This is a genomic window from Pseudomonas glycinis, assembly GCF_054871425.1.
In genome coordinates, this window is sequence record NZ_JBTYHF010000001.1 from 856,231 (window position 1) to 901,590 (window position 45,360).

Genomic DNA, 45,360 nt, shown 5'->3' on the forward strand with positions numbered 1-45,360 from the left:
AGTTCGAAAGCGGCAAGGTCGGCGCGGTGACCTGGATCAACGAGCTGCTGTGGCGCGAGTTCTATAAACACATTCTGGTCGGCTATCCACGCGTCTCCCGGCATCGCGCCTTCCGCCCGGAAACCGAGGCGCTGGCCTGGCGCGATGCGCCGGAAGAGCTCAAGGCCTGGCAGGAGGCACGCACCGGACTGCCGATCATCGACGCGGCGATGCGCCAATTGCTGGAAACCGGCTGGATGCACAATCGCCTGCGCATGGTCGTGGCGATGTTCCTGACCAAAAACCTGCTGATCGACTGGCGCGAGGGCGAACGCTTTTTCATGCGCCACCTGATCGACGGCGACCTGGCGGCCAACAACGGTGGCTGGCAGTGGAGCTCGTCGACCGGCACCGACTCGGCGCCGTACTTCCGTATCTTCAACCCGCTGAGCCAGTCGGAAAAATTCGATGCCGAAGGCGTGTTCATCAAGCACTGGTTGCCGGAACTGGCCGGGCTCAACAAGAAGGAAGTGCACAATCCGGCGGCAGCCGGAGGGCTGTTCGGCGTGGCCGATTATCCGGCGCCGATCGTTAACCTCAGCACTTCACGCGAGCGTGCGCTGACGGCGTTCAAGAACCTGCCGTCGCGCCAGCCTGTGGGCGGCAGCGATGAGTGAATTCCTGCGCAGCTTCGCCCGCGAGTTTTCCGGGTTGAACAAAGACAACCTGTATCGCCTCGGCGAGCTGTACAGCGACGACATTCATTTCACCGATCCGCTGCACGAAGTTCAGGGCCTGGCACAACTGCAGGATTACTTCAGCGAGCTGTACGCCAACGTCAGCGATCTGCGTTTCGATTTTCATGGTTTCGACCAGATCCGCGAAGGTGAGGGTTACCTGCGCTGGGTCATGAGTTATCGCCATCCGCGCCTGGCCAACGGGCGGGAAATCAGAGTCGGTGGCTGTTCGCACCTGCTCTGGCGCGACAAGGTTTATCGCCATCGGGATTATTTCGATGCCGGGGCGCTGCTGTATGAACACTTGCCAATATTGGGCCGGGTGATTGCCTGGCTGAAAAGGAGAATGGGATGAGTCGTACACCTCCACGGCGGTATTGGTTGACCGGCGCCAGCAGTGGCATCGGTGCAGCCTTGTGTGAGGACATTCTGAAAAGCGGCGCGCACCTGGCGGTCAGCTCGCGCTCGGCCGCGCCGCTCAAGGTTTTGTCCCAGCGTTATCCGGGCCAGGTGCTGGTGGTGCCCGGCGATCTGACCAACAGTCAGACCGTGCGTGAAATCGGTGAGCAGATCGCCGAGGCCTGGGGTTCGCTGGACAGCGTGATTCTCAACGCCGGCACCTGTGAATATGTCGACGCGCGCCAGTTCGATTCCTCGATCATCGAGCACGTGGTGCGCACCAATCTGCTCGCCAGCAGCTATTGCATCGAAGCCGCCCTGCCGCTGTTGCGCAAAGGCACCGCGCCGCATCTGGTCGGCATGGCCAGCTCGGTGACTTACCTGCCGCTGCCACGGGCCGAAGCCTACGGCGCATCGAAGGCCGGGCTGCGTTACCTATTCGAATCGCTGCGCATCGATCTGGCGGATGAAGGCATTGAAGTCACCATCATCAGCCCGGGTTTTGTCGAAACGCCGCTGACCGAGAGGAACGATTTCCCGATGCCGCTGAGCTGGCCTGCGGATAAAGCGGCGCGGCACATCTTCGCCAAACTCAAGGACCGTCCGCTGGAAATTGCCTTCCCCGGACTGTTCATGGCCGCGCTGTGGCCGCTGTCGAAACTGCCCGCTCGCGCGCAACTGGCGATCGGCAAACGCATGGTGCGCAAGAACCCTCCGCAGCGGGACCCGATATGAAAATCGCCGTAATTGGCAGCGGTATCGCCGGGCTCACCTGCGCCTACCTGCTGAACCGCCGCCACGACATCACTGTGTTCGAAGCGAGTGACTGGGTCGGCGGCCATACCCACACCGTACCGGTCAGCGTGGCCGGGCAATCGTTAGCCATCGATACCGGTTTCATCGTGTTCAACGACTGGACCTACCCGAACTTCATTCGCTTGCTCAGCCAGCTCGGCGTGGCGTTCAAGCCGACCGAAATGAGCTTTTCGGTAACCGATCCGGACACTGGCGTGGAATACAACGGCAACAATCTCAACAGCCTGTTCGCCCAGCGCAGCAATGTGTTGTCGCCGGGGTTCTGGGGCATGCTGCGCGACATTCTGCGCTTCAACAAAGAAGCGCAGCGCGATCTGATCGAACTGCGCATCGCCGCCGACACTACCCTCGACGATTACCTCAAGGCCGGCGGCTACGGCGAGCGTTTCATCCTGCATTACATCGTGCCGATGGGCGCGGCGATCTGGTCGATGCCGATGGCGGAAATGCTCAATTTCCCGCTGCAATTCTTCCTGCGCTTCTTCAAGAATCATGGCCTGCTCTCAGTCAGCGATCGTCCGCAGTGGCAGGTCATTGAAGGCGGTTCCAGTGCCTATGTGGCGCCGCTGACTGCTTCATTCAGCGACAGGATTCGTCTGAACTGCCCGGTCAAGCGCGTCGAGCGCAACCAGCACGGCGTAGTTATCCACAGCCCGGCCGGCCTCGAACATTTCGACAAAGTGGTGTTCGCCTGTCACAGCGATCAGGCGCTGAACCTGCTGGCCAACCCGAGCGACGCCGAGCGTTCGATTCTCGGTGCCCTGCTCTACGCCGACAACGACGTCGTGCTGCACACCGACACGCGCCTGCTGCCAACGCGCAAACTGGCCTGGGCCAGCTGGAACTATCGCCTCGGCGGCGCCGGCCATACGCGCGCGGCGGTCACGTACAACATGAACATTCTGCAGGGCATCGAGAGCGACACCACGTTCTGCGTCAGCCTCAACCAGACTGCCGGCATCAGCCCGGATAAAGTGCTGGCCCGCTATACCTACGCCCACCCGCAATACACCCTCGCCGCAGCGGCCGCGCAAAACCGTTGGGGCGAACTCGACGGCGAGCAGCACACGCATTATTGCGGCGCCTACTGGGCCAACGGCTTTCATGAAGATGGCGTGGTCAGCGGGCTGCGCGTAGCCGCCGCGTTCGGTGAAACCCTGTGAACAGCGCTCTGTACAACGGCGTCATCGGCCACCGACGTTTTTCGCCGCGCCGCCACGAATTCCGCTACCGCATCGGTTTGCTCTATCTCGACCTGAGCGAACAGGACGCCGTGCTGGCCCTGTCGCCACTGGCCGGGCGCAGCCGCTTTGCGCCGTTCTCGTTTCGCGAAACCGATTACCTGAAAGCCTTCACCGGCAAGGGCATGCGCCTGATCGACGCCGTGCGTCAGCAGGTCGGCGCAGCCATCGGTCATGAGCCACAAGGCGCGGTGTGCCTGCTGACCCAGCCGCGCAGTTGGGGGCTGTCGTTCAATCCGGTGAGTTTCTTCTACTGCCATGAAGCCGACGGGCAACTGGCGGCGATCGTTTGTGAAGTGACCAACACGCCGTGGCGCGAGCGTTATCACTATGTGCTGCCGGCGCAGACGCCGACCAGCCTGGTGGATTTCCATCAGCATTTCGCTGTGGCCAAGGCGTTTCACGTCTCGCCGTTTCTGCCCCGCGACCTCGAATACCGCATGAGCTTCAGCCCCGCTGCGCAAAGCCTTGGCGTGCACATGGCCGATTGGCAGGGCAACGAGAAACTGTTCGACGCCACGCTCAATCTGCGCCGTGAACCGCTCGATCGTCGCAGCCTGCATCGCTACCTGCGGCGCTTTCCGTGGATGACCGCAAAAACCGCTCTGGCGATTTATTGGCAAGCACTGCGACTGCTGCTCAAGCGCGCGCCGATCTTCCCTCACCAGGCTGCCGACGGCAGCTTTAAAACCGCCACTGTGCCTCCGAAGGAGCCGCACCATGAAATCCTCTAGCCTGCCGCTCGGTCGCTTCAGCACCAACGGTTTGACCGGCTCGCTGCTGCGCCGTGGCGTGTTGCGCCAATTGGCCCAGCTCAAACACGGACAATTGATGGTCGTCGAGGATGGCGAACAAATGCTTTTCGGCACCCCGGGCAGTGCTCTGCTCGGCGAAGTCCATGTACTCGACCCGGCCCTGTGGGGCATGGTCGCCAGTAGCGGCTCGATCGGCGCCGGCGAAGCATTCATCCACGGCTATTGGAGTTCGCCGGACCTGACTGCTGTGGTGCGCGTATTCGTCAGCAATCTCGATGTACTCGATGCCATGGAAGGTGGCTTGGCGCGTCTGGGCCGGCCCTTCGTACAAGGGCTGCACTGGCTCAATCGCAACACGCGCAAGGGTTCGCAGAAAAACATCGCCGCGCACTACGACCTCGGCAATGAACTGTTCGAACAGTTTCTCGACCCGACCATGATGTATTCCGCCGCCCAGTTCCTTTCGCCGAGCGACACCCTGGAACAGGCGCAATTGAACAAACTTGAACGCATCTGCCAGAAACTCGCGCTCAAGCCCAGCGACCACCTGCTGGAAATCGGCACCGGTTGGGGCAGCATGGCCCTGTACGCAGCGCAGCATTACGGTTGCCGCGTGACCACTACGACGCTGTCGAAAGAGCAGTTCGCGTTCACTGCCAAGCGCATCGAACAACTCGGCTTGCAAGATCGCGTCACCCTGCTGCTCAAGGACTACCGCGACCTCAGCGGCGAGTACGACAAACTGGTGTCGATCGAGATGATCGAAGCGGTCGGCCATCGGTTCCTGCCGACCTACTTCAAGCAATGCGCGCACTTGCTCAAGAGCAACGGCCTGATGCTGCTCCAGGCGATCACCATTCGCGAGCAACGCTACGAACAGGCCAAGCGCAGCGTCGACTTTATCCAGCGCTACATCTTCCCCGGCGGCGCACTGCCCTCGGTGCACAAGATGCTCGATGTGGTCAGCCGCGAAACCGACATGAACCTGCTGCACATGGAGGATTTCGGCCTGCATTACGCCAAGACACTGCGCCTGTGGCACGAGAACTTTCGCCTCGCCCACGGTCGCCTGAGCGAACTGGGCTACGACGATTATTTCCTGCGTTTGTGGGAGTTCTATCTGTGCTACTGCGAGGGCGGATTCCTCGAACGCACCATCGGCACCGCGCAATTGCTGCTGGCCAAACCGGCGGCGATGACCGCGCCGTTGCTCGGGCGCTTCGATGCGTGAGCGAATCGCCAATGCCGTGCTGTTTCAGCTCGGCTGGCTGGCCTGCGTGCTCGGCGGCAACAGTTTGTGGCTGTTGCTGGCGGTGGCGGCGCTGGTGATTCATCTGCGCTGGATCAGCAGTTGGGCGGCGGAAGGTCGTTTGATTCTGTGCATAGTGATTGTCGGCACGGCGGTGGACAGTGTCCTACGTTACCTCGACGTGTTCCGCTTTGCAGACGCCTCACCGCTGATTCCGCTGTGGCTGATGCTGCTCTGGGCGCTGCTCGCCACCACGTTGCGCCACTGCCTGGCCTGGAGCGCGCGGCCATGGTGGCTGGCCAGCGCACTTGGCGCGGTGGGCGGCGCACTGTCGTACTACGCTGGCGGACGCCTGGCGGGCGTGCAATTTCCCTATGGCGAGGCGGCGACGCTGATCGTTATCGGGCTGCTCTGGGCAGGCTTGTTCCCACTGCTGCATTTGATGGCGCGGCGTCTGGCGCCGTGAGCGTCCGTCAGCGCTTTCACACCCACGGCGATCACTGCCTTACACTGCCACGATGAAAACCATCCCCCACACCCAAATTGCCGAACCGGCGGTCACCTGCTCGACCTGTGCGGCGTGCTGCTGCCAGCTCGAAGTGATGCTGATCACCGACACCGGCGTGCCTGATCGCTTTATCGATACCGATGAATGGGGCGGTGAAGTGATGCTGCGTCTGGACGACGGCTGGTGCGCGGCACTGGATCGCGACAGCATGATGTGCACGATCTATGAACGACGCCCGCTGATTTGCCGCGAGTTTGAAATGGGCGCGCCGGAGTGCATCGAAGAGCGCCGGGGTATTGCGACAGCCTACCGCTGATTTCTTTGACAACGCAGAAACAACTGTGGGAGCGAGCCTGCTCGCGAAGGCGGTGTGTCAGCCACCATTTGAATGACTGACACTCGGCTTTCGCGAGCAGGCTCGCTCCCACGTTGGTTCCGCGTAGCGGCGTGTTACAGCGGCATTGTGTAATGCAGCGCGTAGCTTTCTACACCATCGTTGTCGCTGGACAGGCCGGCGTTGGAGTAGTGCGTGGCGCGGATGCCGACTTCGTGACCGCCGTTGAAGCGCAGGCCGACACCGATGCGGTCTTCGAACTGGAAGGAACCGCCCAGCTTGTTGCTCTCATATTCGGTGTTGGAGAAGAACGCCGCGCCGATACCCGCTTCCACGTACGGTTTGACCGACTGACCGGCAAACTCGTAAACGAATACAGGCGAGAACGACAGGCTGTTGTTGCTGGAAGTCTTGTCACCTTCCCAATACGTGTACGCACCGCTCCAGTAGCCGGTCAGGCGACCAACGTCGCTCTGCAGCCAGCTCTTGTCCCAGTCGAAATTCATGCCTAAGCGATACGTCATTGTCGAATCGCTGGTACCGCCGACGGCGAATTCAACGCCAGCGGCTTGTGCAGAAATGCTTTGCCCCATCAGTGCGGCCGCAATCGCGGCCAAGCAGAATAGTCGCTTCACTTTGAAACTTCCTTTTCCGGAACGATCGTTTGGTTTTTAGTTGCTGCTGTCGCTATAGAAATCCGCGCTTGGTCAGAAGTTCAGCGTTTTTTAAGTTATTTCACATTTTTTTTACAAGTCGAAGTTTTGCACATTCGACGCAGTTTGGCCCAGCAACGGTAGGATTTTTCTGAGGGATTGCGGATCGCCGCTGGTCCAGAACTTCACCGGCTGGCTCGGACGTTGCGCCAGCAGATCACGCTCGGCGAGCAAGCGCTGCAACTGCCGGGCCACGGCAGCTCCGGTATCGATCAGGCTGACATCGTCGGCGATCATCGACCTGAGTAACGACTTGAGGAAGGGATAATGGGTGCAGCCAAGAATGATTGTGTCGCAGTTTTGCGCCAGCAATGGAGCGACGTAACCTTGCAATAAAGTGCGTAATTCGGCGCTGTGCAGATCACCCGTTTCGATCAGTTCGACCAGTCCCGGACAGGGCTGGGTGATGACTTTTATGTCAGCCGCGAAACGATCGAGCAACGCGGCAAACTTTGCGCTCTGCAACGTGCCGGTCGTGGCCAGAACGCCAACCACGCCGCTTCGCGTGGCCGCTGCGGCCGGTTTGACCGCCGGTTCCATGCCGACAATCGGCCAGTCCGGGAAATCACGACGCAGATCGGCCACACCGGCCACGGTCGCTGTGTTGCAGGCCAGCACCAAAGCCTTGGCACCCTGCTCGCGAAAAAATCCTGCCATCGCACTGCAACGCTGGCGGATGAATTCCGGGGTTTTCTCGCCGTAAGGAATGTGCCCGCAATCGGCGACGTAAAGCAGCGATTCGTTGGGCAGCAAGCGCTGAATTTCGCCGAGGACCGACAAGCCGCCGACCCCGGAATCGAACACGCCGATCGGCGCTTCACGCATGGCGGACGCCACAGACGCTGCAACCCGGATCACGCTTGACCCGTAATTCCCGGAAGCGCGAGCCCAAGGCGTCGATCAACAACAGTCGCCCCACCAAGGGTTCGCCAAAGCCGACCAGTACTTTCAACGCTTCCAGCGCCTGCAAGCTGCCGACCAGACCGACCAATGGCCCGACCACGCCGGCCTCGCTGCAGGTCAGTTCGGCTTCGCTGCCGTGTCCGTACAGGCAGTGGTAGCAAGGGCTTTCGGCACGCCGTGGATCGAACACTGACAGCTGCCCTTCCAGACGAATCGCCGCGCCACTGACCAGTGGCTTGCACGCGGCAACACAAGCGGCGTTAACCGCCTCGCGCGTGGAAAAGTTGTCCGAGCAATCGAGCACCAGATCCACCGCCGCCACCGCTGCGGCGAGGGAATCGGCGTCCAGCGCCTGACGATGGGCGACCAGTTGAATCTCGGGATTGATCGCGCCCAGGCGCTTGAGCGCCGAGTCGACCTTGGACATGCCGACACTGTCGGTGTCGTGAATGATCTGCCGTTGCAGGTTGGTCAGATCGACCGTGTCGAAATCCGCCAGATGCAACTCGCCGACGCCCGCTGCCGCCAGATACAACGCCACCGGCGCGCCGAGACCGCCAAGGCCGACGATCAGCACGCGGCTGGCCTTGAGCTTCAGTTGCCCGTCGATGTCGACGTGTTGCAGCAGAATCTGCCGGCTGTAGCGCAGCAATTCCTGATCATTCAGCACGGCAGGCGCCCCAGACTGATGCGTTGATGGCCGCCCAGATCGGTGCGGCTGTGGACTTCTTCAAAGCCACGAGTGAGCAGCAGGTCACGCACGGCTTCGGCCTGATCATAGCCGTGTTCGAGCATCAGCCAGCCGCCGGCTTCAAGATGATCCGGCGCCTGCGCAACAATCAGGCGCAGATCATCGAGGCCATCTTCACCGGCGATCAGCGCACTGGCCGGTTCGAAGCGTACATCTCCCTCGACCAGATGCGGATCGGTGGCGGCAATGTACGGCGGGTTGCTGATGATCAGTTGAAAGCGCTGGCCTGCAAGTGCGCTGAACCAATGGCTGCTCAGCACCGTAGCGTTGTTCAGGTGCAGACGCTGGCGGTTGCGTTCGGCCAGGGCCACGGCTTCAAGCACACGATCCACGGCGGTGACTTTCCACGCCGGGCGTTCGCTGGCCAAAGCCAAAGCAATCGCACCACTGCCGGTGCCCAGATCGAGGACCTTGGCCGGGGTTGCCGGCAGCAGCTCAAGGGCTGCCTCTACCAAAAGTTCTGTATCGGAACGCGGGATCAGCGTGTGCGGCGCGACTTCCAGATCGAGTTTCCAGAAGCCCTGCTGGCCGAGAATGTAGGCCACCGGCTCGCCGCTACGCCGCCGTTGCAGATATTCGGCAAAGGTCAGCGCAGCCTCGCTCGGCACGATGCGCTCGGGCCAGGTGTGCAGGAAGCTGCGCGACTTGCCCAGTGCGGCGGCCAGGAGCAATTCAGCGTCCAGACGTGCAGTCGGCGAGTCCGGCAACTCAGCAGCGCGCAACAGGCTGGCGATGATGGTCATTTATTCACCTATCGCTGCGAGTTGGTCAGCCTGATATTCGGCCAGCAACGGCTCGATCACGGCTTCGACGCCACCGGCGAGAATTTCATCCAGGGAATACAGGGTCAGGTTGACGCGATGGTCGGTGACCCGGCCCTGAGCGTAGTTGTAGGTGCGGATACGCTCGGAACGATCGCCGGAACCGACCAGCAACTTGCGCTCACTGGCAATCGCGTTGGCTGCCGCTGCGTTCTGCTGATCGTTGAGTTTTGCCGACAGCCACGCCATCGCCCGGGCACGGTTCTTGTGCTGGGAGCGTTCTTCCTGACACTCGACGACGGTGCCGGTCGGGATGTGGGTAATGCGGATCGCCGAGTCGGTGGTGTTGACGTGCTGACCACCGGCCCCGGAGGAACGGTAAGTGTCGACACGCAGATCCGCCGGGTTGATCTCGATGGCTTCGCGCTCGTCCGGCTCGGGCAATACCGCCACGGTGCAGGCCGACGTGTGGATCCGGCCCTGGGATTCGGTGGCGGGTACGCGCTGGACGCGGTGTGCGCCGGACTCGAATTTCAACTTGCCGTAAACGTTGTCGCCTTCAATGCGCGCGATGACTTCTTTATAGCCACCGTGTTCGCCTTCGTTTTCCGAGAGGATCTCGACGCGCCAGCCACGCCGCTCGGCATAACGCGAGTACATGCGGAACAGGTCGCCGGAGAAGATCGCCGCCTCGTCGCCACCGGTGCCGGCGCGAATTTCGAGGAACACGTTACGCCCGTCATTCGGATCTTTAGGCAGCAGCATGCGCTGCAGATCGGATTCCAGCGTGACCAGCAACTCCTTGGCTTCGCGAACTTCTTCCACGGCCATTTCGCGCATGTCCGGGTCGTTGTCCTTGAGCAGCGCCTGCGCGCCTTCAAGATCGCTTTGGACGCCGAGCAGCTTTTTATAGGCGGCCACTACCGGCTCGAGTTCGGCGTACTCCTTGGAATAGGCGCGGAACCTGGCCTGATCGGCAATGACTTCACCGTCGCCGAGCAGCGCGGTCAGTTCCTCGAAACGGTCCTGGAGAATGTCCAGCTTGTTGAGCAGTGACGCTTTCATTGCGGTTTTTTATCCGAAAAACTATCCGGTGAGCCCTCAAGGGCAAAGAGTTCCTGGGCCATGGCCAGCGCATCGAGGCGGCCTTCGGCAGACAGCTTTTTCAACTGCACACTGGGCGCATGCAAGAGTTTGTTGGTCAGGCCACGGGCCAGTTGCCCGAGCACGTCTTCGGCGTTGCCGCCGTTGGCCAGCAGACGCAGGGCCTTCTGCAATTCTTCGTCTCGCAGGCGTTCGCTCTGTTGACGATAGGCCTTGAGCACATCGACTGCCGCCAGTTCGCGCAAGCGCACCATGAAATCGTCAGCGCCGACCGAGACCATTTCCTCCGCTGCCTGGGCTGCACCCTGGCGGCTCTTGAGGTTCTCGGCGACCACTTCGTGGAGATCGTCGACGCTGTACAGGTAAACGTCGTCGAGTTCGCCGACTTCCGGCTCGATATCGCGCGGTACCGCAATGTCGACCATGAAAATCGGCTTGTGCTTGCGCAGCTTCAGCGCACTTTCCACCGCACCCTTGCCGAGGATCGGCAACTGGCTGGCGGTCGAACTGATGACGATGTCGCTGCGCACCAGTTCCGCCGGAATGTCCGAGAGCAGTACCGCGTGAGCGCCGAATTGCTCGGCCAACTGACTGGCGCGCTCCAGCGTGCGGTTGGCGACGACGATGCGCTTGACCCCCAGCTCATGCAAATGGCGCGCGACCAGCGTAATCGTCTCGCCGGCACCGATCAGCAGCGCCTGGCTGCGTTGCAGATCGCTGAAAATCTGTTTCGCCAGGCTCACCGCAGCAAACGCCACCGACACCGGGTTCTCGCCGATCGCAGTATCGGTACGCACCTGCTTGGCGGCATTGAACGTTGCCTGAAACAGCCGCCCCAGCAGCGGACCGATGGTGCCGGCCTCGCGGGCCACGGCGTAGGCCGATTTCATCTGGCCGAGAATCTGCGGTTCGCCCAGCACCAGCGAGTCGAGCCCGGAAGCGACGCGCATCATGTGACGAACAGCCGCATCGTCTTCATGCACATAGGCACTGGCGCGCAGTTCGTCGAGGCTCAGATGGTGATAATCGGCCAGCCAGCGCAGCACGACATCGGCCGAGAGCTGATCCTGTTCTATATAAAGCTCACTGCGATTGCAGGTGGAGAGGATCGCTGCTTCGCGGCTGTCGGTCAGTCGGCAGAGCTGCTGCAAGGCCTCCACCAGCTGCTCAGGGGTAAAGGCCACGCGCTCGCGGACGTCTACTGAAGCAGTCTTGTGGTTAATACCGAGTGCAAGGAAGGCCATTCAAGGTCGCTGGTGGTGACGTGAAGCCGGCAATTGTCCTACTTCGAAAGATTCAGAACAACTACCGCTGACTATTGTCCCAATCGTCAGCCCCTATAATGGCCACAATTGAGTCTCGGTTATGTTTGGCCGAAGGCTTGTGTCATGATGATCCGACCGCAGGTTAGTCGTCCTCTTCCTATATGAATAGATCTTCCGCGTTGCTCCTCGCTTTTGTCTTCCTCAGCGGCTGCCAGGCCATGGCGCCCGTTGCGCCGGACGGCACCCCGCCGGTCGAAGACACCACGCCCGCACCTGAAAAGCCCAAGGTTTACGGCTCATTCAGCGAGGAAACCGTGTTCAGTCTGCTGAGCGCCGAACTCGCCGGCCAGCGCAATCGTTTCGACATTGCCCTGGACAATTACGTGACCCAGGCCATCAACACCCAGGATCCGGGCGTCTCCGAGCGGGCTTTCCGCATCGCCGAATATCTGGGCGCCGATCAACCGGCCCTCGACACCGCGCTGATCTGGGCCCGCAACGCTCCGGACGATCTCGAAGCGCAACGCGCCGCCGCCGTGCAGCTGGCCCGCGCCGGGCGCTACGACGACTCCATGGTCTACATGGAGAAAGTCCTGCAGGGCAAGGGCGACACCCATTTCGATTTCCTTGCGTTGTCGGCGGCCGACACCGATCAGGAAACCCGCAACGGTCTGATGAAAAGCTTCGACCGTTTGCTTGAGCGCCACCCGAACAACAATCAGCTGATTTTCGGCAAGGCCCTGCTGTTGCAGCAGGACGGCGACAATCAAGGTGCGCTTACTCTGCTTGAAGACAATCCGCCGGAAGACGGCGAGATCGCACCGATTCTGCTGCGTGCGCGCCTGCTTCAGTTGCTCAACCGTGGCGACGAAGCACTGCCGCTGTTGCAGAAAAGCATCAGAAAATACCCGGAAGACAAGCGCCTGCGCCTGACTTACGCGCGCATGCTCGTCGAACAGGACCGCATGGACGACGCCAAGACAGAATTCTCCACCCTCGTTCAGCAATACCCGGAAGACGATGAACTGCGTTATTCGCTGGCGCTGGTGTGCCTGGAAGCCAAGGCGTGGGATGAGGCCAAAGGTTATCTGGAAGACCTGATCGCTCGCGAAAGCCACGTCGATTCAGCGCATCTGAATCTCGGCCGGATTGCCGAAGAGCGCAACGACCCGCAAGGCGCGCTCATCGAGTATGCCCAGGTCGGCCCGGGCAATGACTATCTGCCGGCACAGCTGCGTCAGGCCGATATCCTGATGAGCAACGGCAAAACCGCCGAAGCGCAGAGCAAACTGGCGGCCGAGCGTGACGAGCAGCCCGACTACGCGATCCAGCTGTATCTGATCGAATCGGAAACCCTGTCGGCCAATAAACAGGACGACAAGGCCTGGAAGGTTCTGCAACAAGCGCTGCAGAAATACCCGGACGATCTCAACCTGCTTTACACCCGCGCCATGCTCGCGGAGAAACGCAATGATCTGGCGCAGATGGAGAAAGACCTGCGCCTGATCATCAAGCGCGACCCGGACAACGCCATGGCGCTCAATGCACTGGGCTACACCTTGTCCGATCGCACCACCCGCTACGCTGAAGCGAAAACGCTGATCGAGCAGGCGCACCAGATCAATCCGGAAGACCCGGCGGTACTCGACAGCCTCGGCTGGGTGAACTATCGCCTGGGCAATCTGGACGACGCGGAGAAATACCTGCGCCAGGCGCTCGAGCGTTTCCCCGACCATGAAGTCGCCGCGCACCTTGGCGAAGTCCTCTGGGCCAAGGGCAATCAACGCGAAGCCAAACAAGTGTGGGGCAAGTTCCTCAAGGATCAGCCCGACAGCACCATTCTGCGCAGCACCATCAAGCGCCTGACCGGATCCGAGAATCTTTAAACCATGCTTTTGCGCCACGTTATTGTTTTCAGCTTCATCGCCCTGCTCGCCGGTTGCTCGGGTTTTGGCACTCGCGAATCAGTCGAGGGTCACGGCAGCCCGGCTCAATGGGCAGCGAACAAACAGCAACTGACCGGCCTTGATGGCTGGCAGATCGACGGCAAGATCGGCATCCGCGCGCCGAAGGATTCCGGCAGCGGCACGCTGTTCTGGCTGCAGCGTCAGGATTACTACGACATTCGCCTGTCCGGCCCGCTGGGTCGTGGCGCGGCACGCCTGACCGGGCGCCCGGGCAAGGTGTCGCTGGAAGTCGCCAACCAGGGCCGCTACGAATCGCAATCTCCTGAAGCCCTGCTCGAAGAACAGCTGGGCTGGAAATTGCCGGTATCCAATCTGGCCTGGTGGGTTCGTGGCCTGCCCGCGCCGGAAAGCAAGAGTCGCTTGAACCTGGACGCCGACAGTCGTCTGGCCAGCCTTGAGCAGGACGGCTGGAAAGTCGAATACACCGCCTACACCGAACAGAATGGTTACTGGCTGCCCGAGCGCATCAAGCTGCACGGCACCGACCTTGACGTAACGCTGGTGATCAAGACCTGGCAACCGCGCAAGTTGGGGCAATAAAGCATGACCGCTGCACGCCTGACCCTGCCCTCGCCGGCCAAACTCAACTTGATGCTGCACATTCTCGGTCGCCGTGAAGACGGTTATCACGAATTGCAGACGCTGTTTCAGTTCCTCGATTACGGCGATGAAATCACTTTCGCCGTGCGCGATGACGGCGTGATTCAACTGCACACCGAGTTCGCCGGCGTGCCCCACGACAGCAACCTGATCGTGCGCGCGGCGAAAATGTTGCAGCAACAATCCGGCTGCGCGCTCGGCATCGACATCTGGATCGACAAAGTCCTGCCCATGGGCGGCGGCATCGGTGGCGGCAGTTCGAATGCGGCGACGACCCTGCTCGGGCTCAACCATTTGTGGCAACTGGGCTGGGATGGAGATCGCCTGGCGGAACTGGGCCTGTCACTCGGTGCCGACGTACCGGTGTTCGTCCGTGGCCATGCGGCATTTGCCGAGGGCGTCGGCGAGAAACTGACCCCGGTCGACCCCGAAGAACCGTGGTATCTGGTGCTCGTGCCGCAAGTCGCTGTTAGTACGGCAGAAATTTTTTCCGATCCTTTGTTGACACGTAACACACCGCCCATTAAAGTGCGCCCCGTTCCCGAGGGAAACAGTCGAAATGACTGCTTGCCGGTGGTAGCAAGGCGTTATCCAGAGGTACGTAACGCATTGGATTTGTTAGGTAAATTTACCGAAGCAAAGCTCACCGGAACTGGAAGTTGTGTGTTTGGGGGCTTCCCAAGCAAAGCTGAAGCTGATAAAGTCTCGGCCCTTCTGACAGAGACCCTTACAGGGTTTGTAGCGAAAGGAAGCAACGTTTCGATGTTGCATCGCAAGCTGCAAAGTCTGCTCTAAAGGAATCAAGTGCCCGGCACTTGAAAGCAACAGATACAGGGGCGTCGCCAAGCGGTAAGGCAGCAGGTTTTGATCCTGCCATGCGTTGGTTCGAATCCAGCCGCCCCTGCCATTTTCTCTACTCATCCAGGTTACCCTCAGCCTCTAGGTACTGCGCGTGTCCAAGATGATGGTCTTTACGGGGAATGCCAACCCCGATCTGGCTCGGCGTGTCGTACGTCAGCTGCATATCCCTCTCGGTGACATCTCTGTCGGCAAGTTTTCCGACGGCGAAATCACAGCCGAGATCAATGAAAACGTTCGCGGTAAAGACGTCTTCATTATTCAGCCGACCTGCGCTCCGACCAACGATAACCTGATGGAACTGGTAGTGATGGCTGACGCCTTCCGCCGCTCCTCGGCTACTCGTATCACTGCTGTTATTCCTTATTTTGGTTATGCCCGTCAGGATCGCCGTCCGCGTTCCGCACGTGTGGCTATCAGCGCGAAAGTCGTTGCTGACATGCTTACCGTAGTCGGCATCGACCGTGTTCTCACGGTTGATCTGCATGCTGACCAGATTCAGGGCTTCTTCGATATTCCGGTAGATAACATCTACGGCTCCCCGGTTCTGGTGGATGACATCGAAGATCAGCGCTTCGAAAACCTGATGATCGTGTCCCCGGACATTGGTGGCGTCGTGCGTGCACGGGCTGTTGCCAAGTCGCTGGGCGTCGATCTCGGGATCATCGACAAACGCCGTGAGAAAGCCAATCACTCTGAAGTGATGCATATCATCGGTGATGTCGAAGGGCGTACCTGTATTCTCGTCGATGACATGGTCGATACCGCCGGCACCCTGTGCCACGCGGCCAAGGCCCTGAAAGAGCATGGCGCAGCCAAGGTCTTTGCCTACTGCACACACCCTGTGCTGTCGGGCCGGGCCATCGAGAATATCGAAAATTCCGTGCTGGACGAGCTGGTAGTGACCAACACCATCCCGCTGTCCGCTGCAGCACAAGCCTGTGCACGTATCCGTCAACTGGATATCGCACCGGTTGTTGCCGAAGCGGTTCGCCGCATCAGCAATGAAGAATCGATCAGCGCGATGTTCCGTTAAGGGCCCTGCCCTTCGCGAAATGTCTCGTTGACGAAAAGCGCCCCGCCCCGGCATTCCTGTCGGGGCGGGGCTTTTTTGCCCATACCGTGTTCGGCGCTGGTCGCAAACGCCACTCGGTCATGGCTATTTTGGAGATACAAAATGAACGATTTTACTCTGAATGCTGAAGTGCGTTCCGACCTGGGGAAAGGTGCGAGCCGCCGCCTGCGTCGTCTCGCCGCTCTGGTTCCAGCTGTTGTTTACGGTGGCGACAAAGCCCCTGAATCCATCAGCATGCTGGCCAAAGAAGTTGCCAAACTGCTCGAAAACGAAGCGGCTTACAGCCACATCATCGAGCTGAACGTTGGTGGCACCAAGCAGAACGTCATCATCAAGGCTCTGCAGCGTCACCCGGCCAAAGGCCACGTGATGCACGCTGACTTCGTACGCGTTGTTGCCGGCCAGAAACTGACCGCCATCGTGCCTGTACACTTTGTTGGCGAAGAAGCTCCAGTGAAGAAAGGCGGCGAAGTTTCGCACGTTGTTGCTGAAATCGAAGTGACCTGCCTGCCAAAAGATCTGCCTGAGTTCATCGAAGTCGACCTGTCGAAAGCAGAAATCGGCACCATCATCCACCTGTCGGACCTCAAAGCTCCTAAAGGTGTTGAGTTCGTTGCTCTGGCACACGGCGATGACAAGGCTGTTGCCAACGTCCACGCTCCACGTGTTGCTGCAGAACCTACCGAAGAAGGCGCAGCAGAGTAATTCACTCTGTCATGCCGGAGTGAGCAAGTAACATCGCGGACTGGAACGTAGCGAGAAAGCGGGCGAGAACGCGGAGTTTACATCCATGGTAAATGAGCATTTTTCGTCCACTTTCGCCGCTTTCCCTGATCGCGGCGATGTTATCCACCACTCCAAGGAAGGGCCCCTATCGTGACTGCCATCAAACTGATCGTTGGCCTGGGAAATCCAGGCGCTGAATACGAACAGACCCGGCATAACGCAGGGGCCCTTTTTGTTGAGCGCATCGCCCATGCACAGAATGTGAATCTTGTGGCCGATCGCAAATATTTCGGCCTGACCGGGCGCTACTCGCATCAAGGTCAGGATGTTCGTCTGCTGATTCCCACCACCTACATGAACCGCAGCGGCCAGGCCGTGGCGGCACTCGCCGGTTTCTTCCGCATCAAGCCTGAAGAAATCCTCGTGGCGCATGACGAACTCGACTTGCCTCCGGGCGTTGCCAAGCTCAAGCAGGGCGGCGGCCATGGCGGTCACAATGGGTTGCGCGACATCATTGCGCAACTGGGCAATCAGAATACGTTCTACCGCCTGCGGCTTGGCATCGGCCACCCGGGCGTTGCCAGTATGGTTTCAAATTTCGTCCTGGGTCGTGCGCCACGCGCCGAACAGGAAAAACTCGATGCCAGCATCGACTTTGCCCTCGGCGTGCTGCCGGATATCCTCGCCGGGGAATGGAACCGCGCGATGAAAAACCTGCACAGCCAGAAGGCCTGACTTTTACCCGAGGGGAAACACCATGGGATTCAATTGCGGCATCGTCGGCCTGCCTAACGTCGGCAAGTCCACCCTGTTCAACGCCCTGACCAAATCCGGTATCGCGGCCGAGAACTTCCCCTTCTGCACCATCGAGCCGAACAGCGGCATCGTGCCGATGCCGGATCCGCGTCTGGAAGCGCTGGCGGCCATCGTCAATCCCAAGCGCATCCTGCCGACCACCATGGAATTCGTCGACATCGCCGGCCTCGTTGCCGGTGCCTCGAAAGGTGAAGGCCTGGGCAACAAGTTCCTGGCCAACATCCGCGAAACCGACGCTATCGCCCACGTGGTGCGCTGCTTCGAAGACGACAACGTGATCCACGTTTCCAACAGCGTCGACCCGAAACGCGACATCGAAATCATCGACCTGGAACTGATCTTCGCCGACCTCGACAGCTGCGAGAAGCAACTGCAGAAAGTCGCGCGCAACGCCAAGGGCGGTGACAAGGACGCCGTGGTTCAGAAGGCTCTGCTCGAGCAACTGATCGCGCACTTCACCGAAGCCAAGCCGGCGCGCAGCCTGATGAAGAACATGAGCGCTGACGAAAAGGCAGTGATCAAGGGCTTCCACCTGCTGACCACCAAGCCGGTCATGTACATCGCCAACGTGGCTGAAGACGGTTTCGAGAACAACCCGCACCTGGACGTGGTCAAGGCCATCGCCGAAGAAGAAGGCGCCATGGTCGTTCCGGTGTGCAACAAGATCGAAGCGGAAATCGCCGAGCTCGACGACGGCGAAGAGAAGGACATGTTCCTCGAGGCCCTGGGTCTGGAAGAGCCTGGCCTGAATCGCGTGATCCGCGCCGGCTACGAAATGCTCCACCTGCAGACCTACTTCACCGCCGGTGTCGAAGAAGTCCGCGCCTGGACCGTCAAGGTCGGTGCCACCGCCCCACAGGCCGCCGGCGTGATCCACACCGACTTCGAAAAAGGCTTCATCCGTGCCGAAGTCATCGCCTACAACGACTTCATCCAGTACAAGGGCGAAGCCGGCGCCAAAGAAGCCGGCAAATGGCGTCTGGAAGGCAAGGATTACATCGTCAAGGACGGCGACGTGATGCACTTCCGCTTCAACGTCTAAGCAACAGCCGCACAAGAAAAAGCCGCGTTTGATACGCGGCTTTTTTGTGCCTGAAATTCAGTGACTGAGTACATTTCCCTGTGGGAGCGAGCCTGCTCGCGAACGCGGCGTGTCAGCTAAGCATTCGTCAACTGACACACCCATTCGCGAGCAGGCTCGCCTCCACAGTTCGATTCGTCTGTTCAGGCCTTTCTGGTACGCGGTAAAAAGATCGCCAACACACCAAATAACGGCAGGAACGAGCACAGGAAATACACGTACTCAATCCCGTGCACATCCGCCAGATGCCCGAGCAGCGCCGCGCCAATCCCGCCGAAACCGAACATCAGACCGAAGAAGATCCCGGCAATCATCCCGACATTACCCGGCACCAGTTCCTGCGCGTACACCACGATCGCCGAGAATGCCGACGCCAGAATGAAGCCGATCACCACGCTGAGAATGCTGGTCCAGAACAGATCGACATGCGGCAGGATCAGGGTGAATGGCGCCACCCCCAGGATGGAAAACCAGATCACTGCCTTGCGCCCGATCTTGTCGCCAATCGGTCCACCGAAGAACGTCCCCGCCGCCACTGCGCCCAGGAAAAGGAACAAGTGCAGCTGCGAGCTGGCAACCGACAGGTCGAACTTCTCGATCAGGTAGAAGGTGAAGTAGCTGGTGAAACTGGCCATGTAGAAATACTTGGAGAACACCAGTAGCCCCAGCACCACCAGCGCACTGGTCACCCTGCCCTTCGACAAGCCGTGCGTCGCCGCCTGGCCGGCCTTGAGCTTGAACAGGTTCAGGTGATTGGCGTACCAGCGGCTGATGCGGTACAGCACGAACAGCGCAAAAACCGCGAACAGGCCAAACCACGCCACATTGCCTTGGCCGAAGGGAATGATGATCGCCGCCGCCAGCAACGGGCCGAACGCGGAGCCGGCATTGCCGCCGACCTGAAAGGTAGATTGCGCCAGACCAAACCGGCCGCCCGAGGCCAGTCGCGCAACACGCGAGGCTTCCGGGTGAAAGCTCGACGAGCCGATACCAATCAGCGCCGCCGCCAGCAGAATCAATGGGAAGCTGCCGACCACTGACATCATCAGAATGCCGATCAAGGTACACACCGTGCCCGCCGGCAACAGCCACGGTTTGGGGTGGCGATCAGTGTGATAACCGACCCACGGCTGCAACAGCGACGCGGTCAACTGGAAGGTCAAGGTGATCAGGCCGACCTGGGTGAAGGTCAGGCCATAGTTGGCTTTGAGCATCGGGTAGATCGACGGCAGCACCGACTGGATCAGGTCGTTGATCAAATGCGCCAGCGCCACCGCGCCGATGATGCGCATCACCAAGGGGCTGCTTTGAGGAGCAGCGGTCGCCGAGGCAGCGGCGGTCTGAACGTTGCTGATAGCCATGGAAAATTCCAGACAGCAGATGGGTGCCCGCAGGCAGGTGCGTCAATGTGCCATTTTTCGGTGCGCCAGCGCTATCCCCTTAGCCAGCTAACTAAGTTATTGATGACACACCACCGTGTAGGAGCTGCCGAAGGCTGCGATCTTTTGATCTTGCTTCTAAGCATCAAAGTCAAAAGATCGCAGCCTTCGGCAGCTCCTACAGGGGATCGCTGGTGGCGAAGGTGATAGCTCAACGCCATGGTCTGAATCTTGCCTTGCTTCTGCCCTTGAACACGATCGCCTTACAAAGGCGCTCGACAATGGGAAGTTTCGCTACAGAGCCGGCCTACAGAGCGGGCATGGGTGAACTTTCGAGGCCTTTTAGAGGGCACAGGTCGCAGCCGAAAGGTTCGCGATGCACGCCAATGGTGCGTGGTGTCCAGAGGAGTCATGAGGCATGCAGGCTTTCCTTTCACCGGGGATCAAATTGCTGGGGCGGTTTGGCTTCGCAGGTAAATTCCAATTGTTGTTTCTGCTGTTCATTCTGCCGCTGGCCGGCAGCCTGTTGATGATCGGCCATGACTATCGCGAGAAGCTCAATCTGATCGCCGGCGAACGTGCCGGCGTGCGTCAGCTGCTCGCGCTGGATGCGCTGGACAACCTGCTCGCCGCTCAACGCGACCGCGCCGCCCGCTGGCGCGCCACCGAGACCAATCGTCAGCCGACACCGGCCACCCTCGCCGCCATGGCTGCCTTCGACGGCGTGCAACCGGCGGTGCTGCAAGCCACCACGGAGCTGGGCAATGCCCTGAACCAGCAAGGCGCCGACGGCGCAATCCTCGAACGCTTTCAGGCGCTGCAAACCGCGCTCAATGGCCTTGATTCGAAAAGCCTGAGCAGTGTCGGCTGGTGGCCGGACGGTTATGACCGCTTCACCAATGCCTTGGCCGCGCTGCAAGCCTTGCGCGAGCAGATCGTCATGGACAATCGCCTGACCCTCGCACCGTGGCTGGAAACCTACCTGCTGACGCAGATTTCCACGCAGCACGCGCCGGACCTGATCGAGCGGGTCGGCCGTCTCGCCGCAGTCGGCCAGGCTTCGGTCGTCTCCGGTCAGTTCACCCTGCAGAGCCGCCTGCAGTTGCGCGACCTGCGCAGCCGCATCGGGGACGCCCGCGAGCAACTGGTGAAAACCGCCGGCCTGCTGGAGGCGCGTCTGCCAGTCGAGCTGCAAGCCTGGGCCGGCCAGTATCACGACAGCCTGAAACACCTCGACAGCGGCCTGAAAGTCCTTGACGACGGTGTGTTTGGCGGCAGCATCAACCTCAAGCCAGAGGACTTCGAACGCAGCCTTGACGCGCTGCTCACCGACCTCGCTTCCCTGCGCCAGCAATCCTTGGTCGCGCTGGATCAGCGGCTCGATGCGTATTACAACTCGGCGATTCGCCAGTTCATTCTTGTCGCCGCAATCTTCGGTTGCCTGCTGTTGGCCGCGTTATACCTTTTCGTTTGCCTGCAAGCCTCGATTCGCCGTAGCGCCAGCGGCATCACCTTGCTCGCCGAAGCCTTGCGCGACGGTAACCTGAGCCTGCAAGTGCCGGTGGTGGGGCGCGATGAGCTGGCAGCGATCAGCACCGCGCTCAACGTCGCTGTGGTGCAATTGCGCAGCAGCATGCTTGGCGTCGACCACGAGACCTCGCAGTTGAGCAATGCGGTGCGCAGCCTCAACCAACACTCCAGCGGCGCCCTGAGCGAAGTCGAGGCGCAGCAGTTGCAGATCAGCCAGATCGCCGCTGCCGCCACGCAATTGGCCGCCACCTCGCAAGGCGTCGCGCAGAGTTGCGAACAGGCCTCGGGCAGCGCCCAGCAGACCCGGCGCATCGCCGCCGACAGCAGCCGCGACAGCCAGCGCACCACGGCCAGCATTCAGCAGCTCAATCAGCGCCTGAACGACACCGCCGCCGCGCTTGGCCGGGTCAGCGAGCAAGGCCAGCAGATTCAACTGGTCGTGGACACCATTCGCGGCGTCGCCGAGCAGACCAACCTGCTCGCACTCAACGCCGCCATCGAAGCCGCCCGCGCCGGCGAACAGGGTCGCGGCTTTGCCGTGGTCGCCGACGAGGTGCGCAGTCTCTCGCAACGCACGCAATCGTCCACCGCGCAGATCGCCGGCACTGTCGACAGCCTGCGTGCCACGGTCAACGAAGCGGTAAGCCTGATGGAAGCCGCCTGTGGTCAGGCGCAATCGGATGCCGAGGCGGTCACCGGACTCGGCGAACGCCTGGGAGAAATCGCCAGCGCCGTACAGAGCGTCACCGACACCCTGGCGCAAATCGCCACAGCGGTTGAAGAACAGGCCAGCACTGCCGACGAAGTCAGCGGCAATATCCAGCAGGTCGACCAAGCGGCGGTGCGTTTGCTTGAAGGTGCACGCGCGGTGAACCTCGCGGCGGACACCTTGAGCCAGGGCAGCGAAGCCCTGAGCGCCAATACCGCCAGATTCCAACTGCGCTGACGCCCTCCCCGGCCCCGATTTTCGGGGCTGGAGGATAAGCGGTTGAAAACAGGAAGAAATATTTTCGATTTACGCTTGACGCTTTGCCATTTCAGGGGAATAATGCGCGCCACTTGGCTACATAGCTCAGTTGGTTAGAGCATAGCATTCATAATGCTGGGGTCCGGGGTTCAAGTCCCTGTGTAGCCACCAAGTACTAAAAACGGCTTACCGAAAGGTAGGCCGTTTTTTTATGCCTGCAATGATCTCCCCTCCGGTTCCCCACCAACAGAAGGTCTATCTTCAGCCCTTTCGATTGATCAGTGGGCTCGCAGCCGCTCATCCGTCAGACTTTCTTACAGTTTGCAGTTCGCCTTTTTTCACATAAGCCAAATATCAAATTCAAGATAATGCCTTCCTCACAACCAGGCTTTTAGCTAGGTATTACAGGCCCCGCCCGCCATAAAATTCTAAATAATCAAAAGCGCTATTTCAGAAAAAACGCCGCTATCCCTTGAGGTTTAGCGGCGTTTTTCCTACGCAAATGGCGTTGCGGCTTTACTTGGATGATTCATCTATTCCGCTGTAATCACCAGACACCCTTTCATCACACGCACTTTGACGTTCTCGTTTACCTCGAATCCTGCCTGCCGTAACCACAGGCCGCGCAGTCTGATCCAGGGTACGGGTTTGGCGGGGCTGTAGGTTTTTTCCTTGGTGTGGACCGGGTAAAAATCTGCGGCGATTTTCAACCGGCGTTCAGTGATGGGGGTTGATGTCGTATGATTGGTTTTAGCCATGGTTCAGCTCCTTCTAAGCTGCTTTGTGGTTAGCGGGGCCAGGGTGTTCGCGCACCTTGGTTCCGCGTTCTTTGGGTTACTTCAAACTTCTGTTTCTTCGTTGCTCGTTTTGGTCCCTGCCTGTGCGATCAGGGCGTCGAGCATCTGCGCAATTACCTTTTGTTGGACCTTCGAAAGCTCATTGATGGACTGCAGCCGTCGATACCACGTCGAGGTCAAGCTGCGTCTGGGCGTCTCCGTGTACGAGGGAACCCCGAGCAGGTCTTCAACGGGAACGCGAAGCGCAAATGCCATCTTCACCAGTGTCGTGACCGGCATGCTGCGCGTGCCCTCCTCGTAACCCTGAAAGGTCTGCCGGGAAAGACCTAAAGCCCTTGCAAACCGCGTCTGTGTTATCTCGTGCACCGTGCGTAAATGTGCAATGCGACTGCCCAACGCCACCAGAAAATCACGATCCTCATTGGAAATGCTCATGACAGCGGCCAACTGAAAATAAAATCGAAAGGCAACGGACTCATCCTCTTCATCTGATATCCATCCTGGAAAAACTACAGAAACCATCCTCAGGCAACGCCGCGTAGGCTGTCGACCTGAATAATCTGTAAGAGAAATCCGGCGTAATCAGCGATTCAAAGGAAAAGACTACAGGCGCGACCGACAATGGTTTTGCCTGAATCAGGCGCAAAACCGCTGGACTGAGATAGCCCTGTAGGAAGCAGGCTTTGCCCAGGTAAGAACTGGATTTTTCATCACTTCAAGCACCCGCCCCTCTCTCCCCGAATTGCCCTTCGATCGACAAGCTCCCCTGGCTCGATTCAGCGCCATGCAGGGAGTTGGCATGCGTCAATACAAATACCTTCTCGACGATGACTGGTTATTAAATCCGTATAGCGGTGGCAGGGCCTGGTTACTTTGCTTCCACCGAAAGCGCCGGAGCCGGTGTACATCGAGATGGACGAGTGGCCTGCGCCCGAGCCACGCGAAGACAGGGTATTTGCCAAGTCCTGCACGCCGGACAACTGGTGTCGCACGGACGCTGGCACTGCCGAGGAGCCAGCCAGCAACTTCGGCAAGATCATGGTCGCCGGCGCCATGCTCATGCCATCCGCCAGCACCGCGATCGCGACGGCAATAGGCGCCGACCTGGCTTTGGGGCGTCTGGCCGGCGGCGGGATTTTGCAACAGCGCCTGAACTGGGCCATCCGTGGCGCCGGCGGGCCGGCCAGCGTGCTTGTGCTGGGAATGCTGCCGAGCAAAATGGCCGACGGCACGCTTCACACGACTAAGAACTAAGAAAATAGCACCGCCTGAGCTACCGCTTTCGCGAGCAGGCTCGCTCCCACACGGGCATCGTTTTCGGCCGATCGATTGGCGCGGCCGCTGAGCGGGAGGGCTGTAATCCCCACGCGGTTTGCACCCCGCCCGCCCGCTCGATAAAGTCCCCCAAGACTTCTACCCCACGGACGGAGAGCCCGCGTGTTTCCAGCCCAGCCTTTGAAGCGCTTTCGCCTGCCAGCCCTGACACTGCTTGTCAGCGCTCTGACCCTCACCGCATGCAACGCCCCGCCCTCTTCCTCGTTGCCGCTGGCACCGGAAGCCGCTTCCGGTTACCGCACTGATCTGCAAACCCGACACGCCAATAAACACATGGCCGCTGCTGCCAATCCACTCGCGGCCGAAGCCGGGCGGGAGATGTTGCGTCAGGGTGGTTCGGCGATTGATGCGGCGATTGCGATGCAGGCGGTGTTGACGCTGGTTGAGCCGCAGTCTTCCGGGATCGGTGGCGGGGCGATGATTGTGTTGTGGGATGGCAAGCAGGTGCGCACCTATGACGGCCGCGAAACGGCCCCGGCCGGGGCCACCGAGAAGCTGTTCCTGAAGGCTGACGGTAAACCGATGGCCTTTACGCAAGCGCAGATCGGCGGCCGCTCGGTCGGTACGCCCGGAGTATTGCGGGCGCTGGAGCTGGCGCATCGGAAGCACGGTCGCTTGCCTTGGGCGAAGCTGTTTGAGCCAGCGATCAAACTGGCCGAGCAAGGCTTTGCGATTTCCCCGCGTCTACATTCGCTGCTGACTGCCGATCCACTGATACGCCAGTCGCCAGACATGGCTGCGTACTTCCTGAATGACGATGGCAGCGTCAAAGCTGTCGGCACGCGCCTGCACAACCCGAAGTTGGCCGCCGTGTTCAAACGCATCGCCAGCGAAGGTGCCGATGCGCTGTACAAAGGTCCGATCGCCGAAGAGATCGTCGCCAAGGTTCAACAGCACGCCAACCCCGGCAGCCTGTCGCTGAACGATTTGCAGCGTTATCAGGCCAAGGAACGCGCGCCGCTGTGTACCGACTACAAGCGTTGGCAGGTCTGCGGCATGCCGCCACCATCGTCAGGCGGAATTGCCGTAGCGCAGATTCTCGGCACGTTGCAGGCGCTGGAGACTCGCGATCCACGCCTGTCGCTGACCCCGCTCAAACCAGTGAACAGCAATAGGCCAGCCGGGATCGAACCGGCGCCGCAAGCGGTGCATCTGATCGCCGAGGCTGAACGTCTGGCCTATGCCGATCGCGCGCAATACGTGGCCGACACCGACTTCGTCCCGGTGCCGGTCAAAGGGTTGCTCGATCCTGCCTATCTGGCCAGCCGCGCCAGCCTGATCGGCGAGCGCAGCATGGGCAGCGCCAAACCGGGCACACCGCCGGGCGTACAGGTTGCCTACGCACCGGACCGCTCGCCGTTGCGCATCTCGACCTCGCAAGTGGTCGCGGTGGATGATCTCGGCGGCGCCGTGTCGATGACCACCACCATCGAAGCCGCGTTCGGTTCGCACCTGATGGTTCAGGGTTTTCTGCTGAACAACCAGATGACCGACTTCTCGTTCATCCCCGAAGAGAACGGGCAGAAAGTCGCGAACCGCGTCGAACCGGGCAAACGCCCACGCTCGTCGATGGCGCCGACGCTGATCTTTGATCGCAACACCGGTGAATTTGTCGCCACGGTCGGCTCCCCCGGCGGCTCGCAGATCATCGAGTACGTGGCGAAAACCACCATCGGCCTGCTCGACTGGAACCTCGATGCACAAAGTGCGATCAACCTGCCCAACTTCGGCAGCCGCAATGGCCCCACCGAACTGGAACAGGGACAGTTCAGCCCAGCGCTGATTCAGGCACTCAAGGACAAGGGCCACACGCTCAGCGAAATCGACATGACCAGCGGCACCCAAGCGATCGTGCGGGTGAAAAATGCGCAGGGCAAAGCGACATTGACGGGGGGGGCCGATCCTCGGCGTGAGGGAGAGGCGTTGGGGGACTGAAACACTGCATTGAAAAAGGCCTGCCGAGCAGCAGGCCTTCTCCCGGGAGTAAATCAGACCGCCAACGTCTTGCCATCCACCCCATCCCCAATCTTCAGGAAATGCCCGCCCGCCACGTGGTGCAAGGTACGCAATCCATCCTGCCCTTCGAAATGCCAGCGCCCATCGCTGAACACACGCTCATCGGCCTGGGCGGCGATGACTTCGGCGAGGAACAGGTCGTATTGCTCGTGATTGCGCGGCTCCGGCAGCAGGCGGCATTCGAGCCAGGCGACACAGCCCTCAAGCAGCGGCGCTTCAATCTGTTCGCCAGCGAAGGTTTGCAGGCCGTACGCCTGAAACTTGTCCTGACCTTGGTTGCGGGTGATTTCCAGGCCGGAGGTGTTGCCGACGGTTTGCACGATATCTGCCTGATTGACGCAAGGCACATTCAGCACAAAAGTGCCGGAGGCTTCGAGCAACTGGCGAGTCCAGGTGGATTTGTCGAGGACGACGGCGACTTTTGGCGGTTCGAAATCCAGCGGCATGGCCCAGGCGGCGGCCATGATGTTGCGTTGGCCGTCGTGAGCGGCGCTGACCAGCACGGTCGGCCCGTGGTTGAGCAGGCGATAGGCTTTGTTCAGGGGCACCGGACGGCGGTGGGAGACGCTCATGGGGATCTGCTCCGGAAGAAAAGGAGCCGATTGTAGCGCTGTCACTGGAGAATCACAGAACCTGTGGGAGTGAGCAGATGCGGCGCTGCCCCTCGGTGATCGTTCCCACGCTCTGCGCGGGAATGCATCCTGTGACGCTCTGCGTCACGCCAGCGAAGGAACGCGGAGCGTCCCGGGCGGCATTCCCACGCAGAGCGTGGGAACGATCAGTGCGGTGTCAGTGAGAGAGCTGATTGGCAAACTGGCCGACCGCATCCACCACTTTCTGCGCACCGTCCTGAATCTCGACGATCACCGTGCCCGCCTCCGCCGCCAGCGCCAGGCCCTGTTCAGCCTGGAGCTTGCCGTCGGTCATCAGCGCCACGGCATTGCGCGCCATTTCCTGGTTCTGCCGTACCACGCCGACGATTTCGTCCGTCGCCTGGCTGGTGCGCGAGGCCAGTTGTCGCACCTCGTCGGCCACCACCGCAAAACCACGCCCCTGCTCACCGGCGCGCGCCGCCTCAATGGCAGCGTTGAGCGCCAGCAGGTTGGTCTGTTCGGCAATGCCGCTGATGGTTTTGACGATCGTGCCGATCACCAGCGACTGCTCGTTGAGCGCCTCGATACCTTCGCCAGCGGCCTGCATGTGCCGCGACAAATCACGCATCACGTTGACCGCTTCGGTGACGACCGTGGTGCCCCGTTGTGCGGTGCTGTCGGTTTGTTGCGAGGTGCTGTAAGCGATGCTGGCCGCGTCGGCAACCGCCTGCTCGCGGTTGACCTGATCAGTAATCACCGTGGCGAACTTCACCACTTTGTACAGTTTGTCGTTGGCATCAACCACCGGGTTGTAGGACGCTTCCAGCCACACCGTACGACCATGGCTGTCGATACGCTTGAAGCGGCCAGCGACAAACTCACCGCTGTTCAAGCGCCGCCAGAAGTTCTGGTACTCGGCGCTGTTGTACTCATCCGGGGCGCAGAACGTGCGGTGATGTTTGCCTTTGATCTGCGCCAGGCTGTAACCCATGCCGTTGAGGAAGCGATCATTGGCGCTGAGCACATTGCCGTTGAGATCGAACTCGATCACGGCGGTGGAGCGCACCAGCGCGCCGATCAGGTTCTCATGCTCGCGGGAGGCTTCGATGGTGCGGGTCAGGTCGCTGGCGTAGAAGGAAATGTGTCTGATCCGGCCATCGGACGAGCGCACCGGTTGCACGATGGAACGCAGCCACGCCTCGTCGCCATTGCCGCGCAACAGGCGCACGGCGCCGGCGAAGTGCTCGCCACGGCTCATCGAGTTTTTGAAGCGCTGATGGAATTCGTCGGTTTTGACGTGGGCCGGCACGATGTCTTCAATTGCCCGGCCGACCAGGTCCTGGCTCTTGTAGAACATTTCATCGAGAAAATTCTGGTTGACCGAACGAATCCGCCCGTCGGGCTCAAGGGTCAGCGCGAGCATTTCGCTTTCCAGGCTTTCCTTCACTTGTACAAGGCTGGAAAGTTCTTCGCGCAGAGCGGCCAGCTCTTGTTTCAAGCGTTTATTGAACATGGGAAAGCACCGATGGCAGGGTAGTTAGCGGATACAACCTAGCCATCGGCCTTGCGCAGCTTTTCTGAAGCCAGCGCCAGACCCGTCAGTCGAAAATAATCCGGCGCTTGCGGTTCAGGCAGCGCCGGCAGCCTGACACGGTCCGGTACGTGGCATGCGCGCACCGAAATACGCCGCCGTCACAATCCCCACCGCGCCCATCACTGCACAGAAGAACACGCAGATCCATGGGCTCCACGGCATCAGACCAATCAGCAACAGCGGCGTGATACTTGCCCACGCCGCGTAGGCAATGTTGTAGGTGAAGGAAATGCCCGACACGCGAATCCGCGCCGGGAACAACCCGACCATCACCGAAGGCACCGCACCCACTACCCCACAAGCGAGACCGGCGACCGCATAGGCCATGCCGATCCAATGGCCGCCCATGATCAGACAGCCATACAACACGCCAATGCCCAGCGGCAGCAACAGGCTGTAGAGCATGACCGTGCGCCAGGCGCCGATGCGGTCGACCAGCAGACCGGCGATCACGCAGCCAATGTTGAGAAAGACGATGCCCAAGGCACTGAGGCCGAAGGTGTGGCTGGCGGTCATGCCGAAGGTTTTCTGCATCATGGTCGGGGTGATGACCACGAAGACCACCACCGCCGAGGTGAGTACGCAGGTGAGCAACATGGCCGGCAGCATGGCCAGACGATGCTCACGCAACACCGTGCGCAGCGGCAGTTCGACCCGCGCCTCGCGTTGCGCTTCCATGGCCATGAACACCGGGGTTTCGCTGAGCCAGCGGCGCAGATAAACGCCCACCACGCCGAACACGCCGCCGAGCAGAAACGGATAGCGCCAGGCGTAATCGAGAATTTCGGCAGGCGTGAAAACCTGTGCGAGGAAGGTCGCGGTGAGTGCGCCGATCAAGTACCCGAAGGTCAGGCCGGCCTGCAGAAATCCCAAGGCGTAACCACGATGGCCGACAGGCGCATGCTCGGCGACGAACACCCAGGCACTCGGCACTTCACCACCCACCGCAGCGCCTTGCAGGATGCGCAGCGCCAGCAACAGCAAGGGCGCGAAATAGCCGATCTGCGCGTAGGTCGGCATGATCCCGATCAGCAGGCACGGCAGGGCCATCATCAGGATGCTCAGGCTGAACACCTTTTTGCGGCCCAGACGGTCGGCGAAATGCGCCATCAGAATCCCGCCCAGAGGCCGCGCCAGATAACCGGTGACGAAGATGCCGAAACTCTGCAGCAAACGAAGCCACTCGGGCATTTCCGGGGGGAAGAACAACTGACTCAGGGTCAGTGCGAAGAATACGAAGATGATGAAATCGTAGATTTCCAGCGCCCCGCCGAGCGCGGCAAGGCCGAGGGTCTTGTAATCGGCACGGCTGAACGGCGCCGGTCGGGCTGGAGAATTGGCAGTCATGACAAAGAACTCAGGCATCGGCAAAAAACAAGGCGCTCATGGTCTACGCAAAAGCGCGGATCGACAACCCGTCAGACCATAGTCTCGGTTTGCGAAAACCTGCTCAACAAAAGGGCGGCGCTTGATTTACTGTTAGCGCCTGTCCAAGGGACCACGCCAACAACGAACAGCCCCCCATGTGGGAGCGAGCCTGCTCGCGAAAGCGTCAGTTCAGACAACCTGATGCTGAATGTGCCGACGTCTTCGCGAGCAGGCTCGCTCCCACAGGGGATCTCTGTGGCTGTCGAGCCGGGCGACTGCTCCCACGGATCAAAATAACCATAAAAAATCCGAGGTATTCCCCGTGGCCGTTGATATCGAAGATAGCCGCTCCGCGCGCTTTGCCCTGCGCTGTTCCAGTTTTGCCGAACGCTGGTTTCCCGACTCCTGGGTGTTCGCCGCGTTGGCCGTGATCATCGTTGCGCTGGCCACGCTGGCCATGGGCGCCAAACCCACCGCTGCAGCGATGGCCTTCGGCGACGGCTTCTGGAGCCTGATCCCGTTCACCATGCAGATGGCCTTCGTGGTGATCGGCGGTTACGTCGTCGCCAGTTCTCCTCCTGCGGTCAAACTGATCGACAAACTGGCACGCATCCCGAAGAACGGCCGCTCCGCCGTGGCCTGGGTGGCGTTGATCTCGATGGTCGCCTCGCTGCTCAATTGGGGTCTGTCGCTGGTATTCGGCGGGCTGCTGGTACGCGCCCTCGCCCGCCGCACCGATCTGAAAATGGATTACCGCGCGGCCGGTGCTGCGGCATACCTTGGCCTTGGCGCGGTGTGGGCGCTGGGCTTGTCATCGTCGGCCGCACAGTTGCAGGCCAACCCGGGCAGCCTGCCGCCGTCGATCCTGTCGATCACTGGCGTGATCCCTTTCACCGAAACCATTTTTCTCTGGCAGTCCGGGATCATGCTGCTGGCGCTGATCGTGATTTCGATCATCATCGCCTACGCCACCGCGCCCGGGCCGAATTCGGCACGCGACGCCAAGGCCTGCGGCATCGACCCGGCGTTCAACCTGCCGCCACTGCAACCGCGCACTCGCCCCGGCGAATGGCTGGAGCACAGCCCGTTGCTGATCATTGTGCTGGTGCTTCTGGCGGCGGGCTGGCTGTTTCACGAGTTCTCGACCAAACCGGCGATCACTGCGATTTCCGGCCTGAACACCTATAACTTTCTGTTCATCATGCTCGGCGCGCTGCTGCACTGGCGCCCGCGCAGCTTCCTCGATGCGGTGGCCCGTGCGGTGCCGACCACCACTGGCGTGTTGATCCAGTTTCCGTTGTACGGCTCGATCGCCGCACTGATGACTACGGTCAAAGGCGCCGATGCACAAACCCTCGCGCATCACATCTCGACCTTCTTCGTCAGCATCGCCTCCCACGACACCTACGCGCTGCTGATGGGCGTGTATTCGGCGATTCTCGGTTTCTTCATCCCGTCCGGCGGCGGCAAATGGATCATCGAAGCGCCCTACGTGATGCAAGTCGCCAATGACCTGCAATACCACCTCGGCTGGGCAGTGCAGATCTACAACGCCGCCGAAGCCTTGCCGAACCTGATCAACCCGTTCTATATGCTCCCGCTGCTGGGCGTGCTCGGGTTGAAGGCGCGGGATCTGATCGGCTTCTCGTTTGTGCAACTGCTGGTGCACACGCCACTGGTGCTGCTGCTGTTGTGGGCGTTGGGGACGACATTGGCGTATACGCCGCCGGTGATGCCGTAGCAAAAACGAGCCAGGCCTGTGGGAGCGAGCGCTCGCTTGCACAGGTCTGGCGTGGAAATCATGAAATCCATACTCAACCGCTTTTCTGTCAAACACCACTGATCCACTATGAAGCGCCCCCAAATCGAGGGGAACCCACGCTGAAAAGGATCTGAGCATGTTCAAACTCGCAGGACTTACCCTCGTTGCACTGACGCTAAGCGCCGCCGCTCACGCCGATGTCGACGTGAAACTGGGCAGCACCGAGCGCGTCACCCGGCTCTTCGCCTACCCCAACAATTGCAGTGTGATCTGCTTTCGCAACTGGACGCTGGAGCAGACCGTTGCTCACTATCTGAGTCAGAGCGTCCAGCGCGACGGTTACGCCGATGCCAAGGTGCTGGTGAAGACCGACAACGATCAGCTCTATGCCGAGATCACCGGAGTGCCGGACGGCTATGACAAGCCGCTGTCGGCGTTGCTCGACGCCGGCGATCTGGCTTACGCCGGCGCCAGCAAGTTGAATGCCGATGGCAAATGGGCCTATAGCTGGTATCTGTTCCTGCCGTTGGGCATGGCCCTGGAGAATCGCAAGAGCGTCGAGTTGCTGCACTTCCCGCCTGACTACTCGCTGACCCAGGCGCAGGACTATCTGCGCTCGAACACCACCGATCGCTGGGCGACGTTGCTGACCGATAACGGCATCCCCGCCGGGCAGACGCCGGCCTATCAGACCATCATCGACATCGCGCCGATCGCCGCGCCGTCCAATGCTGGCGGGGATCTGGAGGACGTCTACGACTACTTCAAGGATTACCAGACCACGCTGGTCAAGCAGTTCAGCCAGACCGCCAGCGGCACGACGTTGCCGATGGTTGCGTTCGGGGCGCCGGTGCGCAACTGGATCAAGGAACAGTATGGGCCGACGGTGGGCGTATTGGGGCTGGCGAGCATCAGTCCGAGCGAAGGGGTGAATGTGCCGGTACTCGGCTCGAATCATCCGAGCTACATCTGGTACGCGGCCGATCCGAAGAGCTATACCGGCGAAGATGCCCAGGCCAAGGCTGACGCGGCGGGCCTGAAAGTCATGGGCCAGGATTTGAGTGCTGCCTGCTGGCAGGCGGCAATGGGCAGCAAACCGGGCAGCGATGCGCAGGCCACGCTGAACAGTTGCACGCAAACATGGCAAGTGACGCAAAAGGTCAAAACCTGCGAGTTGTTCTACACCTCGATCCGCGACCTCAGCGCCGAACAAGCCGCCGCCAAGTGCGCCACGCCACCAGTCAAGACGCAACTGCAACAGCTGAAAGCGCCCTTGCCTGCGGCCGCCGTGCCCGCACCCGCTCTGTAGTCGCTGCCGGAGCCCCGTGTCAGCCAATGCTGACGCGGTCCAACGGTGATCGCGCCTGTCAGGTTTGACAGTAGACCGGTACCTTCAATTGCGCGACGCTTGGATCCAATCATGCTTCGCCTGGCGAGGCATGGGCACAACCCGGAGGCAACACTCAACAACAAGGATCGTTATGAACAATCAAGCCGTGGGCCGGCACCTGCCGCGCGACACAGAAGGCATCTATCCGTTCGCCGGACTTCCCGTGCGGCTGGGTTTTCCATCCTGCCAAGACTTTCAGATCATCCACAACGAACGTGGCATGGCCACGGCGGTGGTCGCGCGTCGCGAATTTCTGCGCATCAGCCGAATGTGCCGGGTTTCCGGACAATTGCTGCCCTATCGCTGTCGACAGACCCGTCAGTTGCAAACCGGCATCCACGTTTACGATCCGCGCTTTTGCGGGGTGCTGGAACACGCCTGCGACCCGAATGTATTTCTCGACATCAGTGAGTTGTGGCTGTGGGCCTTGAAAGATATCCATAGCGGCGAACATCTGAGCATCGATTACGCATCGACCGAAGACAAACTGCTACGCCAGTTCGCCTGCGATTGCGGTTCGTCGCGTTGCCGTGGGTGGATCACCGGTTACGATGAACCACCCACGCCTGAAGGCCAGCGCTTTTTACAGCGCTGGCGTCACGCGGGGCGAGGTTGAAGTGCCGGTTATGGCGCGCCGATCGGGCGCAAACGATATTGCGGCGGCAACTGTTCGAAACCACTGATGGTGGTATTGAGACTTTTCCAGCGGCCGTCCTTGATGCCGTAGATGCAGCCGTGGATCGACAGCGGCTGCCCGCGATGCCAGGCGTTCTGGATGATGCTGGTGTGCGCGACGTTGGCCACTTGCTGGATCACGTTGAGCTCGCACATGCGATCGACCTGCTCTTCTTCGGTCGCCAGCTTCGCCAGCTCTTCGCGCTTTTCGTAGTACAGATCGCGGATCGACCGCAGCCAGCCGTCGATCAGGCCGAACTGGCGATCCTGCATCGACGCGCGCACACCGCCGCAGCCGTAGTGGCCGGTGACGAGGATGTGTTTGACCTTGAGCACATCAACCGCGTACTGGATCACGGACAGGCAGTTGAGGTCGGTGTGCAGCACGACGTTGGCGACGTTGCGGTGTACGAACAGATCGCCCGGCAGCATGCCGACGATTTCATTGGCCGGTACGCGTGCGTCGGAGCAGCCGATCCATAGATATTCCGGAGTCTGCTGGCGCGCCAGTTTGGCGAAGAAATCCGGGTCTTCCTTGGTGATCGCGTCAGCCCAACGCTCGTTGTTATCAATCAGGTCTTGTAGATCGTGCATGGATAAGGCCTCAAGAAAGATGCGCAGGTTTGATAGACGACCACCCGTCGAAGTCACGCCGCCAGCGCAAAGTGTTTTCGTTGGAATTCTCGCGCGCCCGGTGAGTCCACTCAGTAAGGCCCACACTATGAGGAATTGCCATGACTGATTCACGACGCCCTTATGATGCGGTGCAACCGGAACCCATCGATGATAACGAAGACCGCATGGGCTCGGTGCACGAGCTGGATTTCGACGATGAAGAGCCCAGCGCGAAGATCGGCGATGAGCTGCCAGAGCGTGAACGTGAACAATTGATGCCGGCTGAGCGAGTGCGTGAGGCGGGTATGACCGGGGCCTCGGTGGACGATCACCAGCCGACTGACGATGACCTGAGCCCGGAAACGTTGATTCGCGAGGATGGTGCGCGCGATGCCGAGGAAGTCGGCGATGGTAATCAGGCGGATTGGGATCTGAGCGTGGTCGATGAAAATGACATCGGCGGCGGTGACGGGCTGGATGAGGCGGAACTGGCGGATCTGGATCCGCTGGATGGCAAGCGGAGATAAGAGGCGCCTGATCTGACGCGTTCGCGAGCAGGCTCGCTCCCACAGGTTCAGGGATGGTTACAAAATCCAATGTGGGAGCGAGCCTGCTCGCGAAGCTTTCAAGGTCGATCAGTCAACCAGGGTACAGACCATCACCACCGCATCCTCACGTCCACCCACCGCCGGATAATAATCACGACGCCGGCCAATCTCGTTGAAGCCATACCGCTCATACAACCTGAACGCAGCCGTGTTGCTGTCGCGCACTTCGAGAAAGCATTCCCGAGCCTCGGCCGCATACGCCCGCGACATCAAATGCTCAAGCAACGTCAGGCCCAACCCCCGCCCCTGATTTTCCGGCTTGACGGTGATATTGAGCAGGTGCGCCTCATCAAGAATGATCTGCACCACACCGTGGCCCACCTGCTGCTGCCCTTCGAACATCAGCCAGATCTGGTATTTGCCCAGGCCATCGAGAAAAATCCCCCGGGTCCACGGATGGCTGTACGCGGCGTATTCGATCTTCAACACAGCGTCCAGGTCCGCCTCGGTCATCGGGCGAAAGGTTACAGCCTCACTCATCGGATTGTTTCCAGCGCGCCATCAGCCGACGCATGGCTTGCCACACAGCGGCCTTGCGCTGTGGCTCTTCCATTAACAGTTCCAGACCGGGAATCGCCCAGGCCAGGCCCAGACCTTCGATCTGCAATTCACTATTGAACGCTTCGGCGTCCGCTTCCCCGGCAAATTTCACCGCCGGCAGGCCGATCAGCCACAGACAGGCGCAGGGCGCCGCTTCCATCTGCACCGAGAGGAAACCCTGCACGAAGTCGCGCGCCGCTTCCGGGCCTTGATCCAGCGTGCCGCGATTGAGCCACGGCCAGCGCACAGGTTCGCCGACGATTTGCGGCGCATCCGGCAAACCGGCGGCGCGCAGCATGTCCTTGAGCAGCAGGTAGGCCGGATCGCGACTCTGAAACGCTTCGCCTGTGGGTAACTCGACCAGCAGCAGGCAACGCCCGGCGCGCAGCAGTTGCAGGGCGAAACGCGGTGGCGGCACTGGCGCTGGCTTGACCACCACCGGCGTGTCGTCGACTTCTTCCACCGGTTTCGCGCCGTTGCGGGTACTGGCCAGCGACGGACGCGGCACCTCGATTTTCGGTCGCTCGGCCTGACGCGCGGCAGGCTGCGCCGGTGCTTCGGCCAGAGGCGCCGGAACAACCGGTACCTCAAGCTCAGGCTCGGGCATCTCCAACAGCTCGGGCCGCGACGGTGCGGCGAAAGGCAGTTCGGTGCGCGGCAGCCAGTTGACCACCTGCATGGCGTTCAAATAGGCGCGGCGGCGGGACTCGATAAGCAAAGGTCGGCCACTTGTGGATAACGGAAAGTGCGCTGATTCTACCGCCCTTCGCACAAGATCGCTCGCTGTTGATCGATACCCCGCGCTGCGCTGCGCCGCTGCCCTTTGGGCAAAGAATGCGACAGCCCGTCCCGAGAGTGAATCGCCGCGCCTGTGATGCAGTACAATCGCCGCTTTTAATCGCCAACCAGCCGGCCATTCCGATGATCGAACCCAAGCGCGTCTTGCGCGCCCTCGCTGAACACTGGGCACTTCTGGAGCCACTGTGCGAGCACTTCGACCAAGGCACCCTGAGCCTCAACGAACTGCGCACGCAACTGGCCGCCCAACAACTCGACAGCACGCCGCAGGACATCACCAGCCTGCTCGACGTGTGGATTCGCCTCGATATTCTGGTTCCGGTGGCGAAAAGCCCGAACCGTTTCGAGCTCAACGCGCAGATCCACGACTTCCTCGCCTACCTGCGCCGCGAACACCGCCTCGGTCTGTGCCTGGAAATCGAAGCCTACCTGCGTCACCTTGAGCGTCTGGCCGGTTATATCCAGGACGCTTTCGATGTTCGTGACGGCAACGATCTGGCGCGCCAACTGCGCTTGCTCGACATGCGCGTGCGCGACGTACTGAAGAAACTCGACAACGATGAACAGGCCCTGGTGGCAGTCGCCGAACGGGCGAAGACCAGCGACCGGCAGATTCCGCTGCGTCAGCGTTACGCCGAAGTACTGGCGACGTGGGACGAATACGTCGAGCCGATGATTGATCTGGTCAACGCCGACGGCGCCTTCGAACAAGGCGTGCGCAAGGTCGAAACGGTGCTACTGAAGATGCTCAGCGAACAGCAGCGCCTCGGCCATCTGGTCGATGACGACATGCTCCTGCGCACCCACGCGCGCATTCTCGAGATGCAGACCAGCGCGCAATTGACCCTGCGCCATGCCCGCGAACTGCTGCTGCCATTGCGTGAAGAAGCGCGTCGGCATAACGCCGTGACCCGTGGCGCCGCACTGGCGCTGGCGGCGATCCGGCGTAAAGGCATCGACGCCGTGCCGCAAGCGGCGATGCCGCTGTTCACCCGCCCACAGAGCACTTTCCTGGGCAGCGCCAGTCAGGTCGAAGCCTACGTTTATGCGCTGGCTCGTTTCGAGCCGAAACCGGCGCGCTTCCCCAAGGCGCACAAAACACAAAAGGCTGGCGACGCGCCACGTGCACCGCGCACCGTGCGCGAAATGGTCGATCGGTGCGAAGAGTCCCTGCCGATGCCGGACCTGATGACCTGGCTGCTGGAGCAGGAACCGGATGGCGCCACCGACGAATTGCTTTACTGGTTCTCGCGCCTGTCGCGGGAAAAACGCTTCAAGCGCGAGCGTCTGGAACGCCGCGAATACCACACTCACGAGCATCAGGTCAGCCTGCGCTCCTTCGCCCTGCTCTCGGCCAGCGACACCGCCGCCGAGGATTCTGCGAGCATCCCAAATGCATCTTGATCTTTCCGAACTGTCGCAACTGGCGCCGATCTTCCGCGAGTTGTTCAAGGGTTACCACGTCAGCCGCCGTGATCCTGAGCTGTACGCACAACTGTCGAATTTCCAGGACCAGTACCGCACGCTGTTCAAGGCGCTGGGCTTTGAACTGGTCTGCGACACCCGTGGTTTCTACTATTTCGTGCCGGACATGGCCGCCGCAGCGGTGAACAAGACCGCCCAGCGTCTGGCGCTGTTCACCTTCATCCTCGTCGAGCACCTGGCCGATCAGGGCCGCGATCCGATTGCCGTGCTCGATGGCGGCAGCCTCGGCCGCGAAGAATTGCCGTCGCTGCTGGATAAATACCGCGACCTGTTCATTCAGGCCGAAGTGCAGACCGTCGAAGAGCTCGAAGAAAAAATCATGCGCCGCATGACCCAGCTTGGTTTCGCCGGCGAAGAAAACGGTGTCTACCGCTTCCTGCCGCCGATGCACCGTTTCCTCGACGTGTGCCTGTCGGTACAACAGGACCGCGACCTGGCAGCCAGCGTCCACAGCGTTCTGCCGCTGCCGGCGCCGGTGCTGATCGACGAAGAAGCCGAAGCGAAATTCCTCGAAACCGACGATCCGCTCGATCTTTCCGAATTTGAAGAAGAAAGCGAAGAAGACGCACTGGCCCGCGCCATTGCCGAAGAACAGGAGTCCGATGCATGAGCCAGGAACGCTACGGCATCCGCCGCTTTGCCCTTTTGAATACCGCCGGTTACAGCCTCGGCCTGTTCCCGCTGGAAGAACCGCTGTCGGTTTATGGCGCGAACAACCTCGGCAAGTCGGCGTCGATCAACGCCTTGCAGTTTCCGATTCTGGCGCGCATGTCGGACATGAGTTTCGGCAAGTACAGCCTCGAGCAATCGCGGCGTTTCTACTTCGCCTCCGACACCAGTTACATCCTCGTCGAAGTCAACCTGCCCCACGGCCCGCACGTGATCGGCGTGGTCGGTCGCGGGCCGGGGGGCGGTTTCGGGCACCAGTTCTTCGCCTACGCCGGCAAGCTCGATCTGGCCCACTACCAGAAAAACGACACCTGCCTGCGCCAGAAAGAACTGTTCAGCAATCTCGAAAAAGAAGGCCTGAAGGCTTACGAGCTCAAGCCGGATGAACTGCGCCGCTTGCTGGTTGGCGGCCACACGTCGATCCCGCTCGACCTGACGCTGATCCCGCTGCGCTCCACCAGCGAGCAGAGCCTGAAGACGTTCCGCGCGCTGTTCATCAACCTGCTGCACATGCGTGAAATCACCGCGGCCAAGCTCAAGCAACTGTTCCTCGATGCTTTCGAACACAGCCTGCGTTCGGGCAGCGTCGATTACATCGCCGCGTGCGAAGAAGCCTTCCGCGATGTGCGGCGCATGGAGCAGGACTACAACTCGCTGGTCGCCGCCGGCCCGTTGGTTGAAGCGCTGGCCAACGGCGTGAAACAGCGCGATGTGCTGCGCGGCAAACTGCATCGCCTGTCGCCGCTGCTCGATTCCTTGCTCGGCACCTGGTCGGACTACGCCACCGCGCGCAAGGAAGAGCTGACCATCCAAGCTGAGCACTACCGCCGCGAGCAGGACGATTTGCAAAATGATCAGCGCGGCGGCACTCAGGAACTGATGCGTCTGGAGCGGGAAATTTCCGGCATCCAGCGCTGGCTCGGTGAGCTGTCGGTGCTGAAGAACCGCTTCGCCCTGGTCGATGACGTCAAAGTGCTCGAGCAACAATTGCTCGCGGCCAAGGATGCTCACGATGAACTGGCCGGAGCCCTGGCGCAGTCCCGTCAGTTCAGCGCCGAAGATCTCGAAGAGCGTCTGCGCGATCTGGAAAAACGCCTGAAGTCGGTGAAGCAGCAACTCGACCACGCTGATAACAACAGCTACGCCCGTCTGCGCGAAGAGTTCTCGCAACAGGACGTCGAACGCCTGATGCGCCTGTTCAACAGCGCGCTGTTCAGCCTGCCGCTGGGTGAACATGGCATCACCCTCGACGAGAACGGCGAGTGGGTCAAATCGGTCGAGCTGATTCTTGATGGCTTCAAGGGCGAGCGCTTCGAAGTGCCGGGCCTGTCGATCGACATCTCGCACATTGAGCCGCCTGCCTTGCAGGCTCTGGCTGACCGCGCCGCGTTGCGCGATCAGAAGGAGCGTCTGGAAAAAGAGCTCAAGCAACTGAAAACCCAGCAAGCCGTGGCCGCCGACCGCGCCGCGAGCAAGACCCAGACCGAGGCGCTCTATCAGCAGGTGCTGGACGCGCAGAAGGCGCTGGAAGATTTCCGTCGCACCCAGACCCTGAGCGCCGAAGAAAACGACAAACTCGAACAACTGGCGCAGATGGAAGCCGCGCAGGACGAACTCAAGCGCTCCAGCGATGCCTTCACCGAGCGCGTCCAGCAACTGTCGGCCAAGCTGCAACTGGTCGGCCGGCAGATCGCCGACATGGAAGCCAAGCAACGCACCCTCGACGATGCCTTGCGTCGTCGTCAGTTGCTGCCAGCGGACCTGCCGTTCGGAACGCCGTTCATGGATCCGGTCGATGATTCGATGGACAACCTGCTGCCGCTGCTCAACGACTATCAGGACAGCTGGCAGGGTCTGCTGCGTGCCGATGGGCAGATCGAGGCGCTGTATGCGCAGGTGCGTCTGAAAGGTGTGGCCAAGTTCGACAGCGAAGACGACATGGAGCGGCGTCTGTCGCTGCTGATCAACGCTTACGCGCACCGCACCGATGAAGCGCTGACCTTGGGCAAGGCGCGGCGCGCGGCGGTCACCGATATCGCCCGCACCCTGCGCAACATCCGCAGCGACTACGACAGCCTCGAGCATCAACTGGCGTTGTTCAACCGCGAGATCAACAAGCGTCAGGTCTCCAACCTGCAGAGCTTCCGCATCGTCCTCGCGCCGAACAAGGAAGCGCTCAAGCACATCGACCAGATCATCCACAGCGCCGGCCAGTATGAGGAAGGCGAAACACTGTCGGTGTTTGACCTCAGCCAGAGCGCCGAGCAGGACAACAAGAACGAAGAGGCCAAGGAATACCTCGCGCGGCTGGTGGCAGCGAACCACAACCAGCTCGGCCTCAAGGACTTGTTCGAACTGGCCTTCGAGATCACCAAGGTCAATGGTCAGCCAGTCATCCACACCGACATCGACGGCGCGGCCTCAAACGGTACGACCATGACCATCAAGGCACTGACCAACATGTATTTGTTGCTGCACTTGATGGATCGCGACCTGGCCGGCCGCGTGCGTCTGCCGTACTACCTCGACGAGGCGGCGGACATCGACGAGAAGAACCAGGCGGCGCTGCTGGAAACCAGTCTGCAACTGGGCTTCGTGCCGATTCTGGCGAGTGTGAAGCCGCAAGTCTGCGCCAGTGTCGCGATCGACCTGGAAGGCGGCAGCGGCCCGGCAGGCATCTACATCGATGAAGCGGACTGGAAGTACATCCGCCGCCATGATGTGGTCAAGGCCACACTGAATGTGCAGGCCGATGAGCCGGAGCTGGATGCGGTTTGATCGGCTTTAGCTGAAGGCAAAAAAAGGGCCGCGATCTGATGGGATCGCGGCCCTTTTTTATCGCCTGGATTTTGTGTTGATATGGCTGGCCCCTTCGCGAGAAGGCTCGCCCCCACGATTGGAATGCGTTCCCCTGTGGGAGCGAGCCTGCTCGCGAAGGCGTCTCAACAGACGCTGCTATTTACCAAGCTGAATCTTCGGCGCCCAGGTCAGCCATTCATCCTCGAATTTGTCGAACAACGGGAACGTCTGCTCGGCCCGCGCCGGGTTGCCCATGCGTTCACCGTCCGGGGTGGCGAAGGCAATCCCACCCTGAATCAGTGTCTCCAGCGACTCGGTGCGCACCGTCACGCCTTTGAACAACCCATAATCGAAGCCCACGCCGCTGGTGTTCCAGAAGCGGCTGCCGCTGCGCACCAGCGGCGCATACTTCGGCTCGATCAGGATGTGCACCAACACACGGTCAGCGGTCTGGCCCAATTCATAACCGGTCACCTTTCCGACGGTGATTTCACGGTAGGTCACTGGTACGCCAGGCTTAAGCGAACCACGACGTGCGGCGCTCAACACCAGACTCAGACCCGCTTCTTGCTTGGTGACTTCCGGCGCCTCGGCCAAGGCAACGAAGTTCTTCTGCGGGCCGAGATTCTTCGCCGCCGGCTGGACTTCGATGTATTTACCGGTGACCAGCGTTTCCAGATTCTGCGTCTTGACCAGGCCCAGCTCCGGCTTGACCACCCAGAACTGACTGCCGACTCGCGCAATCTTTTCCGGTACTTCGGTGATGCGTGCGGTGAGGATTACCGACTGCATGTCATCGGTCAGATCGACGCTTTCAATCTTGCCGACATCCAGCCCCTTGAAACGTACCGGCGTACCGCTGCTCAAGCCGTCAGCGCGATCAACCTTGATCGTCACTACCGCGCCTTTCTTGTTCGCCTCATCGTGGTCGGCGAACAGACGGAAGCGCGGTATGCGTTTCTTCAACGGCGCATTGGCTTGCGGCGTTTCGAACGCGATACCGCCGGCCATCAGGGTTTGCAAAGATTCACTCTTGACCTGAATGCCGCCGGTCAAGCCACCCGTGAGGGTAATGCCGCTGACATTCCAGAAACGCGTCGAGGCGTTGACCAGGTTTTCGTATTCCTTCTCGATGTGCACGCCGATGACCAGCTGCTTCTTGGTTCGGGAGAACTGGTAGCTCTGCACCGAACCGACCTTGACCTGCTTGTACAGAATCGGACTGCCGACATCGATCGAACCCAGCGAATCGGTAAACAACACCAGATGCAGGCCCGGCGAACGCAGATCCAGCGGCGGTGCTTTCGGTCGCGCCTCGAATTCGCGTTTCGGCGCAGCGCCTTTGTCGCCCGGACGCACGGCGATGTAATTACCTTTCACCAGCGCTTCCAGGCCGGTAATACCCGCCAGGGAAATCGACGGTTTGACCACCCAGAACTGCGTGCCCTCAACCAGATAGTCTTCGGCCAACGGATCAAGGGTCAGCTCGGCTGTTGCACTGTTCAGGTCCGGATCGACTTTGAGCGCTTTCAGGTTGCCGACCTGAATGCCTTTGTACATCACCGGTGTGCGACCCGCCTGCAGGCCCTCGAAATCACTGAGTTTGACCTTCACGCGAATCCCGGCGGCGGCGGCGTCGAAGTCTTCATAGAGACGGAATGGCAGGCTCGGATCGGTCGCTGGGCTGTCCTTGCGATTCTCCGGCGTGGCGAAGGCGATACCACCGGCGACGATGCTGGCCAGGGATTCGCTGCGCACTTTCACGCCGGACAGGTTGGCGTCGATGCTGATGCCGCTGGCGTTCCAGAAACGAGTATGTTTGCGCACCAGTTTGGCGTAGGTCGGCTCAATGAACACCTTCAGTTCAACGGTGCTTTGATCCTCGGAAAGCACGTAGCTTTTGACCTGACCGACCTTGATCTGCTTGTAGAACACCGGGCTGCCGCGATTCAGCGAGCCGAGGCGATCGGCCTTGATGGTCAGGTGCAAACCGGGCTTGGCGTCGGACAGCGGCGGCTCTTCGGCGAGTGCCTTGAACTTGCGCACGGGCTCGCCTTCACCGGGACTGATCGCAACATAGTTACCCGAGACCAGCGTTTCCAGACCAGTGATACCGGCCAGGGTCACGCTCGGTTTGACCAGCCAGAACCGCGTGCTGGTCTTCAGGTATTGCTCGACGTCCTTGTTCATTTCGATAGTGGCGATCACTCCTTTGGAGTTGCCTTCATCGTCGAGCTTGAGCGTCTTGACCTTGCCGACCGGCATGCCTTTGTAGACCACTTCGGTCTTGTTGGCCTGGATCCCTTCGCCGCTTTCGAAGCGCACCTGAATTTCGATACCGGTCTCGGAATAAGCACGCCAGCCGAGCCAGCCGCCGATGATCAAAGCGATCAGAGGCAGCACCCAAATGGCCGACCAGTTCGAAGCCGGTCGGGTTTTCGCTACAGGCAAATCAGTCATGGTCGTCGTCCGACTCCGTGTTATCCCAAATCAGTCGGGGATCGAAAGTTACTGCGGCGAGCATCGTCAAAATCACCACAGAGGCGAAGGCGACGGCGCCCAAATTGGCTTCGACACTGGCTATACGGCCGAAGTTAACGACCGCCACGAGAATGGCGATCACGAAAATATCGAGCATCGACCAGCGGCCAATGAACTCGATGAATCGGTACATCCAGATGCGCTGACGGGCCGACAATGGCTGCCGGCGCTGCACGGAAAACAGCAACAACGCGATGCCGACCAGTTTGAACGTGGGCACCAGAATACTGGCGATGAACACCACGCTCGCGATTGGAATCATGCCGTGCTGCACCAGTTCAATCACGCCGGACATGATGGTGCTCGGTTCACCCTGGCCCAGGGAGCTGACCGTCATGATCGGCAAGACGTTGGCCGGAATATAGATAATGGCTGCCGTGATCAACAGCGCCCAGGTGCGGGTCAGGCTGTTGGGGCGGCGAGCGTGAACCTGCGCGCCGCAGCGGGTACAGCTTTGCTCATCGGCGTCAGCTTCCTGCTTGTTCAGTTCGTGGCATTCGGTACACACCAGAATGCCCGCATCAATCGCCCGCATGGGCATCCTCTCCTGATAATGCCTGCCAGATCTGATGCGGTGACATCACCACCTCCAGCCAGACTTGTACCAACAACAAGCCAATGAAACATGCCAGCCCGAGGCCGACGGTGATTGCTGCCATATCCGCCAGCTTCACGATCGCGACGAGGACGCCCATGAGGTAGACCTCGAGCATGCCCCAGTCTCTGAGGTGGTGGTAAATACGATAGAGCAACAAGCCATAACTACGGCCGACATTGAAGCGGATCGTCAGTAGGACAAACAGCTGGCACAACAACTTGAGTAACGGTATGGCCATGCTGCAAAGGAAGACGACAATCGACACTCCTTGCATATCGGTGTTGAACAGACCTACCACACCACTCCAGACCGTATCCTGCGAAGATTGCCCGAGGATATTGAGTTGCATGATGGGTAAGAAGTTTGCCGGCACGTAAAGTAATAAAGCCGCGATCACCAGAGCGAGGCTGCGCTGCACCACGTTATGGCGGTGGGCATATAACTCGTAGCCGCAGCGCGGGCAGAGCGCTTTCTCACCATGGGCAAGTGTCGGCTTGCGCATCAGCAGGTCGCACTCGTGGCAGGCTATCAAGTCTTCCAGCGGTAAATCTGACAGCCCGGGGGCGTCAACCGATTCTGACATACAGGCTCTGGCTCCGATAAAGATGGGGCTATTCTAGTGTTCTGTTTCGAAAATAACTGTGCAATTTTGTTCGCCGTAGC

Annotated in this window: 43 protein-coding genes, 2 tRNA genes and 1 pseudogene (1 of these 46 only partly in view); 27 read left to right on the forward strand and 19 right to left on the reverse strand. The window is 60.4% G+C overall.

The window, feature by feature from the left end; all coding sequences use genetic code 11:
- The 8 genes in view from phrB to ACYSTU_RS03895 are tightly spaced (at most 52 nt apart) and all read left to right on the forward strand, a layout consistent with a single transcriptional unit that may run on beyond the window.
- Positions 1 to 656, forward strand: the 3' portion of a protein-coding gene (gene phrB / locus ACYSTU_RS03860) for a deoxyribodipyrimidine photo-lyase (protein ID WP_136492720.1). 790 nt of this gene lie to the left of the window's left edge; only the last 656 of its 1,446 coding nucleotides appear in the window; the start codon falls outside the window, past its left edge; its stop codon occupies positions 654 to 656.
- A complete protein-coding gene (locus ACYSTU_RS03865) occupies positions 649 to 1,071 on the forward strand; it encodes a nuclear transport factor 2 family protein (RefSeq protein WP_123444165.1) in 423 nt (140 codons plus the stop codon). The genes phrB and ACYSTU_RS03865 overlap by 8 nt, the downstream gene beginning before the upstream one ends.
- Positions 1,068 to 1,850 carry an SDR family NAD(P)-dependent oxidoreductase gene (locus tag ACYSTU_RS03870; protein WP_016773219.1) on the forward strand — a complete coding sequence of 261 codons (783 nt, stop codon included), beginning with the start codon at positions 1,068 to 1,070 and terminating at the stop codon, positions 1,848 to 1,850. The genes ACYSTU_RS03865 and ACYSTU_RS03870 overlap by 4 nt, the downstream gene beginning before the upstream one ends.
- On the forward strand, positions 1,847 to 3,094 hold the full coding sequence (locus ACYSTU_RS03875) for an NAD(P)/FAD-dependent oxidoreductase (protein WP_498996089.1): 1,248 nt from the start codon (positions 1,847 to 1,849) through the stop codon (positions 3,092 to 3,094). The genes ACYSTU_RS03870 and ACYSTU_RS03875 overlap by 4 nt, the downstream gene beginning before the upstream one ends.
- Positions 3,091 to 3,906 carry a DUF1365 domain-containing protein gene (locus ACYSTU_RS03880; RefSeq protein ID WP_016773217.1) on the forward strand — a complete coding sequence of 272 codons (816 nt, stop codon included), beginning with the start codon at positions 3,091 to 3,093 and terminating at the stop codon, positions 3,904 to 3,906. The genes ACYSTU_RS03875 and ACYSTU_RS03880 overlap by 4 nt, the downstream gene beginning before the upstream one ends.
- Positions 3,893 to 5,158: an SAM-dependent methyltransferase gene (locus ACYSTU_RS03885; protein ID WP_024014288.1), complete on the forward strand. Its 1,266-nt coding sequence runs from the start codon at positions 3,893 to 3,895 to the stop codon at positions 5,156 to 5,158. The genes ACYSTU_RS03880 and ACYSTU_RS03885 overlap by 14 nt, the downstream gene beginning before the upstream one ends.
- Positions 5,151 to 5,642 carry a DUF2878 domain-containing protein gene (locus ACYSTU_RS03890; RefSeq protein ID WP_136492717.1) on the forward strand — a complete coding sequence of 164 codons (492 nt, stop codon included), beginning with the start codon at positions 5,151 to 5,153 and terminating at the stop codon, positions 5,640 to 5,642. The genes ACYSTU_RS03885 and ACYSTU_RS03890 overlap by 8 nt, the downstream gene beginning before the upstream one ends.
- Positions 5,643 to 5,694: 52 nt before the next feature.
- Positions 5,695 to 6,000 carry a YkgJ family cysteine cluster protein gene (locus ACYSTU_RS03895; RefSeq protein WP_024014290.1) on the forward strand — a complete coding sequence of 102 codons (306 nt, stop codon included), beginning with the start codon at positions 5,695 to 5,697 and terminating at the stop codon, positions 5,998 to 6,000.
- Between the two features lie 134 nt (positions 6,001 to 6,134).
- Here the strand turns inward: ACYSTU_RS03895 and ACYSTU_RS03900 are convergent, their stop codons facing one another.
- The 6 genes from ACYSTU_RS03900 to hemA form a co-directional block, all read right to left on the reverse strand.
- On the reverse strand, positions 6,135 to 6,653 hold the full coding sequence (locus ACYSTU_RS03900) for an acyloxyacyl hydrolase (protein WP_122507863.1): 519 nt from the start codon (positions 6,651 to 6,653) through the stop codon (positions 6,135 to 6,137).
- 111 nt (positions 6,654 to 6,764) lie between these two features.
- Positions 6,765 to 7,556, reverse strand: a complete 792-nt coding sequence (gene murI / locus ACYSTU_RS03905; protein ID WP_130902210.1) for a glutamate racemase — start codon at positions 7,554 to 7,556, stop codon at positions 6,765 to 6,767.
- A complete protein-coding gene (locus ACYSTU_RS03910) occupies positions 7,549 to 8,304 on the reverse strand; it encodes a molybdopterin-synthase adenylyltransferase MoeB (protein WP_206421573.1) in 756 nt (251 codons plus the stop codon). Before ACYSTU_RS03910 ends, murI begins: the two co-directional genes overlap by 8 nt.
- Positions 8,298 to 9,128, reverse strand: coding sequence for a peptide chain release factor N(5)-glutamine methyltransferase (gene prmC, locus ACYSTU_RS03915; protein WP_498996099.1), 831 nt, complete (start codon positions 9,126 to 9,128; stop codon positions 8,298 to 8,300). Before prmC ends, ACYSTU_RS03910 begins: the two co-directional genes overlap by 7 nt.
- Positions 9,129 to 10,211, reverse strand: coding sequence for a peptide chain release factor 1 (gene prfA, locus ACYSTU_RS03920; RefSeq protein WP_130928619.1), 1,083 nt, complete (start codon positions 10,209 to 10,211; stop codon positions 9,129 to 9,131). It lies immediately after the preceding gene.
- Positions 10,208 to 11,494 carry a glutamyl-tRNA reductase gene (gene hemA, locus ACYSTU_RS03925; RefSeq protein ID WP_016773209.1) on the reverse strand — a complete coding sequence of 429 codons (1,287 nt, stop codon included), beginning with the start codon at positions 11,492 to 11,494 and terminating at the stop codon, positions 10,208 to 10,210. Before hemA ends, prfA begins: the two co-directional genes overlap by 4 nt.
- Positions 11,495 to 11,676: 182 nt before the next feature.
- On the opposite strand from hemA, the gene ACYSTU_RS03930 reads away from it, so the two are divergent.
- The 8 genes from ACYSTU_RS03930 (at position 11,677) to ychF (ending at position 18,599) form a co-directional block, all read left to right on the forward strand.
- Positions 11,677 to 13,401: a tetratricopeptide repeat protein gene (locus tag ACYSTU_RS03930; RefSeq protein ID WP_498996102.1), complete on the forward strand. Its 1,725-nt coding sequence runs from the start codon at positions 11,677 to 11,679 to the stop codon at positions 13,399 to 13,401.
- A gap of 3 nt (positions 13,402 to 13,404) precedes the next feature.
- Entirely contained in the window at positions 13,405 to 14,022 is a 618-nt protein-coding gene (gene lolB, locus ACYSTU_RS03935; protein ID WP_016773207.1) for a lipoprotein insertase outer membrane protein LolB, read from the forward strand.
- A gap of 3 nt (positions 14,023 to 14,025) precedes the next feature.
- Positions 14,026 to 14,877 carry a 4-(cytidine 5'-diphospho)-2-C-methyl-D-erythritol kinase gene (ispE, locus tag ACYSTU_RS03940; protein WP_498996104.1) on the forward strand — a complete coding sequence of 284 codons (852 nt, stop codon included), beginning with the start codon at positions 14,026 to 14,028 and terminating at the stop codon, positions 14,875 to 14,877.
- 37 nt (positions 14,878 to 14,914) lie between these two features.
- Positions 14,915 to 14,989 (forward strand) — tRNA-Gln (locus tag ACYSTU_RS03945).
- Between the two features lie 45 nt (positions 14,990 to 15,034).
- Positions 15,035 to 15,976, forward strand: a complete 942-nt coding sequence (locus tag ACYSTU_RS03950) for a ribose-phosphate pyrophosphokinase (RefSeq protein ID WP_003171603.1) — start codon at positions 15,035 to 15,037, stop codon at positions 15,974 to 15,976.
- Between the two features lie 141 nt (positions 15,977 to 16,117).
- A complete protein-coding gene (locus tag ACYSTU_RS03955) occupies positions 16,118 to 16,720 on the forward strand; it encodes a 50S ribosomal protein L25/general stress protein Ctc (protein ID WP_016773204.1) in 603 nt (200 codons plus the stop codon).
- Between the two features lie 171 nt (positions 16,721 to 16,891).
- Entirely contained in the window at positions 16,892 to 17,476 is a 585-nt protein-coding gene (gene pth, locus ACYSTU_RS03960; RefSeq protein WP_016773203.1) for an aminoacyl-tRNA hydrolase, read from the forward strand.
- A 22-nt stretch (positions 17,477 to 17,498) separates the two neighbouring features.
- Positions 17,499 to 18,599: a redox-regulated ATPase YchF gene (ychF, locus tag ACYSTU_RS03965; protein WP_016773202.1), complete on the forward strand. Its 1,101-nt coding sequence runs from the start codon at positions 17,499 to 17,501 to the stop codon at positions 18,597 to 18,599.
- Positions 18,600 to 18,781: 182 nt separating this feature from the next.
- Here ychF and ACYSTU_RS03970 read toward each other — a convergent pair whose 3' ends face one another.
- The gene (locus ACYSTU_RS03970; protein WP_498996107.1) at positions 18,782 to 19,999 is read right to left on the reverse strand and encodes an MFS transporter; all 1,218 of its coding nucleotides are present in this window, start codon (positions 19,997 to 19,999) and stop codon (positions 18,782 to 18,784) included.
- A 436-nt stretch (positions 20,000 to 20,435) separates the two neighbouring features.
- Here ACYSTU_RS03970 and ACYSTU_RS03975 point away from each other — a divergent pair, with 436 nt between their 5' ends.
- Positions 20,436 to 22,493: a methyl-accepting chemotaxis protein gene (locus ACYSTU_RS03975; protein ID WP_498996110.1), complete on the forward strand. Its 2,058-nt coding sequence runs from the start codon at positions 20,436 to 20,438 to the stop codon at positions 22,491 to 22,493.
- 115 nt (positions 22,494 to 22,608) lie between these two features.
- A tRNA-Met gene (locus ACYSTU_RS03980) sits at positions 22,609 to 22,685 on the forward strand.
- Positions 22,686 to 23,047: 362 nt separating this feature from the next.
- On the opposite strand, the gene ACYSTU_RS03985 is transcribed toward ACYSTU_RS03980, so the two are convergent.
- Positions 23,048 to 23,272 (reverse strand): SymE family type I addiction module toxin, encoded by a 225-nt coding sequence (locus tag ACYSTU_RS03985; protein ID WP_039761255.1) that lies wholly within the window; start codon positions 23,270 to 23,272, stop codon positions 23,048 to 23,050.
- Positions 23,273 to 23,353: 81 nt separating this feature from the next.
- Positions 23,354 to 23,746 carry a helix-turn-helix domain-containing protein gene (locus ACYSTU_RS03990; protein WP_241664234.1) on the reverse strand — a complete coding sequence of 131 codons (393 nt, stop codon included), beginning with the start codon at positions 23,744 to 23,746 and terminating at the stop codon, positions 23,354 to 23,356.
- A 477-nt stretch (positions 23,747 to 24,223) separates the two neighbouring features.
- On the opposite strand from ACYSTU_RS03990, the gene ACYSTU_RS03995 reads away from it, so the two are divergent.
- Complete coding sequence (locus tag ACYSTU_RS03995) at positions 24,224 to 24,565, forward strand: hypothetical protein (RefSeq protein ID WP_498996116.1); 342 nt, start codon at positions 24,224 to 24,226, stop codon at positions 24,563 to 24,565.
- Between the two features lie 183 nt (positions 24,566 to 24,748).
- Positions 24,749 to 26,581, forward strand: a complete 1,833-nt coding sequence (ggt, locus tag ACYSTU_RS04000; protein ID WP_498996120.1) for a gamma-glutamyltransferase — start codon at positions 24,749 to 24,751, stop codon at positions 26,579 to 26,581.
- A 53-nt stretch (positions 26,582 to 26,634) separates the two neighbouring features.
- On the opposite strand, the gene ACYSTU_RS04005 is transcribed toward ggt, so the two are convergent.
- The 4 genes and pseudogenes from ACYSTU_RS04005 to ACYSTU_RS04020 form a co-directional block, all read right to left on the reverse strand.
- Positions 26,635 to 27,234, reverse strand: a complete 600-nt coding sequence (locus ACYSTU_RS04005) for a flavin reductase family protein (RefSeq protein WP_122751895.1) — start codon at positions 27,232 to 27,234, stop codon at positions 26,635 to 26,637.
- A gap of 217 nt (positions 27,235 to 27,451) precedes the next feature.
- Positions 27,452 to 28,012, reverse strand: coding sequence for a methyl-accepting chemotaxis protein (locus ACYSTU_RS04010; RefSeq protein ID WP_241663599.1), 561 nt, complete (start codon positions 28,010 to 28,012; stop codon positions 27,452 to 27,454).
- A pseudogene (locus tag ACYSTU_RS04015) lies at positions 27,992 to 28,768 on the reverse strand (PAS domain-containing protein); the annotation flags it as partial. The gene ACYSTU_RS04010 and the pseudogene ACYSTU_RS04015, both read right to left, overlap by 21 nt.
- A 114-nt stretch (positions 28,769 to 28,882) precedes the next feature.
- Positions 28,883 to 30,196, reverse strand: coding sequence for an MFS transporter (locus ACYSTU_RS04020; RefSeq protein ID WP_130902201.1), 1,314 nt, complete (start codon positions 30,194 to 30,196; stop codon positions 28,883 to 28,885).
- A 343-nt stretch (positions 30,197 to 30,539) separates the two neighbouring features.
- Between ACYSTU_RS04020 and ACYSTU_RS04025 the strand changes: the two genes are divergently transcribed.
- The 3 genes from ACYSTU_RS04025 to ACYSTU_RS04035 all read left to right on the forward strand — a co-directional run bounded on the left by ACYSTU_RS04025 (position 30,540) and on the right by ACYSTU_RS04035 (position 33,985).
- Entirely contained in the window at positions 30,540 to 31,958 is a 1,419-nt protein-coding gene (locus tag ACYSTU_RS04025) for a short-chain fatty acid transporter (protein ID WP_125917584.1), read from the forward strand.
- A 157-nt stretch (positions 31,959 to 32,115) separates the two neighbouring features.
- Entirely contained in the window at positions 32,116 to 33,288 is a 1,173-nt protein-coding gene (locus ACYSTU_RS04030; protein WP_498996129.1) for a hypothetical protein, read from the forward strand.
- A gap of 172 nt (positions 33,289 to 33,460) precedes the next feature.
- The gene (locus tag ACYSTU_RS04035) at positions 33,461 to 33,985 is read left to right on the forward strand and encodes an SET domain-containing protein-lysine N-methyltransferase (protein WP_498996134.1); all 525 of its coding nucleotides are present in this window, start codon (positions 33,461 to 33,463) and stop codon (positions 33,983 to 33,985) included.
- 8 nt (positions 33,986 to 33,993) lie between these two features.
- Here ACYSTU_RS04035 and can read toward each other — a convergent pair whose 3' ends face one another.
- Positions 33,994 to 34,638, reverse strand: a complete 645-nt coding sequence (gene can / locus ACYSTU_RS04040) for a carbonate dehydratase (protein ID WP_122611787.1) — start codon at positions 34,636 to 34,638, stop codon at positions 33,994 to 33,996.
- 140 nt (positions 34,639 to 34,778) lie between these two features.
- Between can and ACYSTU_RS04045 the strand changes: the two genes are divergently transcribed.
- A complete protein-coding gene (locus ACYSTU_RS04045) occupies positions 34,779 to 35,186 on the forward strand; it encodes a serine kinase/phosphatase (protein WP_110602979.1) in 408 nt (135 codons plus the stop codon).
- Positions 35,187 to 35,294: 108 nt separating this feature from the next.
- Here the strand turns inward: ACYSTU_RS04045 and rimI are convergent, their stop codons facing one another.
- On the reverse strand, positions 35,295 to 35,747 hold the full coding sequence (gene rimI / locus ACYSTU_RS04050; protein ID WP_024014312.1) for a ribosomal protein S18-alanine N-acetyltransferase: 453 nt from the start codon (positions 35,745 to 35,747) through the stop codon (positions 35,295 to 35,297).
- Complete coding sequence (locus ACYSTU_RS04055; RefSeq protein WP_110602976.1) at positions 35,740 to 36,486, reverse strand: energy transducer TonB; 747 nt, start codon at positions 36,484 to 36,486, stop codon at positions 35,740 to 35,742. Before ACYSTU_RS04055 ends, rimI begins: the two co-directional genes overlap by 8 nt.
- A gap of 242 nt (positions 36,487 to 36,728) precedes the next feature.
- Here ACYSTU_RS04055 and mksB point away from each other — a divergent pair, with 242 nt between their 5' ends.
- The 3 genes from mksB to mksF are packed head-to-tail and all read left to right on the forward strand — an operon-like array spanning position 36,729 to position 41,537.
- The gene (mksB, locus tag ACYSTU_RS04060) at positions 36,729 to 38,009 is read left to right on the forward strand and encodes an Mks condensin complex protein MksB (protein ID WP_160768349.1); all 1,281 of its coding nucleotides are present in this window, start codon (positions 36,729 to 36,731) and stop codon (positions 38,007 to 38,009) included.
- Positions 37,999 to 38,700, forward strand: coding sequence for an Mks condensin complex protein MksE (gene mksE, locus ACYSTU_RS04065; protein ID WP_016773189.1), 702 nt, complete (start codon positions 37,999 to 38,001; stop codon positions 38,698 to 38,700). The genes mksB and mksE overlap by 11 nt, the downstream gene beginning before the upstream one ends.
- Entirely contained in the window at positions 38,697 to 41,537 is a 2,841-nt protein-coding gene (mksF, locus tag ACYSTU_RS04070) for an Mks condensin complex protein MksF (RefSeq protein ID WP_016773188.1), read from the forward strand. The genes mksE and mksF overlap by 4 nt, the downstream gene beginning before the upstream one ends.
- A gap of 177 nt (positions 41,538 to 41,714) precedes the next feature.
- Here the strand turns inward: mksF and ACYSTU_RS04075 are convergent, their stop codons facing one another.
- The 3 genes from ACYSTU_RS04075 to ACYSTU_RS04085 are packed head-to-tail and all read right to left on the reverse strand — an operon-like array spanning position 41,715 to position 45,280.
- Positions 41,715 to 44,018, reverse strand: coding sequence for a PqiB family protein (locus tag ACYSTU_RS04075; RefSeq protein WP_498996142.1), 2,304 nt, complete (start codon positions 44,016 to 44,018; stop codon positions 41,715 to 41,717).
- Entirely contained in the window at positions 44,011 to 44,634 is a 624-nt protein-coding gene (locus ACYSTU_RS04080) for a paraquat-inducible protein A (protein ID WP_160768346.1), read from the reverse strand. Before ACYSTU_RS04080 ends, ACYSTU_RS04075 begins: the two co-directional genes overlap by 8 nt.
- Positions 44,621 to 45,280 carry a paraquat-inducible protein A gene (locus ACYSTU_RS04085; protein ID WP_071173598.1) on the reverse strand — a complete coding sequence of 220 codons (660 nt, stop codon included), beginning with the start codon at positions 45,278 to 45,280 and terminating at the stop codon, positions 44,621 to 44,623. The genes ACYSTU_RS04080 and ACYSTU_RS04085 overlap by 14 nt, the downstream gene beginning before the upstream one ends.
- Between the last annotated feature and the right edge of the window lie 80 nt (positions 45,281 to 45,360).

Bases quoted from the DNA above. Each gene is read 5' to 3' on its own strand.
- ACYSTU_RS03885 (WP_024014288.1), top strand. From the start codon at position 3,893: ATGAAATCCTCTAGCCTGCCGCTCGGTCGCTTCAGCACCAACGGTTTG.
- ACYSTU_RS04035 (WP_498996134.1), top strand. From the start codon at position 33,461: ATGAACAATCAAGCCGTGGGCCGGCACCTGCCGCGCGACACAGAAGGC.
- ACYSTU_RS04080 (WP_160768346.1), bottom strand. From the start codon at position 44,634: ATGCGGGCGATTGATGCGGGCATTCTGGTGTGTACCGAATGCCACGAA.
- ACYSTU_RS04005 (WP_122751895.1), bottom strand. From the start codon at position 27,234: ATGAGCGTCTCCCACCGCCGTCCGGTGCCCCTGAACAAAGCCTATCGC.
- ACYSTU_RS04055 (WP_110602976.1), bottom strand. From the start codon at position 36,486: ATGCAGGTGGTCAACTGGCTGCCGCGCACCGAACTGCCTTTCGCCGCA.
- ACYSTU_RS03970 (WP_498996107.1), bottom strand. From the start codon at position 19,999: ATGGCTATCAGCAACGTTCAGACCGCCGCTGCCTCGGCGACCGCTGCT.
- hemA (WP_016773209.1), bottom strand. From the start codon at position 11,494: ATGGCCTTCCTTGCACTCGGTATTAACCACAAGACTGCTTCAGTAGAC.
- ychF (WP_016773202.1), top strand. From the start codon at position 17,499: ATGGGATTCAATTGCGGCATCGTCGGCCTGCCTAACGTCGGCAAGTCC.
- ACYSTU_RS03930 (WP_498996102.1), top strand. From the start codon at position 11,677: ATGAATAGATCTTCCGCGTTGCTCCTCGCTTTTGTCTTCCTCAGCGGC.
- ACYSTU_RS03955 (WP_016773204.1), top strand. From the start codon at position 16,118: ATGAACGATTTTACTCTGAATGCTGAAGTGCGTTCCGACCTGGGGAAA.
- mksF (WP_016773188.1), top strand. From the start codon at position 38,697: ATGAGCCAGGAACGCTACGGCATCCGCCGCTTTGCCCTTTTGAATACC.
- ACYSTU_RS04045 (WP_110602979.1), top strand. From the start codon at position 34,779: ATGACTGATTCACGACGCCCTTATGATGCGGTGCAACCGGAACCCATC.
- ACYSTU_RS03875 (WP_498996089.1), top strand. From the start codon at position 1,847: ATGAAAATCGCCGTAATTGGCAGCGGTATCGCCGGGCTCACCTGCGCC.
- ACYSTU_RS03990 (WP_241664234.1), bottom strand. From the start codon at position 23,746: ATGAGCATTTCCAATGAGGATCGTGATTTTCTGGTGGCGTTGGGCAGT.
- ACYSTU_RS03865 (WP_123444165.1), top strand. From the start codon at position 649: ATGAGTGAATTCCTGCGCAGCTTCGCCCGCGAGTTTTCCGGGTTGAAC.
- ACYSTU_RS03890 (WP_136492717.1), top strand. From the start codon at position 5,151: ATGCGTGAGCGAATCGCCAATGCCGTGCTGTTTCAGCTCGGCTGGCTG.
- can (WP_122611787.1), bottom strand. From the start codon at position 34,638: ATGCACGATCTACAAGACCTGATTGATAACAACGAGCGTTGGGCTGAC.
- prfA (WP_130928619.1), bottom strand. From the start codon at position 10,211: ATGAAAGCGTCACTGCTCAACAAGCTGGACATTCTCCAGGACCGTTTC.
- mksB (WP_160768349.1), top strand. From the start codon at position 36,729: ATGATCGAACCCAAGCGCGTCTTGCGCGCCCTCGCTGAACACTGGGCA.
- ispE (WP_498996104.1), top strand. From the start codon at position 14,026: ATGACCGCTGCACGCCTGACCCTGCCCTCGCCGGCCAAACTCAACTTG.
- mksE (WP_016773189.1), top strand. From the start codon at position 37,999: ATGCATCTTGATCTTTCCGAACTGTCGCAACTGGCGCCGATCTTCCGC.
- prmC (WP_498996099.1), bottom strand. From the start codon at position 9,128: ATGACCATCATCGCCAGCCTGTTGCGCGCTGCTGAGTTGCCGGACTCG.
- ACYSTU_RS04020 (WP_130902201.1), bottom strand. From the start codon at position 30,196: ATGACTGCCAATTCTCCAGCCCGACCGGCGCCGTTCAGCCGTGCCGAT.
- ACYSTU_RS03895 (WP_024014290.1), top strand. From the start codon at position 5,695: ATGAAAACCATCCCCCACACCCAAATTGCCGAACCGGCGGTCACCTGC.
- ACYSTU_RS04085 (WP_071173598.1), bottom strand. From the start codon at position 45,280: ATGTCAGAATCGGTTGACGCCCCCGGGCTGTCAGATTTACCGCTGGAA.
- lolB (WP_016773207.1), top strand. From the start codon at position 13,405: ATGCTTTTGCGCCACGTTATTGTTTTCAGCTTCATCGCCCTGCTCGCC.
- ACYSTU_RS03975 (WP_498996110.1), top strand. From the start codon at position 20,436: ATGCAGGCTTTCCTTTCACCGGGGATCAAATTGCTGGGGCGGTTTGGC.
- ACYSTU_RS04030 (WP_498996129.1), top strand. From the start codon at position 32,116: ATGTTCAAACTCGCAGGACTTACCCTCGTTGCACTGACGCTAAGCGCC.
- murI (WP_130902210.1), bottom strand. From the start codon at position 7,556: ATGCGTGAAGCGCCGATCGGCGTGTTCGATTCCGGGGTCGGCGGCTTG.
- ACYSTU_RS03985 (WP_039761255.1), bottom strand. From the start codon at position 23,272: ATGGCTAAAACCAATCATACGACATCAACCCCCATCACTGAACGCCGG.
- ACYSTU_RS03995 (WP_498996116.1), top strand. From the start codon at position 24,224: ATGGACGAGTGGCCTGCGCCCGAGCCACGCGAAGACAGGGTATTTGCC.
- ACYSTU_RS03870 (WP_016773219.1), top strand. From the start codon at position 1,068: ATGAGTCGTACACCTCCACGGCGGTATTGGTTGACCGGCGCCAGCAGT.
- rimI (WP_024014312.1), bottom strand. From the start codon at position 35,747: ATGAGTGAGGCTGTAACCTTTCGCCCGATGACCGAGGCGGACCTGGAC.
- ACYSTU_RS04075 (WP_498996142.1), bottom strand. From the start codon at position 44,018: ATGACTGATTTGCCTGTAGCGAAAACCCGACCGGCTTCGAACTGGTCG.